At 72.8% G+C, this 56289-nt stretch carries 52 protein-coding genes and 2 pseudogenes (1 of these 54 only partly in view); 28 read left to right on the forward strand and 26 right to left on the reverse strand.

The genetic code is table 11. The features are described 5' to 3' along the window. The 3 genes from KV205_RS36600 to KV205_RS30065 all read left to right on the forward strand — a co-directional run. A partial coding sequence (locus KV205_RS36600; RefSeq protein WP_374214750.1) for an acyl-CoA dehydrogenase family protein occupies positions 1-77 on the forward strand: 77 nt, incomplete at its 5' end. Positions 78-106: 29 nt separating this feature from the next. Next, positions 107-892, forward strand: a complete 786-nt coding sequence (locus KV205_RS30060) for an electron transfer flavoprotein subunit beta/FixA family protein (protein ID WP_265867904.1) — start codon at positions 107-109, stop codon at positions 890-892. A 33-nt stretch (positions 893-925) separates the two neighbouring features. Further along, positions 926-1882 carry an electron transfer flavoprotein subunit alpha/FixB family protein gene (locus KV205_RS30065; protein WP_265867905.1) on the forward strand — a complete coding sequence of 319 codons (957 nt, stop codon included), beginning with the start codon at positions 926-928 and terminating at the stop codon, positions 1880-1882. 65 nt (positions 1883-1947) lie between these two features. Here the strand turns inward: KV205_RS30065 and KV205_RS30070 are convergent, their stop codons facing one another. The 5 genes from KV205_RS30070 to KV205_RS30090 all read right to left on the reverse strand — a co-directional run bounded on the left by KV205_RS30070 (position 1948) and on the right by KV205_RS30090 (position 5760). Then, positions 1948-2346 (reverse strand): Zn-ribbon domain-containing OB-fold protein, encoded by a 399-nt coding sequence (locus KV205_RS30070; RefSeq protein ID WP_265867906.1) that lies wholly within the window; start codon positions 2344-2346, stop codon positions 1948-1950. A 120-nt stretch (positions 2347-2466) separates the two neighbouring features. Further along, a complete protein-coding gene (locus tag KV205_RS30075; RefSeq protein WP_265867907.1) occupies positions 2467-3186 on the reverse strand; it encodes a TetR family transcriptional regulator in 720 nt (239 codons plus the stop codon). Between the two features lie 88 nt (positions 3187-3274). Next, positions 3275-4036 carry an SDR family NAD(P)-dependent oxidoreductase gene (locus tag KV205_RS30080; protein ID WP_265867908.1) on the reverse strand — a complete coding sequence of 254 codons (762 nt, stop codon included), beginning with the start codon at positions 4034-4036 and terminating at the stop codon, positions 3275-3277. A gap of 52 nt (positions 4037-4088) precedes the next feature. Beyond that, positions 4089-4493: a hypothetical protein gene (locus KV205_RS30085; RefSeq protein ID WP_265867909.1), complete on the reverse strand. Its 405-nt coding sequence runs from the start codon at positions 4491-4493 to the stop codon at positions 4089-4091. Positions 4494-4605: 112 nt separating this feature from the next. After that, positions 4606-5760: an acyl-CoA dehydrogenase family protein gene (locus tag KV205_RS30090; protein WP_265867910.1), complete on the reverse strand. Its 1155-nt coding sequence runs from the start codon at positions 5758-5760 to the stop codon at positions 4606-4608. 138 nt (positions 5761-5898) lie between these two features. Here KV205_RS30090 and KV205_RS30095 point away from each other — a divergent pair, with 138 nt between their 5' ends. Further along, positions 5899-6531 (forward strand): TetR/AcrR family transcriptional regulator, encoded by a 633-nt coding sequence (locus KV205_RS30095; RefSeq protein WP_265867911.1) that lies wholly within the window; start codon positions 5899-5901, stop codon positions 6529-6531. A gap of 96 nt (positions 6532-6627) precedes the next feature. Here KV205_RS30095 and KV205_RS30100 read toward each other — a convergent pair whose 3' ends face one another. From KV205_RS30100 to KV205_RS30120, 5 genes are all read right to left on the reverse strand, one after another. Then, on the reverse strand, positions 6628-7776 hold the full coding sequence (locus tag KV205_RS30100; protein WP_265867912.1) for an XdhC family protein: 1149 nt from the start codon (positions 7774-7776) through the stop codon (positions 6628-6630). 64 nt (positions 7777-7840) lie between these two features. Next, entirely contained in the window at positions 7841-9307 is a 1467-nt protein-coding gene (locus KV205_RS30105; protein ID WP_265867913.1) for an NCS2 family permease, read from the reverse strand. A 248-nt stretch (positions 9308-9555) separates the two neighbouring features. Continuing rightward, the gene (locus KV205_RS30110; protein WP_265867914.1) at positions 9556-11943 is read right to left on the reverse strand and encodes a molybdopterin cofactor-binding domain-containing protein; all 2388 of its coding nucleotides are present in this window, start codon (positions 11941-11943) and stop codon (positions 9556-9558) included. 2 nt (positions 11944-11945) lie between these two features. Continuing rightward, positions 11946-12551: a (2Fe-2S)-binding protein gene (locus tag KV205_RS30115; RefSeq protein WP_265867915.1), complete on the reverse strand. Its 606-nt coding sequence runs from the start codon at positions 12549-12551 to the stop codon at positions 11946-11948. A gap of 2 nt (positions 12552-12553) precedes the next feature. Then, on the reverse strand, positions 12554-13447 hold the full coding sequence (locus tag KV205_RS30120; RefSeq protein WP_265867916.1) for a xanthine dehydrogenase family protein subunit M: 894 nt from the start codon (positions 13445-13447) through the stop codon (positions 12554-12556). Positions 13448-13749: 302 nt separating this feature from the next. Here KV205_RS30120 and KV205_RS30125 point away from each other — a divergent pair, with 302 nt between their 5' ends. Further along, positions 13750-15444, forward strand: a complete 1695-nt coding sequence (locus tag KV205_RS30125) for a PucR family transcriptional regulator (protein ID WP_265867917.1) — start codon at positions 13750-13752, stop codon at positions 15442-15444. 212 nt (positions 15445-15656) lie between these two features. Next, positions 15657-16424, forward strand: a complete 768-nt coding sequence (locus tag KV205_RS30130) for a hypothetical protein (RefSeq protein WP_265868002.1) — start codon at positions 15657-15659, stop codon at positions 16422-16424. A gap of 154 nt (positions 16425-16578) precedes the next feature. On the opposite strand, the gene KV205_RS30135 is transcribed toward KV205_RS30130, so the two are convergent. Then, complete coding sequence (locus KV205_RS30135) at positions 16579-18117, reverse strand: WD40 repeat domain-containing protein (RefSeq protein WP_265867918.1); 1539 nt, start codon at positions 18115-18117, stop codon at positions 16579-16581. Between the two features lie 73 nt (positions 18118-18190). Next, the gene (locus tag KV205_RS30140; RefSeq protein WP_265867919.1) at positions 18191-18964 is read right to left on the reverse strand and encodes a GntR family transcriptional regulator; all 774 of its coding nucleotides are present in this window, start codon (positions 18962-18964) and stop codon (positions 18191-18193) included. Between the two features lie 149 nt (positions 18965-19113). Between KV205_RS30140 and KV205_RS30145 the strand changes: the two genes are divergently transcribed. Both KV205_RS30145 and KV205_RS30150 read left to right on the forward strand, forming a co-directional pair. Beyond that, positions 19114-19974, forward strand: coding sequence for a (2Fe-2S)-binding protein (locus KV205_RS30145; RefSeq protein WP_265867920.1), 861 nt, complete (start codon positions 19114-19116; stop codon positions 19972-19974). A gap of 222 nt (positions 19975-20196) precedes the next feature. Further along, positions 20197-21279: a DUF2637 domain-containing protein gene (locus tag KV205_RS30150; RefSeq protein ID WP_265867921.1), complete on the forward strand. Its 1083-nt coding sequence runs from the start codon at positions 20197-20199 to the stop codon at positions 21277-21279. A gap of 55 nt (positions 21280-21334) precedes the next feature. Here KV205_RS30150 and KV205_RS30155 read toward each other — a convergent pair whose 3' ends face one another. The 4 genes and pseudogenes from KV205_RS30155 to KV205_RS30170 form a co-directional block, all read right to left on the reverse strand. Next, a complete protein-coding gene (locus KV205_RS30155; protein WP_265867922.1) occupies positions 21335-21736 on the reverse strand; it encodes an ATP-binding protein in 402 nt (133 codons plus the stop codon). A 101-nt stretch (positions 21737-21837) separates the two neighbouring features. After that, positions 21838-23580 carry a pyruvate dehydrogenase gene (locus tag KV205_RS30160; RefSeq protein WP_265867923.1) on the reverse strand — a complete coding sequence of 581 codons (1743 nt, stop codon included), beginning with the start codon at positions 23578-23580 and terminating at the stop codon, positions 21838-21840. A gap of 41 nt (positions 23581-23621) precedes the next feature. Further along, entirely contained in the window at positions 23622-24950 is a 1329-nt protein-coding gene (locus KV205_RS30165; RefSeq protein ID WP_265867924.1) for a protein phosphatase 2C domain-containing protein, read from the reverse strand. 123 nt (positions 24951-25073) lie between these two features. Continuing rightward, a pseudogene (locus KV205_RS30170) lies at positions 25074-28874 on the reverse strand (S8 family serine peptidase). Positions 28875-29122: 248 nt separating this feature from the next. Here KV205_RS30170 and KV205_RS30175 point away from each other — a divergent pair. From KV205_RS30175 to KV205_RS30190, 4 genes are all read left to right on the forward strand, one after another. Continuing rightward, entirely contained in the window at positions 29123-30106 is a 984-nt protein-coding gene (locus KV205_RS30175) for a LuxR family transcriptional regulator (protein ID WP_265867925.1), read from the forward strand. Between the two features lie 96 nt (positions 30107-30202). Continuing rightward, entirely contained in the window at positions 30203-30649 is a 447-nt protein-coding gene (locus KV205_RS30180) for a hypothetical protein (RefSeq protein WP_265867926.1), read from the forward strand. Positions 30650-30715: 66 nt separating this feature from the next. Beyond that, the gene (locus tag KV205_RS30185; RefSeq protein WP_265867927.1) at positions 30716-31198 is read left to right on the forward strand and encodes a DUF456 domain-containing protein; all 483 of its coding nucleotides are present in this window, start codon (positions 30716-30718) and stop codon (positions 31196-31198) included. Positions 31199-31224: 26 nt separating this feature from the next. After that, a complete protein-coding gene (locus KV205_RS30190) occupies positions 31225-31617 on the forward strand; it encodes a PPOX class F420-dependent oxidoreductase (RefSeq protein WP_265868003.1) in 393 nt (130 codons plus the stop codon). On the opposite strand, the gene KV205_RS30195 is transcribed toward KV205_RS30190, so the two are convergent. The 3 genes from KV205_RS30195 to KV205_RS30205 all read right to left on the reverse strand — a co-directional run bounded on the left by KV205_RS30195 (position 31578) and on the right by KV205_RS30205 (position 35288). Beyond that, positions 31578-32984: an AlkA N-terminal domain-containing protein gene (locus KV205_RS30195; RefSeq protein ID WP_374214743.1), complete on the reverse strand. Its 1407-nt coding sequence runs from the start codon at positions 32982-32984 to the stop codon at positions 31578-31580. The two genes, KV205_RS30190 and KV205_RS30195, sit on opposite strands and share 40 nt — an antisense overlap. A 99-nt stretch (positions 32985-33083) precedes the next feature. Continuing rightward, positions 33084-34217, reverse strand: coding sequence for a ribosome small subunit-dependent GTPase A (gene rsgA, locus KV205_RS30200; RefSeq protein WP_265867928.1), 1134 nt, complete (start codon positions 34215-34217; stop codon positions 33084-33086). Between the two features lie 231 nt (positions 34218-34448). Next, positions 34449-35288, reverse strand: coding sequence for an SDR family NAD(P)-dependent oxidoreductase (locus KV205_RS30205; RefSeq protein ID WP_265867929.1), 840 nt, complete (start codon positions 35286-35288; stop codon positions 34449-34451). Between the two features lie 150 nt (positions 35289-35438). On the opposite strand from KV205_RS30205, the gene KV205_RS30210 reads away from it, so the two are divergent. Then, entirely contained in the window at positions 35439-35879 is a 441-nt protein-coding gene (locus KV205_RS30210; RefSeq protein WP_265867930.1) for a VOC family protein, read from the forward strand. On the opposite strand, the gene KV205_RS30215 is transcribed toward KV205_RS30210, so the two are convergent. Together KV205_RS30215 and KV205_RS30220 are read right to left on the reverse strand one after the other, a co-directional pair. Then, positions 35852-36565, reverse strand: coding sequence for an AraC family transcriptional regulator (locus tag KV205_RS30215; protein ID WP_265867932.1), 714 nt, complete (start codon positions 36563-36565; stop codon positions 35852-35854). The genes KV205_RS30210 and KV205_RS30215 overlap by 28 nt on opposite strands. A gap of 36 nt (positions 36566-36601) precedes the next feature. After that, a complete protein-coding gene (locus tag KV205_RS30220; protein WP_265867933.1) occupies positions 36602-37726 on the reverse strand; it encodes a YihY/virulence factor BrkB family protein in 1125 nt (374 codons plus the stop codon). A gap of 17 nt (positions 37727-37743) precedes the next feature. Between KV205_RS30220 and KV205_RS30225 the strand changes: the two genes are divergently transcribed. The 14 genes from KV205_RS30225 (at position 37744) to KV205_RS30285 (ending at position 51445) form a co-directional block, all read left to right on the forward strand. After that, positions 37744-39381 (forward strand): acyl-CoA dehydrogenase family protein, encoded by a 1638-nt coding sequence (locus KV205_RS30225; protein WP_265867934.1) that lies wholly within the window; start codon positions 37744-37746, stop codon positions 39379-39381. Positions 39382-39738: 357 nt separating this feature from the next. Beyond that, positions 39739-41046, forward strand: a complete 1308-nt coding sequence (locus tag KV205_RS30230; RefSeq protein WP_265867935.1) for a helix-turn-helix domain-containing protein — start codon at positions 39739-39741, stop codon at positions 41044-41046. A 140-nt stretch (positions 41047-41186) separates the two neighbouring features. Then, complete coding sequence (locus tag KV205_RS30235; RefSeq protein ID WP_265867936.1) at positions 41187-41768, forward strand: GNAT family N-acetyltransferase; 582 nt, start codon at positions 41187-41189, stop codon at positions 41766-41768. Positions 41769-41927: 159 nt separating this feature from the next. Then, complete coding sequence (locus tag KV205_RS36605; RefSeq protein ID WP_356067285.1) at positions 41928-42011, forward strand: putative leader peptide; 84 nt, start codon at positions 41928-41930, stop codon at positions 42009-42011. Positions 42012-42137: 126 nt separating this feature from the next. Then, positions 42138-43835 carry a nitrite/sulfite reductase gene (locus KV205_RS30240; protein WP_265867937.1) on the forward strand — a complete coding sequence of 566 codons (1698 nt, stop codon included), beginning with the start codon at positions 42138-42140 and terminating at the stop codon, positions 43833-43835. Then, positions 43832-44011, forward strand: coding sequence for a hypothetical protein (locus tag KV205_RS30245; RefSeq protein ID WP_265867938.1), 180 nt, complete (start codon positions 43832-43834; stop codon positions 44009-44011). The genes KV205_RS30240 and KV205_RS30245 overlap by 4 nt, the downstream gene beginning before the upstream one ends. Further along, positions 44008-44724, forward strand: coding sequence for a phosphoadenylyl-sulfate reductase (locus tag KV205_RS30250; RefSeq protein WP_265867939.1), 717 nt, complete (start codon positions 44008-44010; stop codon positions 44722-44724). Before KV205_RS30245 ends, KV205_RS30250 begins: the two co-directional genes overlap by 4 nt. Next, the gene (gene cysC / locus KV205_RS30255) at positions 44706-45296 is read left to right on the forward strand and encodes an adenylyl-sulfate kinase (RefSeq protein ID WP_265867940.1); all 591 of its coding nucleotides are present in this window, start codon (positions 44706-44708) and stop codon (positions 45294-45296) included. Before KV205_RS30250 ends, cysC begins: the two co-directional genes overlap by 19 nt. Continuing rightward, entirely contained in the window at positions 45293-46228 is a 936-nt protein-coding gene (cysD, locus tag KV205_RS30260; RefSeq protein ID WP_265867941.1) for a sulfate adenylyltransferase subunit CysD, read from the forward strand. The genes cysC and cysD overlap by 4 nt, the downstream gene beginning before the upstream one ends. A 2-nt stretch (positions 46229-46230) precedes the next feature. Then, the gene (locus tag KV205_RS30265) at positions 46231-47577 is read left to right on the forward strand and encodes a sulfate adenylyltransferase subunit 1 (protein WP_265867942.1); all 1347 of its coding nucleotides are present in this window, start codon (positions 46231-46233) and stop codon (positions 47575-47577) included. Between the two features lie 221 nt (positions 47578-47798). Further along, positions 47799-48908 carry an aliphatic sulfonate ABC transporter substrate-binding protein gene (locus tag KV205_RS30270; RefSeq protein ID WP_265867943.1) on the forward strand — a complete coding sequence of 370 codons (1110 nt, stop codon included), beginning with the start codon at positions 47799-47801 and terminating at the stop codon, positions 48906-48908. A 26-nt stretch (positions 48909-48934) separates the two neighbouring features. Further along, on the forward strand, positions 48935-49732 hold the full coding sequence (locus KV205_RS30275; protein ID WP_265867944.1) for an ABC transporter ATP-binding protein: 798 nt from the start codon (positions 48935-48937) through the stop codon (positions 49730-49732). Then, a complete protein-coding gene (locus KV205_RS30280) occupies positions 49719-50618 on the forward strand; it encodes an ABC transporter permease (protein ID WP_265867946.1) in 900 nt (299 codons plus the stop codon). The genes KV205_RS30275 and KV205_RS30280 overlap by 14 nt, the downstream gene beginning before the upstream one ends. A gap of 5 nt (positions 50619-50623) precedes the next feature. Next, positions 50624-51445, forward strand: a complete 822-nt coding sequence (locus KV205_RS30285; RefSeq protein WP_265867947.1) for a sirohydrochlorin chelatase — start codon at positions 50624-50626, stop codon at positions 51443-51445. Here KV205_RS30285 and KV205_RS30290 read toward each other — a convergent pair. The 5 genes and pseudogenes from KV205_RS30290 to KV205_RS30310 form a co-directional block, all read right to left on the reverse strand. Further along, the gene (locus tag KV205_RS30290; RefSeq protein WP_265867948.1) at positions 51337-51903 is read right to left on the reverse strand and encodes a TIGR03086 family metal-binding protein; all 567 of its coding nucleotides are present in this window, start codon (positions 51901-51903) and stop codon (positions 51337-51339) included. The genes KV205_RS30285 and KV205_RS30290 overlap by 109 nt on opposite strands. Before the next feature lie 67 nt (positions 51904-51970). Further along, positions 51971-52588 (reverse strand): DsbA family protein, encoded by a 618-nt coding sequence (locus KV205_RS30295; RefSeq protein WP_265867949.1) that lies wholly within the window; start codon positions 52586-52588, stop codon positions 51971-51973. A gap of 88 nt (positions 52589-52676) precedes the next feature. Beyond that, on the reverse strand, positions 52677-53243 hold the full coding sequence (locus tag KV205_RS30300; protein ID WP_265867950.1) for a DUF1697 domain-containing protein: 567 nt from the start codon (positions 53241-53243) through the stop codon (positions 52677-52679). Positions 53244-53313: 70 nt separating this feature from the next. Then, the gene (locus KV205_RS30305; RefSeq protein WP_265867951.1) at positions 53314-54525 is read right to left on the reverse strand and encodes a S8 family peptidase; all 1212 of its coding nucleotides are present in this window, start codon (positions 54523-54525) and stop codon (positions 53314-53316) included. A 234-nt stretch (positions 54526-54759) separates the two neighbouring features. Further along, positions 54760-55635 (reverse strand): annotated as a pseudogene (locus KV205_RS30310) (extracellular solute-binding protein); the annotation flags it as partial. A 344-nt stretch (positions 55636-55979) separates the two neighbouring features. Between KV205_RS30310 and KV205_RS30315 the strand changes: the two are divergent. After that, on the forward strand, positions 55980-56289 hold the 5' end (the start) of the coding sequence (locus tag KV205_RS30315; protein ID WP_265867953.1) for a hypothetical protein. Its footprint extends 1220 nt past the window's final position; the window shows 310 of its 1530 coding nt (coding positions 1-310); it begins with the start codon at positions 55980-55982; its stop codon lies beyond the right edge, outside the window.

Here is a 56289-nt window from a genome sequence, read left to right on the forward strand (position 1 = left end):
GCGACGCCAAGATCACCCAGATCTACGAAGGCACCAACCAGGTCCAGCGCATCGTCATGGCCCGCAACCTCCCGTAATCGTCCGCCCACTTGAAAGGAGACAGGCCGTGACCCTGAAGATCGCTGTCTGTGTGAAGTACGTTCCCGACGCCACCGGCGACCGCGGTTTCGCCGACGACCTGACCACCGACCGCGAGGCCGTCGACGGCCTCCTCTCGGAGCTGGACGAGTACGGCGTGGAGCAGGCGCTCCAGATCGCCGAGGAGGCGGACGACGCCGAGGTCACCGTCATCACCGTCGGCCCCGACGACGCCAAGGACGCGCTCCGCAAGGCGCTGTCGATGGGCGCCGACAAGGCCGTCCACGTCAACGACGAGGACATCCACGGCACCGACGTCATCGGCACCTCCGCGATCCTCGCCAAGGCCCTGGAGAAGACCGGCTTCGACCTGGTCGTCTGCGGCATGGCCTCCACCGACGGCACCATGGGCGTGCTGCCCGCGCTGCTCGCCGAGCGCCTGAACCTCCCGCAGGTCACCCTGCTCTCCGAGGTCTCGGTCGAGGACGGGGTCGTGCGCGGCCGCCGCGACGGCGACGCCGCCAGCGAGCAGCTGGAGGCCCCGCTGCCGGCCGTCATCTCCGTCACCGACCAGTCGGGCGAGGCCCGTTACCCCTCCTTCAAGGGGATCATGGCCGCGAAGAAGAAGCCGGTCGAGGAGCTGGAGCTCGACGACCTCGGCATCGACGCCGACGAGGTCGGCCTCGGCGGCTCGTGGACCCTGGTCGAGTCGGCCACCGCGCGCCCGGCCCGCACCAAGGGCACGATCGTCACGGACGAGGGCGACGGCGGCAAGCAGCTCGCCGCCTTCCTGTCCGGCCAGAAGTTCATCTGACCCACCGTCACCATCCCTCAGGAGCAAGGAATCATGGCTGAGATCCTGGTTCTCGTGGACCACGCCGACGGTGCGGTCCGCAAGCCGGCCCTCGAACTGCTCACCCTGGCCCGCCGGCTCGGCGAGCCCACGGCGGTCGTCCTCGGCGCCGGCGAGGCCGCGGCCTCGATCGCCGCGACGGCGGGCGAGTACGGCGCGGCCACCGTGTACGTCGCGGACGGCGCCGAGTTCGCCGAGCAGCTCGTCGTGCCGAAGGTCGACGCGCTCACCCAGATCGCCAAGGACAAGGGCGTCGCCGCCGTCCTGGTGACCTCCTCGGGCGAGGGCAAGGAGGTCGCGGCCCGCGTGGCGCTGCGCCTCGGCTCCGGTCTGATCACGGACGCGGTGGAGCTGGAGGCCGGCGACAACGGCCCGGTCGCCACCCAGTCGGTGTTCGCCGCCTCGTACCAGGTGAAGTCGACCGTCTCGCACGGCGTCCCGGTCATCACCGTCAAGCCGAACTCGGCCGCTCCGGAGGCCGCCCCGGCCGCCGGCGCCGTCGAGAACGTGACGGTGGCCTTCACCGGCAACGCCGCCAAGGTCGTCTCGCGCACCGCCCGGGTGTCCACCGGCCGCCCGGAGCTCACCGAGTCGGCCATCGTGGTCTCCGGCGGCCGCGGTGTCGGCGCGGCCGAGGGCTTCGAGGTCGTCGAGAAGCTGGCCGACTCGCTCGGCGCGGCCGTCGGCGCCTCGCGCGCCGCGGTGGACGCCGGCTGGTACCCGCACTCCAACCAGGTGGGTCAGACCGGCAAGCAGGTCTCCCCGCAGCTGTACATCGCGGCGGGCATCTCCGGCGCGATCCAGCACCGGGCCGGCATGCAGACCTCGAAGACGATCGTCGCGGTCAACAAGGACCCGGAGGCCCCGATCTTCGACCTGGTCGACTACGGCGTGGTCGGCGACCTGTTCGAGGTGCTGCCGCAGCTGACGGACGAGATCGGCACCCGCTGACGCAAGCGAGAGGGGCGGGTGGCACTCTGTGCCACCCGCCCCTCTCGTCGTTTCGTGGGACGCGCTCAGAACCAGCCGTCGAGCGCGACCTCCTCGCACAGCCGGACGACCGGTCGGCGGCCCGGCCCGGTGCCGTCGTGGAGCAGTCGGACCCGCACCCCGGGGCGCACCGCGTGCGGCGGTCCGTCGACCCGGCAGCGCACCACGAAGCCCTCGGCCATGTGCACCGGCCAGAGGTCGGCCTCGGCGGCGGTGAAGGCGCGCCGTACGGAGATCACGCCCTCGCCGGCGCTGAGTTCGGGCGCCAGGTCGGTCGACCCGCAGGTCGGACAGAGCAGGCGCTGGAAGGTCGTGGTCTGGCACCAGCGGCACACCTGGTAGTAGAGCTCCGGCTCGGCGGCCGACTCGTCGGCCAGGAGGGCGGCGGACGACGTCCGCAGGCCCGTGGATCCCGTGTGGAACACGATGGCTTCTCCTTGCACTCGGCGGCTCGACCGTGCGTGGTGCAAAGATATGGCACTCAGTGCCAGCAACGAAAGACCTCAGTACCCTCAATTGACGATACTGAGACCCCTTCGTGTCCCTCAGTCCTCGCCCAGGCTCGCCTCGACCTCGCGCACCACGCGCCACATGGGGGTGGACCGCTTGGTGATCACCACCACCACGTCCTCGGCCTCCTGCTCCCCCGCCGTCCCGCCGCCGGCCGGCACCGCGTCCGGGCTCAGCGTCTCGCGGACGAAGCCGAGCGCCCGGTCGACCTCCGCCAGCGGGTCACCCTCGCCGCCGGAGCGCAGCCAGTGGCGCAGGGTGTGGTTGTGCGCGGCGACCACGGCCGCGGCAACCACGTTGGCGCGCAGGGTGCCGTCGCGGCGGTCGGCGTAGCGGGTGCGGAGGTAGTCGCCGAGGGTCTTCTCGTACCGCCAGACGACGGAGAGTTCGTACGTCCGCAGCCCCGTCACCTCACGGGTGAGGCGGTAGCGCTGGACGGAGAAGGTGGGGTTCGCGGCGTACATGCGCATCACGAGCCGGGTGGCCTCGCAGACCCGCACCAGCGGGTCGTCGGAGTCCGCGCTCGCGGCGAGGAACTCGGTCATGTCGGCGAGGCTCTGCTCGTGGTCCGGGAAGACCACGTCCTCCTTCGACGGGAAGTAGCGGAAGAAGGACCGCCGGCCGACCCCCGCCGTACGGACGATGTCGTCGACCGTCGTCTGCTCGTAGCCGCGCTCCAGGAAGAGCTCGAAGGCCGCCGCGACGAGGGAGTCGCGCATCGAGGGCTTGGCGGGGGTGGCGGGGTTGCTGCTCATGCCCCGAACCTAGCACTCGGATCCCTCTCGCGGCGGCACTTGGTGCCATCGCCCAGGTCAGCGGCTCAGCACCGGATCCGGTTCCGGCTCAGCGGGCCGCCATGCGCAGCGCGCCGTCCATCCGGATGGTCTCGCCGTTGAGGTAGTCGTGCTCGGCGATCATCGTGACGAGACGGGCGTACTCGTCGGGGCGGGCGAGCCGCTGCGGGAAGGTGACGCTGGCGGCGAGCCCGGCCCGGACGTCCTCGCTGAAGCCGGCCATCATCGGGGTGTCCACGATGCCGGGGGCGACGGTGACCACCCGGATGCCGTACTGGGCGAGGTCGCGGGCGGCCGTGACGGTCATCCCGGCGACGCCGGCCTTGGACGCCGCGTACGCGATCTGACCGACCTGCCCCTCGAAGGCGGCGATGGAGGCGGTGTTGACGACGAGGCCGCGCTGCCCGTACCCGTCGACCGGCTGCCGGGCGATCACCTCGGCGGCCAGCCGCATGACGTTGAAGGTGCCGACCAGGTTGACGTCCAGGACCGCGCGGAACAGCGCCAGGTCGTGCGGGCCCTTGCGGCCGAGGATCCGGGCGGAGGGCGCGATGCCGGCGCAGTTGACCGCGAGCCGCAGCTCGGCGCCGTCCTCCTCGATCCGCGCCAGCGCCGCCCGCACCTGCTCCTCGTCGGTGACGTCGGCGGCCAGCAGGGTGACCCCGTCGGCCGGCGTCTCGGCCCCGGCGACGGCCTTGTCGAGATCCAGGCCGTAGACGGTGGCCCCACGGGCGGCGAGCGCGGCGGCGGTGGCGGCGCCCAGGCCCGAGGCGGCACCGGTGACGAGCGCGGCGGATCCTGCGATGTCCATGAATCTCCTCGTACGAAGGGGCGGCCCGGAACCGGGCCGCCTCAGGTGTGCACTACTTCCATTCCCAGACCTTGGCCGTGCTCTTGCCGTCCTTGTCCTCGTCGTACTCGAACACGCCCGCGGTCCCGTTGAGCCGGCTGAACTTCGCCGAGGCGCTCTCGAAGAAGATCGAGCCGCGATAGCTGAAGCCGCCGGACTCGGTCGGACGGCCGACGCCGGTGCCGTGCCAGGTGATGATGTCGCCGTCCTCGGTCATGTTGCAGCCCTGGCCGTCCCCGAAGAGCGTGCCGTCCGCCTCCATCACCGAGTCGTACGTGCCGATGTCCCTGACCGCCACGCCGAGCAGCGTGCCGGTCGCCTCGAAGGACACCTCCACGTGCGGGTGACCGCCGTCGACCGACACCACCCGGATACCGGTCCTCTGGCCCTGTTCCTCACCGATCAGATCGCCGAGCATGATGGGACTCCTCTCCGAGACCTGCGGATCGGGATCCCCTCTTCCGGCGTACGCCCGGCGGCGCGGCCCGGCAACCGGAACCGTCCGGCCTGACGGTCAGGCGGTCAGGCGGTCAGGCGGTCAGGCCCCGGCTGATGACCAGGCGCTGGATCTGGTTCGTCCCCTCGAAGATCTGCATGATCTTCGCCTCGCGCATGTAGCGCTCGACCGGGAAGTCCCGCGTGTAGCCGTAGCCGCCGAGGACCTGGACCGCGTCCGTGGTCACCTTCATCGCCGTGTCCGTGGCGATCAGCTTCGCCGCGCTGGCCTGGCGGCTGAAGGGGCGGCCGAGGTCGCGGCGGCGGGCCGCGTCGAGGTAGGTGGCGCGGGCGGCGTCCACGGCGGCGGCCATGTCAGCGAGCAGGAAGCCGAGACCCTGGTGGTCGATGATCTTCCGGCCGAAGGCGGTGCGCTCGTTGGCGTACGCGACGGCGGCGCTCAGCGCGGCCTGGGCGAGGCCGGTGGCGCAGGCGGCGATGCCGAGGCGCCCGTTGTCGAGGGCGCTGAAGGCGATCTGCAGGCCCTGGCCCTCGGCGCCGATCAGCCGGTCGGCCCCTATCACCGCGCCGTCCCAGTGGGCGGAGGTGGTGGGCACGGCCTGGAGGCCCATCTTGCGCTCGGGCTTGCCGAAGCTGAGGCCCTCGGTCTCGCCGGGCGCGAGGAAGCAGGAGATGCCGTGGCTGCCGGGGGCGGTGCGGGCGAAGAGGGCGTAGAAGCCGGCCCGGCCGCCGTGGGTGATCCAGGCCTTGTTGCCGGTGAGGCGGTACGCGGCGCGGCCGTCGGCGTCCTCGGTGGGCTCGGCCTTGCAGGCGAGCGCGGCGGCGTCGGAGCCGGCCTGCGGCTCGGAGAGGCTGTAGCCGCCGATCTCGCGGCCCTCCAGCATGGCCGGCAGCCAGCGCTCCTTCTGCTCGGCGGTGCCGAAGGCGTGCAGCGGGTGGCAGGCCAGGGTGTGGACGCTGGTGGCGACGGCGACGGCGGCCCAGCGGGCGGCCAGCTCCTCCAGGACCTGCAGATAGACCTCGTACGGCTGGCCCCCGCCGCCGTACTCCTCGGGGTAGGCGAGGCCGAGCAGCCCGGCCTCGCCGAGGGTCGCGAACAGACCCTCCGGATACGTCTCGGCGGCCTCGTGCTCGTCGACGCGCGGGGCGAGCTCCTTGTCGGCGATCTCCCGCGTGAGGGCGATGAGGTCCGCTGCCTCGGGGGTGGGAAGCAGGCGGTCGACATCCATGGCGACTCCATCAGGACACAGACGGGCACAGACGATGCTGCGAAACGGTACTGCGAGGGGTACGGCAGTACCGGTTAGCGTAGCGCAGCAGAGTGACGGCACAAGCCCCCGAACGGGTCGACCCGGCATACTGTTCGGGTGATCGAGACCTCCGCCGCCGCACCCCGCCTCACCGGCCGCGGCGCCGCCAGGCGCTCCGAGCTCTTCGAGGAGCTGGTGGCGCTCCTGGTCGGCGAGGGCTTCGCGCGGCTCACGCTCGACGAGCTCGCGGCCAAACTGCACTGCTCCAAGCGCACCCTCTACGGCCTGGCCGGCAGCAAGGAACAGCTGGTCAGAGCGGCCGTCGTGCACTTCTTCCGGCGGGCCACCAGCCGGGTCGAGGCGGTGCTCGCGGCCGCGACGGGACCGGCCGAACGGCTTGCCGCGTATCTGCGCGCGGTGGCCGCCGAGCTCGCGCCGGTCTCCCCGCAGTTCTTCGACGACGTGGCCGCCTTCGAGCCCGCCGCCGAGGTCTACGAGCGAAACACCCGGGCCGCCGCCGGCCGGGTCCAGCAGCTCATCGAGGAGGGCGTGACGGCCGGGGTCTTCCGGGACGTCCACGTGGCCTTCGCGGCCGATGTGATCGCCTCCGTGATGGTCCGCATCCAGCAGCGCCAGGTGGCCGCCGCGACCGGTCTGGCCGACGCCGCCGCGTACGAGCAGCTCGCGGAGCTGCTGCTGCACGGCCTGCAGAAGGCGGGCCTGAGCCCGGGCGGCCTGAAACCGGCCTGAGCACACGAAGCCTGTGCACACGAAGAGAGGGCACCCCGGGGATCCGGGGTGCCCTCTCTGCTCGTACGCGTACGGGCCAGGTGGTACGCGTACGGGTCAGGCGACCGAGCCTATGCGGCCGGCCGGCTCGCTCGTGCCGTCGTGGTGGATCGGGGTGTGCGCGCCGGTCAGCGAGGCGCCGCTGCCGCCGCGCCGGTCGGCGACGATCTCGGCGCCGATGGACAGCGCGGTCTCCTCGGGCGTACGGGCTCCGAGGTCGAGGCCGATCGGGGAGCGGAGGCGGGCGAGTTCGAGCTCGGTGACGCCGACCTCGCGCAGGCGCCTGTTGCGGTCCTCGTGGGTGCGGCGGGAGCCCATGGCGCCGACATAGGCGACGGGAAGACGGAGGGCGACCTGGAGCAGCGGGACGTCGAACTTGGCGTCGTGGGTGAGCACGCACAGCACGGTTCGGACGTCCAGCTCGCCTGCGGCGGAGGCGGCCTCCAGGTAGCGGTGGGGCCATTCGACGACGATCTCGTCCGCCTCGGGGAAGCGGAGCTTCGTCGCGAAGACGGGCCGGGCGTCGCAGACGGTGACGTGGTAGCCGAGGAACTTGCCGACCCGGACGAGCGCGGACGCGAAGTCGATCGCGCCGAAGACGATCATGCGCGGGGCGGGGACGGAGGACTCGACGAGGAGGGTGACCGGCTGTCCGCAGCGGCTGCCGTCGGCGCCGATCTCCAGGGTGCCGGTGCGGCCGGCGTCGAGCATGGCGCGGGCCTCGCTCGCGGCGGTGCGGTCCAGCTCGGGGTGGCCGCCGAGCCCGCCCTCGTACGAACCGTCGGGGCGGACCAGGAGGGCCTGCCCCAACAGGTCCTCCGGGCCGCCGACGATCCTGGCGAGCGCCGCCGCCTCCCCCGAGACGGCGGCGGCGAGCGCGGCGGGGAAGACCCCGCCGCGGACCGGGGTGACGAGGATGTCGATGATGCCGCCGCAGGTCAGACCGACCGCGAAGGCGTCCTCGTCGCTGTAGCCGAAGCGCTCGACGACGGTCCGGCCGTCTTCGAGCGCCTGTTGGCACAGCTCGTAGACGGCGCCCTCCACACATCCGCCGGAGACCGATCCGATCGCCGTGCCGTCGGTGTCGACGGCGAGCGCGGCGCCCGGCTGCCGGGGCGCGCTGCCGCCGACCGCCACCACGGTGGCGACGGCGAACTCGCGTCCCTGCTCGACCCACCGGTGCAGCTCTTCGGCGATGTCCAGCATCTCGAACTCCTAGGGGGATGGGGTGTGGAGGGCGGCGTCACCCAGGGCTGCGGGCCGGGGCCCGTCAGCCGACGCCCACCCAGCTCTCGATCGGATGGATGGCGAAGTAGACGATGAAGACGGCGGTCAGCGCCCACATGAAGCCGCCGACCTCCCGCGCCTTGCCCTGGGCGGACTTGATCACCACGTAGGAGATCACGCCGGCCGCGACACCGGTGGTGATGGTGTAGGTGAAGGGCATCAGGACCACGGTGAGGAACACCGGGATGGCGACGGAGCGGTCGCTCCAGTCCACGTGCTTGGCGTTCTGCATCATCATCGAGCCGATGACGACCAGGGCCGCGGCGGCGACCTCCTGCGGCACGATCGCGGTCAGCGGCGTGAAGAAGAGGCACAGGGCGAAGAATCCGCCGGTGACCACGGAGGCCAGGCCGGTGCGGGCGCCCTCGCCGACGCCGGTGGCGGACTCGACGAAGACCGTCTGGCCGGAGGCACCGCCCGCGCCGCCGAGGATGCCGCCGGCGCCGTCGATGAACAGGGCCTTGGACAGACCGGGCATGCGGCCCTTGTCGTCGGCGAGCTTGGCCTCGGTGCCGACGCCCAGGATGGTCGCCATGGCGTCGAAGAAGCCGGCGAGCACCAGGGTGAAGACGATCATGGTGATCGTGATGTAGCCGACGTCGCCCCAGCCCGTGAAGTCCACGTTGCCGATGAGCGAGAAGTCCGGGGCGGAGACGGCGCTGCCGTGCAGCTCCGGGGCGCCGGAGAACCAGGCCTTGGCCGGGATGTCGGCGACCGCGTTGAGGACGGCCGCGACGACGGTGCCGGTGACGATGCCGATGAGGATCGCGCCGGGGATGTTGCGGGACTGCAGTGCGAAGATCAGCAGCAGCGTGAAGGCGAAGATGAGGACCGGCCAGCCCTCCAGCTCGCCGGCCGGGCCGAGCGAGACGGGGCCGCCGCCGGGGGCGGGGTTCTCGTGGACGAAGCCGGCCTTCACGAAGCCGATGATGGCGATGAAGAGGCCGATGCCGATGGTGATGGCGTGCTTGAGCGCGAGGGGGATCGCGTTCATGATCATCTCACGCAGGCCGGTGACGACCAGGAGACAGATCACGGCGCCGTAGGCGATCGACATGGCCATGGCCTGCGGCCAGGTCATGACCGGGACGACCTGCGAGGCCATCACGCCGGAGACGCTGAGGCCGGCGGCGAGGGCCAGCGGGACCTTGCCCCAGAAACCCATCAGGAGGGTGGTGGCCGCCGCGCAGAGGGCGGTGGCGGTGATCAGCGCGGGCTGGCTGAGGACGTTGCCGTCGACATCCTTGCCGGAGAGGATCAGGGGGTTGAGCAGGAGAATGTACGCCATCGCCATGAAGGTGGTGACGCCGCCGCGGATCTCCGTCGCGACGGTGGATCCTCTCTCCGAGATGTGAAAGTACCGGTCGAGCCAAGACCTGCCGGCGGGGTTGCGCGAGCCGTTGCCCGCGTCCTCGGCCGTGGTCTTGGGCTCCACTGACGACTGGGTCATGGGGCCTACTCCCAAGGTTCAAAGGGGCACCCGCGTACTGCGTTGGGGATTGCGGGATTTGGGATATCAAGTTGGCTGCACGACCCGGGGGACGGCCCGAGACGAACGGGTGAATCGGTACTGCGGTTCCTGCTGTCACTGCGGGTACTGCGGTTCCTGCGGGTACTGCGGTGTGGGGGTTTCCCCGGACGGTGCGGGCGGGAGGGAAGTGTGACGTTCCTGGGAGGCACGCACCGTCCGGAGAGGTCCTAGAGGGTGCCGGTCAGGTGCTCGGGGCGGACCGGCGTCTTGTTGAGCTCCAGGCCCGTCGCGTTCCGGATCGCCGCGAGGACGGCCGGGGTGGACGACAGGGTCGGGGCCTCGCCGATGCCGCGCACGCCGTACGGCGCGTTCGGGTCGGCCAGCTCGAGGTAGTCGACCGGGATGGTCGGCGTGTCGAGGATCGTGGGGATCAGGTAGTCCGTGAAGGAGGGGTTGCGCACCTTCGCGGTCTTCGGGTCGACGATGATCTCCTCCATCACCGCGACGCCGAGGCCCTGGGTGGTGCCGCCCTGGATCTGGCCGACGACGGAGAGCGGGTTGACCGCCTTGCCGACGTCCTGGGCGCAGGCCAGTTCGATCACCTTGACGAGGCCGAGCTCGGTGTCGACCTCGACGACCGCGCGGTGCGCCGCGAAGGCGTACTGCACATGGCCGTTGCCCTGGCCGGTGACGAGGTCGAAGGCCTCGGTGGGGCGGTGCCGCCACTCCTCCTCGATCTCGACGACCTCGTCCTCCAGGACGTCCACGAGGGAGGCGAGGGCCTCGCCGCCGTCGGTGACGACCTTGCCGCCCTCCAGGAGGAGTTCGGCGCTCGCCCAGGCCGGGTGGTACGAGCCGAACTTGCGCCGGCCGATCTCCAGGACCTTCTCGCGGACGAGCTCGCAGGAGTTCTTGATGGCGCCGCCGGTCATGTACGTCTGGCGGCCCGCGGAGGTCGAACCGGCCGAGCCCACCTGGGTGTCGGCGGGGTGGATGGTGACCTGCTGCACGCCGAGCTCGGTACGGGCGATCTGCGCGTGGATCGTGACACCGCCCTGGCCGACCTCGGCCGCGGCGGTGTGGACGGTCGCGACGGCCTCGCCGTTGATGACCTCCATGCGGATCTTCGCCGTCGAGTAGTCGTCGAAGCCCTCGGAGAAGCCGACGTTCTTGATGCCGACCGCGTAGCCCACGCCCCGCACCACGCCCTCACCGTGGGTGGTGTTGGACAGGCCGCCCGGCAGCGCGCGGACGTCCGCGCTCTCGCCGGCGGTCTCCCACTGGCGCTCCGGCGGCAGCGGACGGGCCTTGACCCGGCGCAGCAGTTCGGCGACCGGGGCCGGCGAGTCCACCGGCTGGCCGGTGGGCATGATCGTGCCCTGCTCCATGGCGTTGAGCTGGCGGAACTCCACCGGGTCCATGCCCAGCTTCGCCGCGAGCTTGTCCATCTGCGCCTCGTACGCGAAGCAGGCCTGCACCGCGCCGAAGCCGCGCATGGCGCCGCAGGGCGGGTTGTTGGTGTAGAGGCCGATCGCCTCGATCTCCACGTCGTCGATGACGTACGGGCCGACCGAGAGGGAGGAGGCGTTGCCGACGACCGAGGCCGTGGACGACGCGTACGCGCCGCCGTCGAGCACGATCTTGCACTTCATGTGCGTGAGCTTGCCGTCCTTGGTGGCGCCGTGCTCGTAGTAGAGCTTGGCCGGGTGCCGGTGGACGTGCCCGAAGAAGGACTCGTAGCGGTTGTAGACCATCTTGACCGGCTTGTCGGTGCGCAGCGCGAGCACCGAGGCGAGGATCTGCATCGAGATGTCCTCGCGGCCGCCGAAGGCGCCGCCGACGCCGGCCATGGTCATCCGGACCTTCTCCTCGGGCAGGCCGAGGCAGGGAGCGATCTGCTTGAGGTCCGAGTGCAGCCACTGGGTGGCCACGTACAGGTCGACGCCGCCGTCCTCGGCGGGCACGGCGAGGCCGGACTCCGGGCCGAGGAAGGCCTGGTCCTGCATGCCGAAGGTGTACTCGCCCTTGACGATCACGTCGGCGCGCTTGGCGGCCTCGGCCGCGTTGCCGCGGATGATCGGCTGGCGGTGCACGATGTTGGGGTGCGGGACGTGGCCGGAGTGGTGGTCGTCGCGGTTCTCGTGGACCAGGATCGCGTCGGGCGCGGTCGCGGAGGCCTCGTCGGTGATGACGGGCAGCTCGCGGTACTCGACCTTGATCTTGGCGGCGGCGCGGCGCGCGGTCTCCGGGTGGTCGGCGGCCACGAGGGCCACCGGCTCGCCGTGGTGGCGGACCTTGCCGTAGGCCAGGACGGGGGTGTCCTGGAACTCCATGCCGTAGTTCTTGGCGGCCGGCAGGTCGTCGGCCGTCAGGACCGCGTAGACGCCGGACAGGGCCAGGGCCTCGGAGGTGTCGATGGACACGATCTCGGCGTGGGCGACGGTGGAGCGCAGGACCTGGCCCCACAGCATCTCCTCGTGCCACATGTCCGAGGAGTAGGCGAACTCGCCGGTGACCTTGAGGGTGCCGTCGGGGCGGAGGGTGGACTCGCCGACGCCGCCCTTGGTGTGGTTCTGGGTGACGTTGCGGGGGATGCCCGTGGTGGTACCAGCCATGATCAGACCGCCTCTCCCTGACGTTCCTGGCGGGCGGCCGCCAGGCGGACCGCGTCGAGGATCTTCTCGTAACCGGTGCAGCGGCAGAGGTTGCCGGAGAGCGCCTCGCGGATGTCCGCGTCCGTCGGGGACGGGTTGCGCTCCAGCATCTCGTCGGCGGCGACCAGCAGACCCGGGGTGCAGAAGCCGCACTGGACCGCGCCGGCGTCGATGAACGCCTGCTGGATCGGGGACAGTTCGACGCCCTCGCCGGTCTGCGAGTCCTGCGTGGGCTTGGCCTCCCACTTCTTGGCCGCGTCGAGCGAGGTGCCGCAGGCGCCGGAGGCGCAGCCACCGCCGTGTCCGTGCTCCTCGCGCTCCTTGGCGAACTCGGCGAGGCCCTCGACGGTGACGACCTCGCGGCCCTCGACCTGACCGGCGGCGACCAGGCAGGAACAGACCGGCACGCCGTCGAGACGGACCGTGCAGGAGCCGCACTCGCCCTGCTCACAGGCGTTCTTGGAGCCGGGCAGACCCAGGCGCTCACGCAGAACGTAGAGGAGGGACTCGCCCTCCCAGACGTCGTCGGCTTCCTGCGGACGACCGTTGACCGTGAAATTCACGCGCATGGTTATGCAGCTCCTTCAAGGGTGCGACCGTTGCCGGCGCGGTACTGCTCCCAGGTCCAGCCGAGCGTGCGGCGGGCCATGATGCCCACCGCGTGGCGGCGGTACCGGGCGGTGCCTCGGACGTCGTCGATCGGGTTGCAGGCGCCGGAGGCGAGCTCCGCGAACTGCTTGGCGATCGACGGGGTGATGATCTTGCCGTTGTCCCAGAAGCCGCCCTCTTCGAGCGCCGCGTTCAGGAACTCCTCGGCCGCGGTCGCGCGGACCGGGGTGGGGGCGGCGGAACCGATGCCGGTCCGCACGGTCCGGGTCTCCGGGTGGAGGGCGAGGCCGAAGGCGCAGACGGCGATGACCATCGCGTTGCGGGTGCCGACCTTGGAGTACTGCTGGGGGCCGTCCGCCTTCTTCACGTGGACGGTCTTGATGAGCTCGTCGGGCTCGAGCGCGTTGCGCTTCACGCCCTTGTAGAACTCGTCGATCGGGATGAAGCGGGTGCCGCGCACCGACTCGACCTCTACCTCGGCGCCCGCCGCGAGCAGCGCGGGGTGGGCGTCACCGGCCGGGGAGGCGGTGCCCAGGTTGCCGCCGACGCCGCCGCGGTTGCGGATCTGCGGGGAGGCGACGGTGTGCGAGGCGAGCGCCAGACCGGGAAGCTCCGCGCGGAGGCTCTCCATGATCTGGCTGTACGGTACGGAGGCGCCGAGCCGGACGTTCTCCTCGCCGACCTCCCAGTCGCGCAGCAGCTCGATCCGGTTGAGGTCCAGGAGGTACTCGGGACGCCGGTGGTCGAAGTTGATCTCGACCATGATGTCCGTACCGCCTGCGATGGGCACGGCCGTGGGGTGCTCAGCCTTGGCGGCGAGCGCCTCCTCCCAGCTGGCGGGGCGAAGGAAGTCCATGGTGGCTCTCTTCTTGTGCTTGCAGTGAACGGGGATTCGTCCGTACGGGTCCGGGGGGAACGGCCGGCGGCCCTGACGATCTCTTCATGTGCTGTTAATGCGTGGTGTGTGGCCTAGTACACAAGGCCCGGTCCCCGGTGTGCAGCCACCGAACACATGAAGCAGTTGGCTGGCTGCCACCCTCGTCTTGTAGATTCGAACGAAAGGCGGGGAACAGTAACCACTGCGTTTCCCCCTGGAAACGGTGGCACCACGCCACCGACCACAACGCGACACCCTTCGACGAGAACGGCGGCGAGACCATGCGGCTGCGCGCACTGCTGGAGAACGACGCGCTCGGGCTGCGCCTGCTCGGCGGCGAGGACGAGCTGGACCGCACCGTCCGCGGCGTGATGACGACCGACCTGAAGGACCCCAGCCGCTACCTTTCCGGCGGCGAGCTGGTCCTCACCGGTCTCGCCTGGCTCCGCGAGCCGGCCGACGCCGAGCCCTTCGTACGGATCCTCGCGAGCGCCGGAGTCGCCGCCCTCGCCGCCGGCGAGGCCGAGCTCGGCGACATCCCGGAGGACCTCGTACAGGCGTGTTCACGCCATCACCTTCCGCTGTTCGGAGTCAACGAGTCCGTTGCGTTCGCGACGATCACCGAGCACGTTGTTCGACAGGTCTCCGGCGAGCGGGCCGGCGACCTGGCCGCCGTGGTGGACCGCCACCGGCGCCTGATGACCTCCGGACCGGCCGGCGGCGGCCCCGAGGCCGTGCTCGACCTCCTGGGCACCGACCTGGACCTCCGGGCCTGGGTGCTCTCCCCCACCGGCCGCGGCATCGCGGGCGCCGGGGAGCCCCTGGACCCCTCCCTTGCCGCCACCCTGGCCGGCGAGCACCTGGCCGCCACCCGCACCGGCCGGCGCGGCCCGCACCGGCTCACCGTGGCCGGAACCGCCTACTCGCTCTTCCCGATCCGCAACACCGGCCGCGGCGCCGCGCCCGCCGCCCGCGACGTGCGCGAGACGGTGCTCTCCGACTGGCTGCTCGCCGTCGAGGCCGACGCCGGCGACTGGCCCGCCGCCCGGCTCGACCTGCTGCAGGGCGTCACCCAGCTGATCGCCGTCGAGCGCGACCGCCGCGACGCCGCACGGACGGTACGCCGCCGGCTCGCCCAGGAGGTCCTGGAGCTGGTCCAGACGGGCGCCGCGCCCGCCGAGATCGCCGCCCGGCTCCGGGTCGCCGCGCCCGTGCTGCTGCCCGGCCTGGGCACCGCCCCGCACTGGCAGGTCGTGGTCGCCCGCGTCGAGTGGGACCAGGAGCCCGGGCAGAACGCCGTCGACAGCGGCCCCGTCGCCCAGGCGCTGCTGGAGGAGATCCTCGTCGACCCGGCCACCTCCGGCGCCGACTCCGCCGACCGGATCGCCGTCGCGCACAGCGGCGACGAGGCCATCGCCCTCGTACCGCTGGCCGCCGCGCCGCTGCCGGACAGCGAGGACGACCTGCCGCCGGTCACCCTCGGCCTGCACGCCGACGCGCTGCTCGACGCCGTCCGCGCGCCGCTCTCCGCCGGCCTCGCCGACGACGGGCGGCTCACCCTCGGCGTCAGCGCCGCCGTGCACTCCGCCGAGGGACTGCGCGGCGCCCTGGAGGAGGCCCGGCACGCCCGCCGGGTCGCCGCCGCCCGCCCCGGCCGGGTCTGCGCCGCCGGGCACCACGAGCTGGCCTCGCACGTGCTGCTGCTGCCGTTCGTCCCGGACGACGTCCGCCGCGCCTTCACGGCCCGGCTCCTGGACCCGCTGCGCGACTACGACCGGCGCCACCGGGCCGAGCTCATCCCGACCCTGGAGGCCTTCCTCGACTGCGACGGCTCCTGGACCCGCTGCGCCACCCGCCTCCACCTGCACGTGAACACGCTGCGCTACCGGGTCGGCCGGATCGAGCAGCTCACCGGCCGGGACCTGTCCCGGCTGGAGGACAAGCTCGACTTCTTCCTGGCGCTCCGGATGAGCTGACCGGATGGGCTGATCGGGTGAATCCGCGGTTCCGCCACGGGGATTCATCTCATCGGGTGATCAAGCGACCTGACGGGGCGGCAGCCACGTGCCGCCCCGTCCCGCTTGCCGCCGCGCTCCGGACCCCCGCCTCTTTGTGAAAACTTTCACCCACCCCCTTGGCCCGTGCCCCCGTTCGTGCTGAGATGCCGTCCTACTCACAGCTCGATGGCGTGCTCGGGGAGGGCAATGTGGCGTACGGCCGGGGAACCCCACTGGAGACCGCGATCTGGAGACTTCGCTCCCGCGGCTGCTGGACGGACGCCGCCGAACTCCTCGCCCCCCGCGCGACGGAGCCCGCCGCCGCCCTGGAACGGGCGGCCCTCCTGATCGAACGCTGTCTCTACACCGAACAGGGCTGGGCCGAGGCCGAGGAGGCGCTGCGCGCCGCCGAGGCGGTCGCCCGCACCGACGAGGAACGCGGGGCGGCGGCCTGCGAACGCGGCCATCTCGCCTACGCGTCGACCCTGCTCGGGGTACGGGACCGGGCCGACGAGGCCCGCGCGGCGCTGGGCCGGGCCGCCGCGCTCGTCGGCACCGACACCGCAGGGCGGGCCCTCCTGGACTACCGGCGCGGGCTGGTCGCGCAGAACCTCGGCGACTCCCCGCAGGCCGCCCGCGCCGCCCTGCGCCGCGCCCACGCGGGCGCCACCGCCCACGAGGACGCGCTGCTGCTCTCCTCGACCTGGCGGCACCTCGCCGGACTGGCGCTGCGCGAGGGCGAGTTGGCGGAGGCGCGGCACGGCTTCGCCGAATCCCTGCGGATCCGCGAGGAGTTGGGCTACCTCGTGGGCACGGCCCCGGCCCTCGCCTCCCTCGCGGCCACCGAGACCGAGCCGGAAGCGGGCCGGCTGCGCGCCGAGGCGGGCCGCCTCTTCCGCCTCCTGGGCGGCGTACCGACGTGGCTGGCGGCCCAGTTGACGCCGCGGCCGGCGATCTGAGGGGGCGTGGGGGACGTGCAGGGGGCCGCGTTCGGGACGTAAAGCGTGATTTGTGGCGCGGAGTTCAGGGCGTTCAGGTCTCGACAGAGCGTGCCGCGCCGTAAATCATGCAGTCCCGAATGCGGTCACCGGAACGGCCACCGCGCCCCCGGCCTCAGCCCACCCGCTCAAGGCGTATCAGCGCCTCGTCCAGGCCGACGATCAGCGCGCCGTCGTCGGTGACCGCGACGGAGCGGACCGGGGGGCCGGGGCGGAAGGCGAGGTGGGTGCGGCGGTCGACGTCGTGGAGTTCGACCGTGCCGTCGGCCCAGGCGGCGGCGAGGATCGGGCCGTGCGGGGTCTCGGTCGCGGCGAGCGAGACCACCGGGGCGCGGCGCTCGGCGAGCGGGCGGGGGTCGGCCTCCTTGCCGGGGGTCCAGCGGCGCACCGCGCCGTCCGTGCCGCCGCTGCACACGAACGGCGTCGCGGACTCGACCGCGGCGACCGCCGTGACCCGGCCGCTGTGCAGGGCCGCCTGGTGCAGCCCGGTCAGGCCGAAGGCGTGTACGGACCCCAGCCGGTCCCCCACCACCACGGACCCGGCGATCGCGGCGAGCGCCGTGCCGGGGTGCCGGCTGAGGGTGGTGGAGACGGCCTCGGTGAGCCGGTGCAGGTACGGGGCGCGGGGCTCCCGGCCGCGTACGGTGTGCAGCCGGCCCCGCTCGTCGAGCAGCAGCACCGTCCCGTCGGGCGCGGGCGCGAGGGCGGTGACCCGCCCGGTGACCGGGTGGTCGAGCCGCCCGAGCGGCCGGGCGTCGGTGGCGGCGAGCAGCCGTACGGTGCCGCCGAGGTCGGCGGCGAGCAGGGTGCCGCCCTGTACGGCGAGCGCGCCCACCGGCCCGGGCCAGGGCGGGGCGACGTCGCCGGTGACCCGGGTCCAGCGCACCCGCCAGGGCGCGGGCGCGGCCAGCTCCTCCAGGGCGGGCCGGAGCCGGGGGTCGGCGCCGTCGCCGAGGACGCCGAGCAGCACGAGGGCCCGGTCGGCGGGGGTGCGGGCCGCGCAGAGCGCCTGCCCGGCGCGCAGCCAGGCGGTGCGGAGGCCGCCGTGGGCGTCGCCGGGGTCGCTCTCGTAGCCGGTGGTGACGGCGACGGGGTCGGCGGCGCAGACGAGGGCGGGGTCGGAGAGCCCGCTGCCGAGGGAGGGGGCCGGCACGGGGTTCTCCCGCTCCCCGTCCTCGTCCTCGACCTCCGCGTCGACGACCGTCACCCGGCCCTCCGCGAGCAGCGCGTACGCGGCGGTCCCGGGCCGCGCCTCGACGACCACCCGCACCCGGCCGAGCCGGGCCAGGTCGGTCACGAGGGCGGCGACGGCCGCGGGCTCGGCGGCGGCGTGCAGCGCGGGAAGGAGCAGCACGGTGCGCGCGGTGCGGCCGGTCTCGCCGGTGGCGAGGGCGCGGACGAGGTCGCCGGGCGAGGCGGCCACGACCCCGAGGTGGTCGGCGACGGCCCAGGCGGTGCCGAGCGCGGTGCGCCCGGTCAGCGGGACGAGCGCGCGGGCGCTGCGGTGCCGCCCGGCGGCCCGGGGGCCGTGCGCGGCGAGCCAGTCGAGCAGCCCGGGGCCTCCGGTGACGAGGCAGAGGCGGGGCGCGTCGGGGTCGGTGAGCCAGCCGAGCAGGGCCGCGGCCCCGGGGCGCTCCGCGCGGACGGACGGCATGGACACCTCTCGGTCGGTCGCGGGTCGGCGCGGTTCGAACGGAGTAACAGGCTGACACTGTCGACCTTAGTCGTCAGTGCTGCGCTCCGGTGAAGTGCTCCCGTACGAGTGCGGAGACGACCGCGAGATCCTGGGCGATCAGGGCGTCGAGGAGGGCGGTGTGCTCGGCGGCGTCGGCGACGAGTTCGCCGTGGCGGGTGGCGGGGGCGCTGACGAGCGGCCACTGGGAGCGGCGGTGGAGGTCGTCGGCGACGGCGAGGAGCTGTTCGTTGCCGGCGAGGGCGAGGACGGCCCGGTGGAAGGCGCGGTCGGACTCGGCGTAGTGGGCGCGGTCGCCGCGGGCGGCGGCGGCGCCGGTGGCCTCGGCGAGCGGGCGGAGTTCGGCCCAGCGTTCGGCGGGCACGGTGCGGGCGAGCCGGAGCATGACGGGGACCTCGATGAGGGCGCGGACCTCGGCGAGTTCGGCGAGTTCGCGGGGGGTGCGTTCGGTGACGCGGAAGCCGCGGTTGGGGACGACCTCGACGGCGCCCTCGGTGGCGAGCTGCTGCATGGCCTCGCGGACGGGGGTGGCGGAGACGCCGAAGCGTTCGCCGAGGGCGGGGGCGGAGTAGACCTCGCCGGGGACGAGTTCGCCGCCGACGAGGGCGGTGCGCAGGGCCTGGAGGATCTGGCCGCGGACGGAGTGCCGGCGTACGGCGCGGGGCTCGCCGAGACCGGGGGCCGGGGGCTCGCTGTGGGTGTGTTCGCCGCGGGCGGTCTGCTCGGGTACCCGGGCGGGTGCCGGGTCGCCGTACGCCGCGGGGTCGGGGCGGCCGGTCGTCCGCCCGCGTGTGCTGCCCTGCTCCACCGGGGTCCTCCTGCGCCGTCGTGCCGGGGCCCGGCTCGCGGTGCCGGGGTCCCCCGTGCACGATAGGCGGACGGCGTCGCAGTTCAAACACCGCACCGGTCGGGTAAGGTAAGGCTAACCTGCTAACGATCGTGATTCGGTGGTCCCGCATGGCCGTGCCCGCTCTGCTGCCGTCACCCTCCGCCTCGCCCGTCGCCGCCGCCTACGCACGGCTCGCCGAGGTCTTCACCGGTCTGCGTGTGGAGGAGCTGGCCGGGGACGAACGGCTGCCGCGCGGACCGGGCTGGGTGACCGCGGAGGAGCTGGGCGCCGGCGGGGACGGTCTGGACGCCTTCCTCGCCTGGGACGAGGCGCAGGTGCTGCGGGACTACAAGAGGGCCGCCCGCCCGGACGTGGTGGCCGGCTTCGGGCTGCACCGGTACGCGTGGCCGGTGTGCCTGCTCGTGACGCTCCCCTGGTTCCTGCACCGCCGGGTGCCCCGGCTGCCGGCCCGGGAGCTGTCCTTCCAGCGGGCGCTGGGCCGGATCGCGGTGCGGGTGGAGGAGTTCTGGTGCCTGCCGGGGGATCCACTGGCGGAGCTGCCCGGCGCCCGCGTGGTGGCGGACGAGGAGGCGCTGCGGGCGGCGGCGCGGGACGCGCTGGCCGAGCACTTCGAGGCGGTGCTCGCGGGCTTCGGGCCCCGGATGCGGCGGGGCCGGCGGGCGCTGTGGGGAATGGTGACCGACGAGGTCGTCGAGAGCCTCTGGTACATCGCGGCGCTGCTCGGCGAGGAGGACCGGGCCCTGGCCGACCTGGAGCGGCTGATGCCGGGGACGGCGCGCCCGTACGTGGGGACGGCGGGCTTCCGGGAGCTGCCCGGCTCGGCGGAGGCCTGCGGCGGCGCGGCGCGCGCGACCCGTGACCGGGTCACCTGCTGCTTCTTCTACACGCTGCGCCCCGAGGACACCTGTCTGACCTGTCCCCGTACGGCCGACCCGGAGCGGGTCCGCCGGCTCGCCGCGACCGGCTGACCCTCCCCTGCGGTCACACCACCCGCAGGGGTGGTCGCATTCGAACGCAACTCAACGCCCTCGTGCGACAGTTCGACCAGATCGCACCTATTCGTATGCCGTGCGACCCCAATGGCGTGCTCTTGTCCCGAAACCCCGTGCCCGCCTCGTGCGGTCGGCCAATATGGGCCGCCGTATCGCCCTCTCTGCGAGACGACATGCGAGACGACAAAGGGACACCGCATGAGACTGACCGACATATCGCTGGACTGGCTGCTTCCGGGCGGCGTCATGGTGGCGGGAGTCCTGACGGCGGTGGCGGTGCTCGCGCGCGGGAAGCGCGCCGCTGACCAGGCCGCGGCCGACGACTCCTGGGAGCGCAGCGAGGAACGCCGCAGACGCAAGGAGGCCGTCTACGGCACCGCCTCCTACGTGCTGCTCTTCTGCTGCGCCGCGGTCGCGGCGGCGCTCTCCTTCCACGGGCTCGTCGGCTTCGGCCGGCAGAACCTCAACCTCACCGGGGGCTGGGAGTACCTGGTCCCGTTCGGTCTCGACGGCGCCGCGATGTTCTGTTCGGTGCTCGCCGTCCGCGAGGCCAGCCACGGTGACGCGGCGCTCGGCTCGCGCCTCCTGGTGTGGATGTTCGCGGGAGCCGCGGCCTGGTTCAACTGGGTGCACGCGCCGCGCGGCATCGACCACGCGGGCGCCCCGCAGTTCTTCGCGGGGATGTCCCTCTCGGCGGCGGTCCTCTTCGACCGGGCCCTGAAGCAGACCCGGCGGGCCGCGCTGCGCGAGCAGGGCCTGATCCCGAGGCCGCTGCCGCAGATCCGGATGGTCCGCTGGCTGCGGGCGCCCCGGGAGACCTTCGGCGCCTGGTCGCTGATGCTCCTGGAAGGCGTACGGACACTGGACGAGGCCGTGGACGAGGTGCGCGAGGACCGGCGGGAGAAGGAGCAGAACCGGATCCGCCGGCGGGAGCAGGCCAAGCTGGACCGGGCGCGCCTGAAGGCGATAAACCGCCAGCACCGGGCGTTCGGCCGGGCCGGCCGCCAGGTCGACGTGGCGGCCCTCGGCGCGGCCGGTGGCAGCGGCGGTGTGGGCTCCGCGACGGGGCCGGTGCCGGCCGCCGTCGCGGAGCCCGCCATAGCCGACCCCGGACAGCTGCCGCTTCGCTCCCGACCCTCCCTGCAAGCCGTCAAGGGCGCTGAGCCGCGCACGGGCGAGTCCCGGACGGTGGACCTCACCGCCGAGGACGACACCCAGGCGCTGCCGCGCCTCGACTCCCTGGAACGCAAACTCGCGGACCTGGAGCAGCAGTTCGGCTGAACTGCACCCCTGAACGGCGGGGCCGCCCGAGAAACTCCTCGGGCGGCCCCGCCGTTCAGTCCGTCCCGGACAGTTCGAACCAGACGACCTTGCCCACGCCGTGGTTCTCCACGCCCCAGGAGTCGGCGAGGGCCTGGACCAGGACCAGACCGCGCCCGTGCGTACCGTCGTCGGCGGGCGGTACCCGCGGGCCGTCGAGTCCGGACACGAAGTCCCGCACCTCGACCCTGAGTTGTCCGGGGAGCACGGTGGCGGTGACGACCGCGCCGTGCTCGGTGTGGACGAGCGCGTTGGTCACCAGCTCGCTGGTGAGGAGTTCGGCGACGTCGGAGGCGCCCGGCCCGCCCCACGATCCCAGCATCGCGCGCAAGGCATGCCGTACCTCCGGTACCGCGGTGAGATCCGCGCATCCCACCTTTCTGAGCAGTTGAGTCGGCTTGGTCGCCTCCCCGGCCATATCCCCCACCCCGTCGTCGCGTCGAACAGGCTCACGGGGATGCATGCCCGGCTGGGAGGGCGGCATTCATCGGTGTGCACGGACCGTCAGGACGCCGTGCCTCAGGGGCGCGGGACGTTGCGCAGGTTGGACCGGGCCAGCTGGAGCATCCGGCCCACTCCCCCGTCGAGCACGATCTTGCTGGCGGACAGGGCGAATCCGGTGACCATCTCGGCGCTGATCCTGGGCGGGATGGACAGCGCGTTGGGGTCGGTGACGACGTCCACGAGCGCCGGGCCCTTCTGCTTGAAGGCGTCCTTGAGGGCGCCCGCGAGCTGCTTGGGCTTCTCGACCCGCACCCCGTAGGCGCCGGCGGCGCGCGCGATGGCGGCGAAGTCGGGGTTCTTGTTGGTGGTTCCGTACGAGGGCAGTCCGGAGACCAGCATCTCCAGTTCGACCATGCCGAGCGAGGAGTTGTTGAAGACGATCACCTTCACCGGCAGGTCGTACTGGACCAGGGTGAGGAAGTCGCCCATGAGCATGGTGAATCCGCCGTCGCCGGACAGTGACACCACCTGCCGGCCGCGGTCGGTGAACTGGGCGCCGATGGCCTGCGGCAGCGCGTTGGCCATGGAGCCGTGGCTGAAGGAGCCGATGATCCGGCGGCGTCCGTTGGGGGTGAGATAGCGGGCGGCCCACACGTTGCACATGCCGGTGTCGACGGTGAAGACGGCGTCGTCGTCGGCGAGTTCGTCGAGCACGGAGGCCACGTACTCGGGGTGGATGGGCACGTGCTTCTCGACCTTGCGGGTGTAGGCCTTGACCACGCCCTCCAGGGCGTCGGCGTGCTTCTTCAGCATCTTGTCGAGGAAGCGCCGGTCGGTCTTGGCGCGGACCCGCGGGATGACGCAGCGCAGGGTCTCGCGGACGTCGCCCCAGACGGCCAGGTCCAGCTTGGAGCGCCGGCCGAGCCGCTCGGGCCGTACGTCGATCTGGACGATCTTCACGTCGTCGGGCAGGAAGGCGTTGTACGGGAAGTCGGTGCCGAGCAGGATCAGCAGGTCGCACTCGTGGGTGGCCTCGTAGGCGGCGCCGTAGCCGAGTAGTCCGCTCATGCCGACGTCGAACGGGTTGTCGTACTGGATCCACTCCTTGCCGCGCAGCGCGTGGCCGACGGGCGACTTCACCCGCTCGGCGAACTGCATGACCTCGGCGTGCGCGCCGGCGGTGCCGCTGCCGCAGAACAGCGTCACCCGTTCGGCGGAGTCGATCATCCGCACGAGGTCGTCGATCTCCGCGTCGCCGGGGCGGACGGTGGGCCGGGAGGTGACGAGTGCGCTCTGGGCGGCCTTCTCGGGGGCCGGCTGGGCGGCGATGTCGCCGGGCAGCGAGACCACGCTGACGCCGCCCTGGCCGACGGCGTGCTGGATCGCGGTCTGCAGCAGCCGGGGCATCTGGCGCGGGTTGGAGATCAGCTCGCTGTAGTGGCTGCACTCGCGGAACAGCTGGTCGGGGTGGGTCTCCTGGAAGTAGCCGAGGCCGATCTCGCTGGACGGGATCTGGGAGGCGAGGGCGAGCACCGGGGCCATCGAGCGGTGCGCGTCGTACAGGCCGTTGATGAGGTGGAGGTTGCCGGGGCCGCACGAGCCGGCGCAGGCGGCGAGCCGGCCGGTGATCTGGGCCTCGGCGCCGGCCGCGAACGCGGCGACCTCCTCGTGCCGCACCTGGATCCAGTCGATGGAGCCGTTGCGGCGGATGGCGTCGACGACAGGGTTCAGGCTGTCGCCGACCACGCCGTAGAGACGCTGGACGCCGGCGCGCACGAGGATGTCGACGAACTGTTCTGCGACGTTCTGTTTGGCCATGGATCCATCAACCCATGGCCGCCGGGGTTGTGCTCTTTGAGTTACGCCTCCCAGACGGCGACGCCGGTGCGGTCGTCGGCGTAGCCGGTGACGCGCAGCTGGGTGTCGGCGAGGAAGGCGGCGAGGCCGGGGGGTTCGGCGGCGGACCAGCGGGCGGCGAGTTCATGGGCGAGGGCGGGTTCGCCGCGCATGGGTTCGGCGAGGCCGTGGGAGGCGAGCAGCAGGGTGTCGCCGGGCTGGGCGACCGAGGCCCGGAAGCGGAACGGTTCGGCGGGCGGCGGCAGGGGGTCCTCGACGTAGGGGCGGCCGGGGGCGTCGGTGACACCGAGCCGCATGGTGAGCCGGTCGCCGTCCTCGCCGGCCTCGGGGAGGTCGTACCCGGCCGGGTCGTCCTCGCCGAGCACGGTCCGGGCGGGCGGCACGGGCCGGGAGCCGTAGCCGACGACGGGTGCGCCGACGGTCGCGGCGGGTTCGGGGAGCAGCGGCTCGATGTCCTGCCAGGAGCCGTCGCGGAGCCGGAAGAGGCCGCCGGTGCCGATGCCGAAGAAGATCCGGGTGCGGCACTCGGGGTCGGCGGAGAGCAGCAGGCAGCGCAGGCCCGCGGTGTACTCCTCGGGGTCGAGGTCGCGTTCGGCGGCGCGGGAGCGGAGCTTGCCGTAGGTGCGGTCGGTGAGCCGGTGCAGTCCGGACTTGAGGTCGCCGCGGCGGCCGGCCCGGATGTCCTCGGAGAGCCGGGTGTGGCTGCGGCCGACGGACTCGGCGATCCAGCGGCAGGCGTCGGCGGCGGCGAGGTGGGTGTGGTCGGAGCCGCGCCGTCCGGCGGCGACGGCGACGAGCACGAGGGCGGTCTCGTCGTGGCCGAAGCGGGCGGTGAGCAGGGCGTCGCGGCGGGGTTCGCCGCGGAAGCGGGCGGAGTCGCCGCGGACGGAGACGGCGCGCAGGGTGTAGCCGCCGTAGCGGGCGCCGTCGAGGACGGTGTCGGCGACGAGGCCGTCGAGTTCGCCGGGCCGGGCGGCGGGCAGGTGGGTCGGCTCGGGGTCGTAGGTGGGCGGCCGGGTTCCGACGTGTCCGGTACGGGGCCGGGGCGCGGGGACCTGCACGGTCGGCGTGGGCGGCGGCTCGGTGGCGGCGGCCGGCGGCTCGGGCGGCGGCTCCGGGTCCGGCAGCAGGTCCGGCTCCGGGTCCGGGGCGAGGCGCGGGTCCCGGTCGGCCGGGGCCGCGGGCGGCGGCGGGGCCGGGAGCTCGGTCGTGGTCGCCGCGGCGGAGTCGTAGCGCTCGTCGAGGCTGTCCGGCGTGGGCGCGGGTGCGGTGTCCTGCGCGTCCTCGTCGTACAGCTTGTCCCACCAGTTGCTGTCCCCCTGCTGAGTCATGCCCTTATTGTCCACCGCACAGGGCGTCAGAAAACGGGACATCGGGAAAAGCTCTGGGCCGAAAGAGTGGTCCGCCGGACGACCCCACCCCCCACGGGAAGGACGCCCGGCGGACCGGCGTGATCAGCGCACGTCGTAAGCGCGGACCACGGTCTGGGTGACGGAGTTGCCGTGGGCGTCCGTCAGTTAGGTTTTCAGGGTGACCTGCTTGCCGCCGGCGTCCGCGTGGTCGACGGTCGCGGTCCAGGCGTCGCCCTGGTGGGTGACCCGCGCCTCGGTCCAGGTGGTGCCCCCGTCGTAGGAGTACGCGAGGGTGGCCGAGGCGATCGCGGCGGGGGTGTAGCCCGCGTGACCCGTCACGCCGAGGCCGATGTGCTGGCCGTCGGTGGCGGCGAGGGTCTTGAGTCCGTCCTCCGGAAGGTCGTACCGGGGGAAGAGAATCGGGATGCTCTGAGAATAGACGCTCTCGTCGCGCTTCGAGGTGAATTCCCACACGGAGTTGACGGAGGTGGAGCGGGCCCAGGCCCGGTTGCCGATCTTCATGACGTTCTGTTCGAGGGTGTACGTGCCGGGCTCGGCCGGCACCTCGAAGACGCCGAACGGCCAGCCGGTGGTGCCGATTTCCGTACCGTCCCTGCGCAGCGTCAGGTTGCCGATGTCGCCGAAGGAGCCGGGCTCGGCGTGGTGGCTGCGGTCGCCCCACATGGCGTCGGCGAAGCCGATGAGGTCGCCCTGGCGTTCGGCGACGAGGACCGGCGCGCCGGCGGCGTCGCGCGGGGCGGTGGGGGCGATGACGTCGTCGTACCAGGTCTCGGTGCGCCGCTCGCCGGCGGTGTAGGCGTGCCGTTCGCCGACCATCAGTTCGCCGAACGGGAAGCTGCTGCCGACCAGGGACTGCCAGACGGTGTCGCCGGGCGTGTGGTAGTCGGTGCGGGTGCCCGGGGCGGGGATGCTCTCCAGCGAGCCGAAGGAGATCGCCTGGCCGTCGGGCCGGTGGGCGGCGGGGAACTCGACGAAGTCGGTGGCGGTGCCGGCCGAGCCGAGGCGGGTGTCGGTGCGGCCGAGGGCGCCGTCCTTCACCCGGTAGGTGCGGTCGTCGCGGATCGGGCCGGTCTCGGGGAAGGCGAGGCTGTAGGTGTACGGGCTCCTGGCGGTGGCCTGCCAGGCGAGGGTGACCTCGCCGGCGGTGAGCCGTTCGGTCAGCCGGGCGGCCTCGTCCGCGGGCACGGAGAGGACGGGCAGGCCGAGGCCGGTGAAGCCGCCGGTCGGGTACCAGCGCCCGGGGGCCTGGTGGTAGGTGATGACGGCGAGCGCGCCGGCCGTCTTGGCGTTGCGGGCCAGGGCGCCCGCGGCGGTGCTGTCGTCGGGCAGCCGGACCAGTGCGATCCGGTCCTTGACCTGGGCGGCGGCGAGTTCGTCGGGGGTGCCGGTGCCCGCGTCGACGAGCCGGGCGGAGCCGGTGCCGTCGAGGTTGTCGGAGCCGGTGGAGGCGGTCAGCGGGTGCAGGGCGAGGCCGTCGGTGGTGTGCAGCGCGCCGATCTGCGGGGCGGCGGCGCGCCAGTAGCTGCCGAACTCGAAGCCGCCGTCCTCGGCGCGGCCTTCGACGGAGGCGTAGTAGCCGCGGATGGTGCGCGGTCCGGCGGCGGTGCCGGCGTGCAGCCAGGTGTCGTCCCAGGAGCGGGCGAACGCGAGGGTGGCGCCGCGGAGTTCGGTGGGCTGCTGGGCGCGCACGGTGAGGCGGTGGGCCTTGCGGGCGTCGAGGACGACCGTGGTGTCCTTCGTCAGGTTCAGCTGCGGCCGGGCCAGGTAGCTGATCGAGTCGTTGAGGACCGCGCTGCCCGCCGGGGCGCCCGCGTCGGGGGTGGTGACGAAGGAGGAGAGGAAGTAGCTGCCGGCGCGCAGACGGTAGACCTGGTCGCCGGCGCCCTCGTTGAAGCGGCGCTCGCCGGAGGCGTCGTCGGTGCCGATGACGTCGAGCGAGGACGCGCCGGCGGCGGGCTTGCCCTGACGATCGATCAGTTTGACGCGCAGGGAGACGGTTTCGGGCTCGACGTACAGCGCGAACGGGGTGGAGACGTGCACGCCGTCGGGGCCGGTGGCGACCACGCGGCCGGTGATGTCGCCGTACTGGGCGCGCTCCAGGCGGGCGGTCGGGTCGATGGCGAGGGGGACCTGGACGGTCCCGCCGGCCGGGACGGTGACGGTGCTCCGGCCGAGGCGGGCGACGCCGGAGCGGACGGCGGAGCCGTCGTTGCCGGTGACCCTCCGGACGGCGAGGGAGAGGGTGACGGGCTTGTCGCCGGTGTTGGTGTAGGGGACGGAGGCGGTGCCGCGGTCGCCCTTGATCTGCGGCCAGCCGTAGCCGCCGGCCTGGACGGCGGGGGCGCCGAGGACGGTCTGGCCGGTGGCGGCCTCGACGTCGAGGCGGCCGCCGCCGGTCTCGCGGGCGTCGCCGGGGACGCCGCTGTCGGCGGAGGACACCAGGGCGGCCTTGATCTGCTGCGCGGTCCAGTCGGGGTGGCGCTGCTTGACGATCGCGGCGGCGCCCGCGACGTGCGGGGTGGCCATCGACGTACCGGACATCGACTGGTAGGCGTAGACGCCCCGGCCGCCGGCCGCGGCGGCGGAGATGCCGACGCCGGGGGCGGTGATCTCCGGCTTGAGGGTGTGGGCGGCGTTGGCCGTGGGGCCGCGGCTGGAGAAGTACGCGGTGGAGTCGTCGCGGTCGACGGCGCCGACGGTGAGCACGCTCGGCGCGCAGCCGGGGGCGGAGACGGTGTTGCCGCCGGGGCCGGTGTTGCCGGCGGCTATGACGAACAACGTGCCCTTGCTCCGGGCCAGTTGTTCGGTGGCCTGGCTCATCGGGTCGGAGCAGTCGGTCTGCGAGGGGTCGCCGAGGCTCATGGAGACGACGTCGGCGCCCTGCGCGACGGCCCATTCCATGCCGGCGATGATCCATGAAGTGGCGCCGGAGCCGCCGTCGTTGAGCACCTTGCCGTTGAGCAGCTGCGCGCCGGGCGCGACGCCCTTCTTCTTGCCGCCGCTCGCGGCGCCCGTGCCGCCGACGGTGGACATGGTGTGGGTGCCGTGGCCCTGACGGTCGCCGGCGGTGGCGGAGTCGGTGAAGTTCTCCTGGGCGACGATCCGGCCCTTCAGGTCGGGGTGTTCGGCGTCGGCGCCGGTGTCGAGGACGGCGACCTTGGTGCCGGTGCCGTCGTAGCCGGCGGCCCAGGCCTCGGGGGCGTGGACCTGGCCGGTGGAGCGCTCCAAAGTGGCCTGGACCTTGCGGTCGAGCCAGAGCTTCTGGAGACCGGAGGCGCTGCGGGCGGCCGGGGCCTCGACGTCCTTCCAGAACGCGGCGGCCTGCTTCTTGTCCGCCTTCAGCGCGACGCCGTCGACGGTCTTCAGGACCTGGCCGCGGGTGGCGCCGCGCGGGGCGGGCGGCGCGGAGCGGGCGGTCGCGAGGTCGGCGCCGTAGACGGCGATGAGCGGCAGGGTGGCGGAGGCGGTGTCGTCGTAACCCTGCCGGATCAGGCCGGTGACGTTGAAGAGCTCCTCGTCGACGCGGCCGGCGGCAAGGGCGGTGGTGGCGCCCTCGGGGTAGACGTAGAGGTCCTGGCCCGAGCGGCGGGTCTGCACGAAGGGCACGGTGCCGTCCTCGCGGGGCAGCGCGGCGGCGGCCGGGGCGCCCGCGGCGTCCCGGGTCACCACGACCCGGTCGCCGGTGACGAGGGTGACCGTGACGGGCCGCTGCCCGGCCCGGGCGGCGGCCTCGCTGCCGACCAGCGGCCGCTCGCCGGAGCCGGTGCCGGTGCTGGTCGTCCGGGCGTCCTGCGGCGCTGCGGCCGCGGACGCCGCGACCGCGGTGACGGCCAGGACGGCGGCGGTCGCCGCCCCCAGGGCCGTACGCGTAATCGGGCGCATCGCTCTCCCCATCTGAATCCGGACATGCGGGCATCGGCGCATAAGCGCATAAGGCACCCATGTCCGGAGGCTGTTGGTGCTGCGGTGGCGCCACATTGGCAGAGGTGAGGGTGGTGCAGGCAGGATGGGCGAGGCGGGAATGCGCCGTGGCCGATTCCCGCCAGAGCACCGACGGAACGAACGCGTCCGGTGGACGTCCGGAAATCTCCGGGTCGTCCCGGGACGTCCGCGCGAGGGGTGGGACAGCGATGCTGGCAGCGATAGGTCTCGACGAACGGCAGGAATCCGCCTACCGCGCCCTGGTCGCCATGGGCGCGGCCGAGGTCTCCGACCTGGCCCACCGGCTCGCGCTGCCGGAGACCGACACCGAACGGGCGCTGCGCCGCCTGGAGGCACAGGGCCTGGCCGCGCAGTCCTCGGCCCGGATCGGGCGCTGGGTCGCCGCCCCGCCCGGGGTGGCCCTCGGCGCGCTGCTCACCCAGCAGCGGCACGAGCTGGACCAGGCCGAGCTGGCGGCGGCGCTGCTCGCCCAGGAGTACCGGGCGGAGGCCACCGAGCCGCCCGTGCACGACCTGGTCGAGGTCGTGACCGGCGCCGGGGCGGTCACCCACCGCTTCCTGCAGCTCCAGCTCGGCGCCACCGACGAGGTGTGCGCACTGGTCACCGGAAAGCCGATCGCCGTGTCCGGGATGGAGAACGACGCCGAGGCGCTGGCCGCCGAGCGCGGGGTGCGCTACCGGGTGGTCATCGAGCGCGAGGTGCTCTCCCTGCCGACCGGCCTGGTGGAGCTGTCGGCGGCGCTCGGCCGCCACGAGCAGATCCGGGTGGTGGACCGGGTGCCGACCAAGCTGGTGGTGGCCGACCGCCAGCTCGCGATGGTCCCGCTCACCGGCCGGGGCGCCGAGCCGGCCGCGCTGGTGGTGCACGCGAGCGGGCTCCTGGAGTCGCTGATGGGCCTGTTCGAGTCGGTGTGGCGGGACGCCCTGCCGCTGCGCCTCGGCGCGGGCGCGCAGATCACCGAGGACGAGGTGCCGGGCCCGGACCCGACCGATCTGGAGATCCTCAGCCTGCTGCTGGCCGGGATGACCGACGCGAGCGTCGCCAAGCAGCTGGACCTCGGGCTCCGGACCGTACAGCGGCGGGTGAAGGGCCTGATGGAGCTGACCGGGGTGAGCACGCGGCTGCAGCTCGGCTGGCACGCGTACGAGAAGGGGTGGGTGGCCCGCGGGTGAGCCGGGGCCGTATGGCAGGGTGAGCCCGGCCCGGCCGTGAGCGCCGGCCCCTCGCAGCACCCCTCCCCCTCACGTCACCCCTCTGGAGTACCGCCCATGAACGGAAGGCGCCGTCGCGCCCTGCTGGCCGCCGTCACCCCGGTCCTCGAGCCCGGGGAGCGGGTGGAGGTGACGGCGATCGTGGGCCTGAGCACCGTGTCCGTGCGGCGGACGGCGGCGTTCGGCATCGCGTCGGCGATCGCGAGCGGCGGGACGGTGTCGGTGATCCCGGCCCCGGTGCCGCACTATCTGGCGATGACCGACCGCCGGCTCTTCGTCTTCCGGGCGGACCCGACGTTCGCGGAGCCGGTGGAGCACACGATGACGATCCAGCGGGAGGGTCTGTTCCGCTCCGAGATCAAGGAGCGGATCCTGAACTCGTCGTTCGTGCTGTCGTCCCCGTACAGCGAGACGCAGCTGAAGCTGATCTTCCCGCTGATCAGCCGGAAGGAGCGGCAGCTCGTCGCGGCGGCGATCCCCGTGACCGGCACCGTGACCGGCTGATCGCCCCCGTCCCCCGTACGTATCGCTTGACCTGCGGGAACGCCGGGCCTCCGGCACCCTGGGCAAATGGGTGTGTGGCAGCTCCTGCTGATCGCGATGGTGATGCTGCTCGGCCTGTTCGGGGTGATGACGCCCGGCGTGCCGGGAACGTGGCTGGTGTGGGCGGCGATGCTGTGGTGGGCGCTGCACGAGCAGACCGGCCTCGCCTGGATCCTGCTCGTCTCCTCCACCGGCCTGCTGCTGCTCACCCAGGTAGTGGTCTGGCAGCTGCCGCCCCGCCGGTTCCGGGGCGTCGGCATCACGCGGCGGATGGTGGCGTACGCGGGGATCGGCGCGTTCCTGGGCTTCTTCCTGATCCCGGTGCTCGGCGCGATCCCCGGCTTCGTCGGCGGCGTCTACCTCTCGGAGCGCCTCCGCCTCGGCGGCCACGGCCAGGCCCGCGCGGCCACCCGCACGGTGATGCGGGCGGCGGGCACGAGCGTGCTGGTGGAGCTGTTCTCGTGTCTGCTGATCGTGGGAGCGTGGGCGGGGGCGGTGATCTGGGGTTGAGGAGGTCGGGTGCGATGGCCGGCGGCATGCGGGACTTCGACGGTTTCACCGAGGCCGAGCGGGCCTATCTGCGCACGCAGCGCCTCGGCCGTCTGGCCACGGTGGACCCGTCCGGCCAGCCGCAGGCCAATCCGGTGGGCTTCTTCCCGCAGGACGACGGGACGGTCCTGATCGGGGGCGCCGCGATGGGCCGCACGAAGAAGTGGCGCAACCTCCGGACGAACCCGCGGCTCGCGCTGGTCGTCGACGACCTGGCGACCGTCCGCCCCTGGCGGGTGCGGGGCGTGGAGATCCGGGGTGAGGCGGAGCTGCTCGTGGGGCCGCACGCGCTGGGGCCGTACTTCAGCGAGGAGGTGATCCGGATCCGTCCGCGCCGGATTCACAGCTGGGGGCTCGAGGAGTTCCAGGCGCGCAGGTAGCGGGTGGCGTACGAGCGCCAGGGGCGCCATTCCGGGTGGTCCGGGAGGCCCGGGGACGGGACGTCGGGGTCGGCGAGGGCGCGGGTGCGGATGACGGCGACGGCCTCGGGGCCGACGCCGGGGACGGCGGCCAGGGCCGCGGCGGAGGCGTCGCGGTCGGCGCCCGGGTCGAGGCGGACCGTGCCGTCGGCGAGGGCCGTGGCCAGCGGGCCGGCGACCGGGTGGCCGGTGAGCGCGGCGGGCTCGGGGAAGACATGGGTGAGCGTGCCGCAGGGGGTCTCCAGAGGCGTGCCGTACGCCGCCACGAGCCGCGCGGCCTCGTCGGGGCCGACGAGCGTGCGCAGCGCGAACTCCTCCGGTTCGGCCGCGCCCGGGGACCGGACGCCGGGGCGGGCGGCGACCTCGGCGGCGAGGCGGGGGTCGGCGCCGAGGCGTTCGGCGACGGCGTACGGGTCGGCGTCCAGGTCGAGCAGCCGGCGCAGCCGCTGGACGGCGGTGGTGAGGTCGCGCAGCTCGGTGAGGTGGATCCGGGCCTCCAGCCACCGGCCGCCGCGGCCCGGGGCGCGCTCGTCGACGGAGACGATCCCGGTGCCGTACGGCAGGCGCAGGGTGCGCCGGTAGGTGCGGGTGCCGGGCGCGCCGACGACCTCCTCGACGCCCGGCAGGGCCTCCGCGGCGAGCAGGTCGAAGACCTCCCCCGTCGCGTACGGCCCCCGGTGCGCGAGCCGCAGCGGCACCCCGGCGGCCAGCGCGGTGCGCGGGCCCGCGCCGGTCCCGGTGCCGGATTCGGCGCGGAGTTCGGTGGGGGTGCGGGCGTAGACGGCGCGGATGGTCTCGTTGAACTGGCGCACGCTCGCGAACCCGGACGCGAACGCGATCTCGGTGACCGGCAGGGCGGTGGTCTGCAGCAGCAGGCGCGCGGTGTGCGCCCGCTGCGCCCGGGCCAGCGCGACCGGCCCGGCGCCGAGCTCCGCGGTGAGCTGCCGCTGCACCTGCCGCGCGCTGTACCCGAGCCGCCCGGCCAGGCCGGGCACCCCTTCCCGGTCCACCACCCCGTCCCCGATCATCCGCACCGCCCGCCCGACGACATCCGCGCGGACGTTCCACTCGGCCGAGCCCGGCACGGCATCCGGCCGGCACCGCCGGCAGGCTCGGAACCCGTGCCCCTGCGCGGCCGCGGCGGTCGGGAAGAAGCTCACGTTCCGCCGCTTCGGCGTGACGGCCGGGCAGCTGGGCCGGCAGTAGATCCCGGTGGTGGCCACCGCGAAGAAGAACACCCCGTCGAAGCGGGCGTCCCGACTGCTGACCGCCTGGTAGCGGGTCTCCTCGTCCAGCTGCCCGAGCTGCCCGGTCTCCGTGTCCGTCATGTCCTCCAGTGTGCGGGACCGGGAGGGCTGCGACTGGCGGTTTTCGGACACGGAAACCGGGGCCCGGGCCCGGCAGACCCGGCAGACCCGCCAGACCCGTCAGCGGAGGCGGCCCCGCTTCGCGTCCATCGCCGCGCGGCCCTCCGCGCCCTTGCGCTTCCAGTCCTTCAGGATCTCGGCGCGGAGGCGGGCGTCGGTCTTGGCGACCAGGCGCTGGTTCTCGCGGATGAGCTTGCGGTAGCTGTCGAGGCGCCGTTCCGGGAGGGTGCCGTCGGCGATGGCGGCGGTGACGGCGCAGCCGGGTTCGGACTCGTGGGCGCAGTCGTGGAAGCGGCATTCGGCGGCCAGGTCCTCGATCTCGGCGAAGACCTGGCCGACGCCGGCCTCGGCGTCCCACAGGCCGACGCCGCGCAGGCCGGGCGTGTCGATGAGGACGCCGCCGCCGGGGAGCACGAGCAGGTTGCGGGTGGTCGTGGTGTGGCGGCCCTTGCCGTCCATGTCACGGGTGGCCCGGACGTCCATGACGTCCGTGCCGAGCAAGGTGTTGGCGAGGGTCGACTTGCCGGCGCCGGAGACGCCGAGCAGCACGCTCGTGCCGCCCGCCGTGACCGCCCGCAGCACGTCGAGGCCGTCCCCGGTCAGCGAGCTGACCGGCAGCACCTGCACACCGGGGGCGACCGTCTCGACGTCCTCGACCAGATAGGACAGGCCCACCGGGTCCGGCACCAGGTCGGCCTTGCTGAGGACGACGAGCGGCTGCGCGCCCGACTCCCAGGCGAGCGCCAGGAAGCGCTCGATCCGCCCGAGGTCGAGCTCGACGGCAAGCGACACCGTGATGATCGCGTGGTCCACGTTGGCGGCGAGGACCTGGCCCTCGGACCTCTTGGAGGAGGTGGAGCGGGCGAAGGTGGTGCGGCGCGGCAGGTACGCCCGTACGTAGCGGGGGTCACCGGCCCCGTCGGGGTCGACGGCGGCCCAGTCGCCGGTGCAGATCACCCGCAGCGGGTCGTGCGGCACGACGAACGTGGTGTCGGCGCGCACGACGCCCTCGGGCGTGACGACATCGCACTGACCCCGGTCGACCCGGAGGACCCGGCCGGGCAGCAGACCCTGCGCCGCGTACGGCGCGAAGGCCGCGGCCCAGTCGTCGTCCCAGCCGTAGGCGAGCAGCGAGGAGAAGGAGAGGGAGGAGGAAGAGAGAGCGGAGGAACGGAAAGAGGACGGGAGAGACAAGGGGGACCCTTCGAAGGGGTGGCCCCGGCGGCTGCCTACGGCAGCGCGTGTGAGAAGAGGTCAGCCGGTGGCCACGGAAGTGGGGTGGACGATCATCTGGTTGAGGGCACGGCCCTTCGTGACGACAGCCATCGGTCACACCTCCTGGTCACAGGTCTTCAGCGAGTCTTCGGCACAGCTCTCTGCGCGTGCGCACCACCGTAGCGGGCGCCCTCCGGGCGCGCCACGCATTTAGCGCACGGACGCCGGACGGGCTGTCAGACGGGCCGTCAACTCCCGCAGCCGGGCCCGCGCCGCCGGGTCGTAGGCCTGCTCGTGGGCGCGCGCGTCGGTGAAGCGGTCGAAGTAGCGGCCGGTCGTTCCGGCGAGGTCGGGGTCGAGCAGCAGCCGCAGCGTCGGGCGGACGCCTTCGTCGGTGCCGACGGCGGGAGTGAGGCCGTAGGCGCGGACGGCCGGGGTGTCCATGAGGTGGGCGGGATGCAGGGCGTTGACCGTGACGCCGGTGCCGGACAGCTCCTCGGCCAGGTCGAACGTGCTCATGATCAGGGCGAGTTTGCTGCGGCAGTAGGCGCTCAGGCCCTCGTACTCCCGCTCCCGCATCACGTCGTCGAAGTCGATCTCCTCCTGGCCGATGCTGGCGACGTTGACGACGCGGGCGGGCGCGGAGGCGGTGAGCAGCGGCAGCAGGCCGCGGGTGAGGGCGTGGGGGGCCAGGTGGTTGACGGCGAAGCGGAGTTCGTGGCCCTGGGCGCTCAGTTCGCGCACGAGGGGGCGGGCGCCGCCGCCCGCGACCGCGTTGTGGACGAGTCCGTCGAGGTGCGGTTCGGCGGCGCGGACGCGGTCGGCGAGGTCGTGCACCTGGTCGAGGTCGGAGAGGTCGGCGCGGTACGTGCGGACGGTGGTCGCGGGGTGCGCGGCGCGCGCCTCGGCGGCGACGCCGTCGAGCCGGGCGGCGTCGCGGCCGTGCAGCAGCAGGGTGCCGCCGTGGGCGGCGAGCGCGAGGGCGAGGTCGCGGCCCATGCCGGAGGTGGCGCCGGTGACGAGGGTGGTGCGCTGTGCGGAAGTCGACATACGGGTCACCCTGACACCCCCGTACGCGTCCCGGCAGTGTGTGCCGGGCCTGGTGTCAGCACCACCAGGCAGGCGCGGCCCGCACCCGGTCCGCCGCTCGTGTCCGATCCGTACAAGACGCCGCTTCCCCGCCCCTCCTAGCCTGCGGCCATGGACACCAACGGAAGCACCGACGCGTTCTCCTCCCCCACGCCGCGGCTCGACGTGATCGGGATCGTCACCACCGACATGGCCGCCTCCCTCGCCTTCTACCGGCTGCTCGGCCTGGACGTCCCGGCCGGTGCCGAGAGCGCGCCGCACGTGGAGGCCGCGCTGCCCGGCGGGATGCGGGTGCTGTGGGACACCGAGGACGTCGTGCGGTCGTTCGACCCGGCGTGGACGCGGCCGCCGGGCGGCGGCGAGCGGGTCGCGCTCGCGTTCCGGTGCGCCGATCCGGCGCAGGTGGACGCGGTGTACGAGACGCTGACCGGCGCCGGTCACCGCGGGCATCTGAAGCCGTGGGACGCGGTCTGGGGGCAGCGGTACGCGGTCGTGCTCGACCCGGACGGGACGGGCGTGTCGCTCTACGCGGACCGCAGCCCGGCCACGTAACCGCCGATCGTCAGTCCGGTCAGCGCGCGCATCTCGCGCGCGAGATGCGCCTGGTCGACGCAGCCCGCGCGCGGGGCGGCCTCCGCCGCCGGGACGCCCGCCGTGACGAGGGCGAGCGCGCGCTGGAGGCGCAGGATCCGGGCGAGGGTCTTCGGGCCGTACCCGAAGGCGGCAAGCGAGCGGCGGTGCAGCTGCCGTACCCCGATGCCGAGCTGGTCGGCCGCCGTCCCGACCGGGAGTCCGGCCCGCAGCCGGGCGACGACGGCCCGCAGCAGCGGGTCGGGCGCGGGCGCGTCGGCGGCCCGCCGCAGCACCAGGTCCTCCAGGGCGGCCGCCCGGTCCGCCGCCCCGCTCACCCGGTCGGCGAGCCGTCGCGCGACCCGCGGGTCCCACAACTCGGCCAGGTCGACCCGCTCGTCGCGCACCGCGCTCGCCTCGACGCCGAGGACGCCGGCCGCCTCGCCCGGCGCGAACCGCACCCCCGCGTAGTGCGCGGCGGGGCTCCGGGGCACGTACGCCCTGGTGTCGGGCCCCGCGACGAGCAGCCGTCCGTCCGCCCAGATCAGGTCCATGCATCCGTCGGGCAGCACGGGCCGGGTCCCCGGGTCCGCGGCGTCGGCCGCCGCCCCGAGTTCCCGCCGCCAGACGACGGCTCCGGCGAGCCGCGCGGGCCGTTCCTCGTACACCTCACCAGGGTAGGCCGAGCCCGCCCGTATCGGCCGCTACTCCTTCTCCCAGCCCGCGTGCAGCCGGGACTTCACGTCGTCCGGCGGCAGGAACTTCGACCAGCGCTCCGGGAACTCCGAGGGCATGTCGGGGTCGTCCTCGTCCACGTCCTCGGCCTCCGCGCGCAGGCGGGCGACGAGGTCGGCGGCCTGGGCGGCGCGGGCGCGTTCGGTGGCCTCGCGGGCGCCGGCGGTGGCGACGGAGGGCCAGACGCGGTCGATGGCGGCGTTGACGGCGGCGCCGACGAGGACCGCGAAGGCGGAGATGCCGATCCAGAGGAGGACGGCGATGGGGGCGGCGAGGGAGCCGTAGATGGTGGGGCCCTCGACCTGGCTGGTGAGGTAGATGCGCAGCAGGAAGCTGCCGAGCACCCACATGGCGAGGGCGACGAGCGCGCCGGGGATGTCCTCGATCCAGGGGGAGCGGACGGGGACGGACACGTGGTACAGGGTCGTCAGGAAGGCGATGGAGAGCAGGATGACGGTCGGCCAGTAGAGGACCGAGACGACTTCCGTGCCCCAGGGGATCAGCTCGACGATCCGGTCGGGGCCGACGACCGCGAGCGGCAGCACGATGGCGCCGATGAGCAGCGCGATGATGTAGAGGAGCAGGGCGAGGAGCCGGGTCTTGACGATGCCGCGGTGCCCGTCGAGGCCGTACATCACGGTGATGGTGTCGATGAAGACGTTCACCGCGCGGGAGCCGGACCAGAGGGCGATGGCGAAGCCGAGGGAGATCAGCTCGGGCCGTTTGCCCTGGGTGATGTCGTCGAGGAGGGGTTCGGCGATCTCGCGGACGCCCCGGTCGGACAGGACCGTGCCGGCGGCGTGCAGGATGTTCTCCCGGATGCTGGCGACGGTGTCGGTGTTGGTCCAGTCGTCGGCGTAGCCGAGGACGGCGATCAGGCCGAGGAGCAGCGGCGGCAGCGACAGCAGGGTGAAGAAGGCGGCTTCGGCGGCGAGGCCGAGGATGCGGTACTCGATGCACGAGTTGACCGTGTCCTTGAGGAGCAGCCAGACCATCTTCCGCTTGGAGACGTTGCGGTAGAGGACGCGCGCGCGGTGGAGCTTGCTCCAGGGCCGCCGCTCGGGCCGTTCGGGTGTTTCGTTTGCTGCCTGCACCTCCTTACCGTATCCGTATGGCACCCGGCACCCACACCGTGACCAACCAGGCTCCACCCCTGGTGGAATACGACATGTTCTCGTCCGACGCGGCCCTGGCGGAGGCCGTGGAGCGGCACCTGCCGCCGGAGGTGTACGGCGAGGCGCGCGAGGAGCTGACGGCCTTCGGGGTGTCGGCGGGCTCGGCGCAGGCGCAGGAGTGGGGACGGCTTGCGAACGAGCATCCGCCGCGGTTGCGGACGCACGACCGTTACGGGCGCCGGATCGACGAGGTGGAGTTCCATCCGGCCTGGCACCGGCTGCTCGGCCGGGCGGTGGGCGCGGGGCTGACCGGCGCGTGGGGCCGGCCGGGTGGTCATGTGCGGCGGGCGGCGGGCTTCCTGCTGGCCTCGCAGGTGGAGGCGGGGCACGGCTGTCCGGTGTCGATGACGCACGCGGCGGTGCCGGCGCTGCGTGCCGAGCCGGAGCTCGCGGCGGCGTGGGAGCCGCTGATCGCCTCGCGGGTGTACGAGCAGGGGCTGCGGCCGCCGCTGGACAAGACCGGTGTGCTGCTCGGGATGGGCATGACGGAGAAGCAGGGCGGCAGCGACGTCCGGGCGAACACGACCCGGGCGGAGCCTCTGGCGGCCGAAGGCGAGTACGTGCTGACCGGGCACAAGTGGTTCTGCTCTGCGCCGATGTCGGACGCCTTCCTGGTGCTCGCCCAGGCGCCCGGCGGTCTGTCATGTCTCCTGGTGCCGCGGGTGCTGCCGGACGGGACGCGGAACGCCTTCGCGCTCCAGCGGCTCAAGGACAAGCTGGGGAATCGCTCGAACGCGTCCGCCGAGGTGGAGTTCGACGGGTCGACCTGGGCGCGGCTCGTGGGCGAGGAGGGGCGCGGGCTGCGGACGGTCATGGGGATGGTGGCGGCGACCCGGCTCGACTGCGTGCTGGGCTCGGCGGCGCTGATGCGGCAGGCGGTCGCGCAGGCCGTGCACCACGCCTCGTACCGCCGCGCGTTCGGGGGTCTGCTGGTCGACAAGCCGCTGATGCGCAATGTCCTGGCCGATCTGGCCCTTGAGTCGGAGGCGGCGACCGTGCTCGGGATGCGGCTCGCGGCGGCGTACGACAGCGGTACGGAGGAGGAGCGGGCGCTGCTGCGGATCGCGGTGCCGGTGGCCAAGTACTGGGTGACGAAGCGGTGCACGCCGGTGGTGGCGGAGGCGCTGGAGTGCCTGGGCGGCAACGGGTACGTGGAGGAGTCGGGGCTGCCGCGGCTGCTGCGCGAGTCGCCGCTGAACTCGCTGTGGGAGGGCGCCGGGAACGTACAGGCGCTTGACGTGCTGCGGGCCCTGCGGGGAGAACCGGCGGCGCTGAACGCGTTTCTGACGGAGGTGGGGCGGGCGCGCGGCGCGGATCACCGGCTCGACCGGGCGATCCGGGACCTGCTGACCGAGCTGGCCGATCTGGAGGGCATCGAGGCGCGGGCGCGGCGGCTCGCGGAGCGGATGGCGCGGGTGCTCCAGGGGGCGCTGCTCGTGCGCTGGGCGCCGCCGGAGGTGGCGGACGCGTTCTGCGCGTCGCGGCTCGGCGGGGACTGGGGGGCCTCGTTCGGGACGCTGCCGCACCCCCTCGATCTGGGTGCGGTGGTGGAACGGGCCCGGCCGGCGGCCTGAACGCGTGTGCGGAGCGTCCCCCGGGCGGGTGAGTGTGGCGTTGTGCCGCGCGTGCCAGGGGTGGACCTGAGGGGGTCGGCACGCGCGGAAAAGCGGGGGGTGGTGCTGCGCCGACACGGCACCACCCTCCGCTTCGGCTCCACCCTCGTGCACGGGGGCGGGGGTTGCCAGAGTTGCATGAGGTTGCAGGATTACGGGAAGCAGCCCGCGCATGACGCTGCGGAGCGGCACGATGGGCGCCGGGCCGCACCGCGCGGGAGCGGGGCACGCCCTGTGCAGAACCGATACGGCACCACAGACGGAAAAGCGGATGGACGGCGAAGAGACAGCGGCATCGTGCGTGGCCGGGAGGGACCGATGAACCGAGCGCAGGTCGACCTGAACCGGCTCGCCGTGATGGACGCCGCCAAGGCGACCCGGCTGCTGCACAAGGTCCGCGAGGAGACCCTGGCCGGCCGGACCCCGCCGGTCGCGCCCCGGGCGGTGATCGACGCGTCCTGGCAGCGCATGTTCCGGCTCGGCGTGAACCCGGACCAGAGCACCAGCACCGTGCTGCTGCAGCGCGACGAGCTGGAGGAGCGGCGCCGCTCCTCGGTGCTCGGCGAGGTCATGCGCACGCTCAGCGCCGGACTCGCCGGAATCGCCGACGCCTCCATGCAGATCATGGTGGTGACCGACGAGCAGGGCCGGGTGCTGTGGCGCGAGGGCAACCTGGCGGTGCTGCGGCAGGCCAACGGGATCTGCCTGGAGGAGGGCGCGGCCTGGAGCGAGCACACCACCGGCACGAACGCGGTGGGCACGGCGCTCGCCATGGGCAAGGCCGTGCAGGTGCACTCCGCCGAGCACTATGTGCACACGCTGCACAACTGGACCTGTGCCGCAGCGCCGGTGCACGACCCGCGCGATCACCGGCTGCTCGGGATCGTGGACGTCAGCGGCCCGGCGTCCAGCTTCCATCCGGCGACGCTGGCGCTGGTCGGCTCGGTGGCGCAGCTCGCGGAGGCCGAGATGCGCCAGCGGCATCTGCGCTCGATCGAGCGGCTGCGGTCGGTGGCGGCGCCGATCCTGTGCCGGGTGGGCGGGCGGGCCGTCGCCGTGGACACCCACGGCTGGACGGCGGCGGTGACCGGGATGGCGCCGGTGGACCGGCTCGCGCTGCCGAAGTCGTTCCGGGCCGGGCGGATGTGGCTGCCCTCGCTGGGGATGTGCGCGGTGGAGCCGCTGCCGGGCGGCTGGCTGCTGCGGGTGGAGGAGGGCGCGCGGCCGGACGGGGACGGCGCGGGCGGCGGGGCGGCGAGTCGGGTGGTGCTCGATCTGAGCCGGCCGCGCCGGGCGGCGGTGTCGGTGTCGGGTGCGGCCGGCAGCTGGTCGCAGGAGCTCAGCCCTCGCCACGCGGAGCTGCTCTATCTGCTCGCCCTGCACCCGGAGGGGCGGACGGCGGCGGAGCTGGCGCAGGACGTGTTCGGGGACCGGACGAGGACGGTGACGGTACGGGCGGAGCTGTCGCGGGTGCGGCGCAACCTGGCCGGCGTGCTCGCACACCGCCCGTACCGCTTCAGCGAGGAGGTGGAGGTCGAGCTGCGGCACCCCGCGCACCCGGCGGATCTCCTCCCCCACTCCACGGCACCGGCCGTGCTCGCGGCGCGGAGCGCGACGAGCGCATGACGAGCCCATAAAGGGGCACGGCGGAGCCGGTGGTCCACGGGCCGGTCATCTGTCCACATGCCGGACAGGGGCCGCCCGGTGTGACCGGCCCGGTGGGATCCGGCCTGGGAATCCGCGGCTCCGCATGATGCGATAAGCCCATGAGCAAGCCCACGAGCATCACCCTCACCACCTGGTCCCTGGAACAGACCTCGCCGTCCGACCTCCGGCCCGTGCCCGCTCCCGAGGGGCGCGACCTGAGGATCGTGCGGGCCGAGGTGCCCTCGGCGGAGTTCAGCCGCTTCCTCTATACGGCGGTCGGCGGCGACATCCGCTGGACCGACCGGCTGTCGCTGACGTACGCGCAGTGGCAGGAGCTCGTGGCGAAGCCGGGCGCCGAGATCTGGGTGGCGTACGAGCGGGGGACGCCCGCGGGCTACGTGGAGCTGGACCCGCAGGACGACGGCACGGTGGAGATCGTCTACTTCGGCCTGATCCCCGGCTTCCGGGGCCGCGGGATCGGCGGGCACCTCCTTTCGTACGGGGTGGAGCGCGCCTGGGACCTGGCCGAGCGGTGGGCCGGGCGGACCCCGACCAAGCGGGTGTGGCTGCACACCTGCTCGCTGGACGGCGAGCACGCGATGGCCAACTACGAGCGGCGCGGCTTCCGGCTCTTCGACACCAAGGTGGAGCAGGTCGAGGAGCCGGCGAACCCGGGCCCGTGGCCGGGCGCCCACGCCTGACCCGTACCCCGAGCCGTACCGGCACCATCTGGTGAAAGGGGCCCTGAACTGGGCCCCTTCCACGTGACCCATGCCACACCGTCTCACTCAACGAGACAGTCGCGTCCACATTCTGGACGAAGCTGGACTGCGTCCAAACTCCCGTGACACGCTTCCGTCATGCCTGGAACTGGAATTGCCTTGGTGAGTCGGCGGCACGTCGACCTCGGCCGCATGTCCAGCGCCATCTGTTCGGCGCGCTGAGCAGTTCAGCACCGCCGCACATCTTTCCTGACGTCCTGTCTCTGCGCACTGCCGCGCCACCCTCCTATCCGAGCGCGAGTGTGCAGGTCAGAGCCGCCCTCTCGCAGTCCCGAAGGACATATCGCCATGGCCGCCACCCCGGAAAACCCCACTCCCGCCGCCGCCCGCCGCAAGGCCGGGCGCCACCGTGGCGAGGGTCAGTGGGCCGCGGGGCACTTCACCCCGCTGAACGGCAATGAGCAGTTCAAGAAGGATGACGACGGTCTCAATGTGCGGACACGTATTGAGACGATCTACTCGAAGCGTGGATTCGACTCCATCGACCCCAATGACCTGCGCGGACGCATGCGCTGGTGGGGCCTCTACACCCAGCGCCGCGAGGGTCTGGACGGGACCAAGACGGGCGTCCTGGAGCCGGAGGAGCTGGACGCCGAGTTCTTCATGCTGCGGGTCCGCATCGACGGCGGCCGGCTGACCACCGAGCAGCTCCGGGTCATCGGCGAGATCTCGCAGGAGTTCGCGCGCGGCACCGCCGACATCACCGACCGGCAGAACGTGCAGTTCCACTGGATCCGCATCGAGGACGTGCCGGAGATCTGGAACCGCCTGGAGGCGGTCGGCCTGTCCACCACCGAGGCCTGCGGTGACACCCCGCGCGTCATCCTCGGCTCGCCGGTCGCCGGCATCGCCGCGGACGAGATCATCGACGGCACGCCCGCCATCGACGAGATCTACCGCCGGATCGTCGGCAACAAGGACTTCTCCAACCTGCCCCGCAAGTTCAAGTCCGCGATCTCCGGCTCGCCGCTGCTCGACGTGGCGCACGAGATCAACGACATCGCCTTCGTCGGCGTCGACCACCCCGAGCACGGCCCTGGCTTCGACGTCTGGGTCGGCGGCGGTCTGTCCACCAACCCCAAGCTCGGCGTCCGGCTCGGCACCTGGGTCTCGCTCGACGAGGTTCCGGACGTCTACGAGGGCGTCATCTCGATCTTCCGCGACTACGGCTACCGCCGGCTGCGCAACCGCGCCCGCCTGAAGTTCCTCGTCGCCGACTGGGGCCCGGAGAAGTTCCGCCAGGTCCTGGAGGACGAGTACCTCAAGCGCAAGCTGACCGACGGTCCCGCCCCGGCGGAGCCGGCCGGCCGCTGGCGCGACCACGTCGGCGTCCACCAGCAGCAGGACGGACGCTTCTACGTGGGCTTCGCCCCGCGCGTCGGCCGCGTCGACGGCGCCACCCTCACGAAGATCGCCGAGATCGCCGAGCAGCACGGCTCGGGCCGGGTGCGCACCACCGCCGAGCAGAAGATGCTCGTCCTCGACATCGAGGAGGCGCGGGTCGAGTCGATCGTCTCCGCCCTGGAGGCGCTTGACCTGCGGGTCACCCCCTCGCCCTTCCGGCGCGGCACGATGGCCTGCACCGGCATCGAGTTCTGCAAGCTCGCCATCGTCGAGACCAAGGGCCGCGGCGCCTCGCTGATCGACGAACTGGAGCGCCGCATCCCGGAGTTCGACGAGCCGATCACCATCAACATCAACGGCTGCCCGAACGCCTGCGCCCGGATCCAGGTCGCGGACATCGGTCTCAAGGGCCAGCTGGTCCTGGACGACGAGGGCAACCGCGTCGAGGGCTACCAGGTGCACCTGGGCGGCGCGCTCGGTCTTGAGGCCGGCTTCGGCCGCAAGGTCCGCGGCCTGAAGGTCACCGCGGCCGAGCTGCCCGACTACGTCGAGCGGGTCCTCAAGCGCTTCCAGGCGGAGCGCGAGGACGGCGAGCGCTTCGCCGCCTGGACCGCCCGCGCCTCGGAAGAGGCCCTGTCATGAGCGGGCGCGCGGCCCCGTTCCACTGCCCCTACTGCGGGGACGAGGACCTGCGTCCTGCCGAACAGGGACACGGGACCTGGGAATGCCACGCGTGCAGTCGAGCCTTCCAGCTGAAGTTCCTGGGGCTCCTCGCCCCGGCGACTTCGACCAACAGCTCTGGAGGGAACGAGAGATGACGAGCACTCAGATCGCTCAGGACGCGACCGCGGCCGACCTGAAGGCACTCGCCGAGCAGGCCGGCCGCGAGCTGGAGGACGCCTCCGCCCTGGAGATCCTCCAGTGGGCCGCCGACACCTTCGGCGAGCGCTTCTGCGTCACCTCCTCCATGGAGGACGCGGTGGTCGCCCATCTCGCCTCGCGGGCCAGGCCCGGCGTGGACGTGGTCTTCCTCGACACCGGCTACCACTTCGAGGAGACCATCGGCACCCGGGACGCCGTCGACGCCGTCATGGACGTCAACGTCATCACCCTGACGCCGCGTCAGACGGTCGCCGAGCAGGACGCCGAGTACGGCCCCAAGCTGCACGACCGCGACCCCGACCTGTGCTGCGCGCTGCGCAAGGTCAAGCCGCTCGAAGAGGGCCTGACGACGTACGCCGCCTGGGCCACCGGCCTGCGCCGCGACGAGTCCCCGACCCGGGCGAACACCCCGGTCGTCGGCTGGGACGAGAAGCGGCAGAAGGTGAAGGTCTCCCCCATCGCCCGCTGGACGCAGGACGACGTGGACGCCTACGTCGCCGAGCACGGGGTACTCACCAACCCGCTCCTGATGGACGGTTACGCCTCCGTCGGCTGCGCCCCCTGCACCCGCCGGGTCCTCGAGGGCGAGGACGCGCGGGCCGGCCGCTGGGCCGGACGGGCCAAGACCGAATGCGGGCTGCACGGATGACGGCCGCCCAGGACACCCAGACATCTCAGGAGAATCACGTGACCGGTGCCACCATCTGGCTCACGGGCCTGCCCAGCGCCGGCAAGACCACCATCGCGTACGAGCTGGCCGGCCGGCTCCGCGAGGAGGGCCGGCGGGTCGAGATCCTCGACGGCGACGAGATCCGCGAGTTCCTCTCGGCGGGCCTCGGCTTCAGCCGCGAGGACCGGCACACCAATGTGCAGCGGATCGGCTTCGTCGCCGAGCTGCTCGCCTCGCACGGTGTGCACGTGCTCGTGCCCGTCATCGCCCCGTACGCCGACAGCCGCGAGGCCGTCCGCAAGCGGCACGCCGCCGAGGGCACCGCCTATGTCGAGGTGCACGTCGCCACGCCGCTGGACGTGTGCTCGGTCCGTGACGTCAAGGGCCTGTACGCCAAGCAGGCGGCCGGCGAGATCAGCGGGCTGACCGGCGTCGACGACCCGTACGAGGTCCCCGAGACGCCCGATCTGCGGATCGAGTCCCAGAACCAGACCGTGCAGGAGTCGGCAGCGGCCGTCCACGCGCTGCTCAGCGAGAGGGGTCTGCTGTGACCACCGTTGCCCACGCCCACGAGGCGACCGACAGTCCGTTCGCGCTGTCGCACCTCGACTCCCTGGAGTCCGAGGCCGTCCACATCTTCCGCGAGGTGGCGGGCGAGTTCGAGCGGCCGGTGATCCTGTTCTCCGGCGGCAAGGACTCCATCGTCATGCTGCACCTGGCGCTGAAGGCCTTCGCCCCGGCGGCGATCCCCTTCACGCTGCTGCACGTCGACACCGGGCACAACTTCCCCGAGGTCCTGGAGTACCGCGACCGCGTGGTCGCCGAGCACGGCCTGCGGCTGCACGTCGCCTCCGTGCAGGAGTACATCGACGCCGGCAAGCTGCGCGAGCGCCCCGACGGCACCCGCAACCCGCTGCAGACCGTGCCGCTGACCGAGGCCATCCAGCAGCACCGCTTCGACGCCGTGTTCGGCGGCGGGCGGCGCGACGAGGAGAAGGCCCGCGCCAAGGAGCGGGTGTTCAGCCTCCGCGACGAGTTCTCCCAGTGGGACCCGCGCCGCCAGCGGCCCGAGCTGTGGCAGCTGTACAACGGCCGGCACGCCCCCGGCGAGCACGTGCGCGTGTTCCCGCTGTCCAACTGGACGGAGCTCGACGTCTGGCAGTACATCCAGCGCGAGAAGATCGACCTTCCGGAGATCTACTTCGCCCATGAGCGCGAGGTGTTCCAGCGCAACGGCATGTGGCTGACCGCCGGCGACTGGGGCGGCCCGAAGGACACCGAGTCGGTGGAGACGCGGCTGGTCCGCTACCGCACGGTCGGCGACATGTCCTGCACCGGCGCGGTGGACTCCGACGCCACCACGCTGGAGGCCGTGATCACCGAGATCGCCGCGTCCCGGCTCACCGAGCGGGGCGCCACCCGCGCCGACGACAAGATGTCCGAGGCCGCGATGGAAGACCGCAAGCGCGAAGGGTACTTCTAGTCATGACGACCTCCACCGAGCAGCAGCCCGCCGAGCTGGCGGCCACCACGCTGCTGCGCTTCGCCACCGCCGGTTCCGTCGACGACGGCAAGTCCACCCTGGTGGGCCGGCTCCTGCACGACTCCAAGTCGGTCCTCGCCGACCAGCTGGAGGCCGTCGAGCACGCCTCCCGGTCCCGCGGCCAGGAGGCCCCGGACCTGGCGCTGCTCACCGACGGCCTGCGGGCCGAGCGCGAGCAGGGCATCACCATCGACGTGGCCTACCGCTACTTCGCGACCCCGCGCCGCCGGTTCATCCTCGCCGACACCCCCGGGCACGTGCAGTACACCCGGAACATGGTCACCGGCGCCTCCACCGCCGAGCTGGCCGTGGTCCTGGTCGACGCCCGCAACGGCGTCGTCGAGCAGACCCGCCGGCACGCCGCCGTCGCCGCGCTGCTGCGCGTCCCGCACGTGGTGCTCGCCGTGAACAAGATGGACCTCGTCGACTACGCCGAGCCCGTCTTCGCCGCCATCGCCGAGGAGTTCACGACCTACGCCTCCGAGCTGGGCGTCCCGGAGATCACCGCGATCCCGATCTCCGCGCTCGCCGGAGACAACGTCGTGGAGCCGTCCGCCAACATGGACTGGTACGGCGGCCCGACGGTCCTGGAGCACCTGGAGACGGTGCCGGTCAGCCACGACCTGACGGCCTGCCACGCCCGCTTCCCGGTGCAGTACGTGATCCGCCCGCAGACCGCCGAGCACCCCGACTACCGGGGTTACGCGGGCCAGATCGCGGCCGGCGCCTTCCGGGTCGGCGAGCAGATCACCGTACTGCCGTCGGGGAAGACGTCGACGATCACCGGGATCGACGCGCTGGGCGAGTCCGTGGACATCGCCTGGGCGCCGCAGTCGGTCACCATCCGGCTCGCCGACGACATCGACATCTCCCGCGGCGACCTGCTCGCGCCGGTCGCGGACGCGCCGGCCACCAGCCAGGACGTCGAGGCGACCGTCTGCCACGTCGCGGACCAGCCGCTCACCGTGGGCCAGCGGGTGCTGCTCAAGCACACCACCCGCACCGTCAAGGCCATCGTCAAGGAGATCCCGTCCCGGCTCACCCTGGACGACCTCTCCCAGCACCCGAACCCGGGGCAGCTGGTGGCCAACGACATCGGCCGGGTCAAGGTGCGCACCGCCGAGCCGCTCGCGCTCGACGCGTACGCCGACTCGCGCCGTACCGGTTCCTTCCTGCTGATCGACCCGGCCGACGGCACCACGCTGGCGGCCGGCATGGCGGGCGAGTCCTTCGCGACCGCCAAGGCCGTCCCCGCCGCGGCGGAGGACGAGGAGGGGTGGGACTTCTGATGAAGAGTCAGGACATCTACGGCACCTTCGCCAAGGAGGGCGGCCGGGTGGGCTCCGGCGCCCTCGGTGCGGGCCGGGGAGGTGTCGCGCGATGTGCGTGCTGACCTCCGGGCGCCGCTGTCGCGGCGCGCTGCCGCTCCACCCGCACCACCTCCCGCTCGGTCCCGGGCGGCGACATAAACGCAGACTTCGCAGAAGCTGAATCGAGGGGAACCACTCCCGTGCCTGCCACCACCCGTACCACCCTGCGCCGCGGCCTCGCGGCGGCCGCCGCACTCCCCCTGCTGATCGGGGTGCTCGCCTCGTGCGGCTACGGCTCCCAGGCCAAGAACGACCAGAAGAAGGTGGCCGCGGAGGGCGCGAAGCTCTCCGCCGACGCCGTACGGCTCGGGTACTTCCCCAATCTGACGCACGCCACCGCGCTGGTGGGCGACCAGGAAGGCATCTTCCAGAAGGAGCTGGGCGGCACCCAGCTGAAGGTGGCGACCTTCAACGCCGGCCCCTCCGAGATCGAGGCGCTCAACGCCGGCTCGATCGACATCGGCTTCATCGGCCCGTCCCCCGCGATCAACGGCTACACCAAGTCCAAGGGCAACAACCTGCGCATCGTGGGCGGTTCGGCCTCGGGCGGGGTGAAGCTGGTGGTCAACCCGGACAGGATCAAGACCCTCGACGACGTCAAGGGCAAGCGGATCGCGACCCCGCAGCTCGGCAACACCCAGGACGTGGCCTTCCTCAACTGGGTCTCCGAGAAGGGCTGGAAGGTCGACGCCCAGAGCGGCAAGGGCGACGTGTCGGTGCTCCGCACCGACAACAAGATCACCCCCGACGCCTACAAGTCCGGCTCCATCGACGGCGCCTGGGTGCCCGAGCCGACCGCGTCGAAGCTGGTCAGCGAGGGCGCGAAGGTCCTCCTCGACGAGTCCGAGCTGTGGCCGGGCAAGCAGTTCGTCATCACCAACATCATCGTGTCGCAGACGTTCCTCAAGGAGCACCCCGACGTGGTCGAGGCGGTCCTGCGGGGCTCGGTGAAGACCAACGAGTGGATCAAGGCCCACTCGGAGCAGGCGAAGGCCTCGGCCAACACCAAGCTCAAGGAGCTGTCCGGCAAGCCGCTCGGGGCGAAGGTGATCGACGGCGCCTGGCCGTCCATCCAGTTCATCGACGACCCACTTGCCGCGACGCTCCAGGCGCAGGCCGGCCACGCGGTGAAGGCCGGCCTCCTCAAGGAGCCCGACCTGGCCGGGATCTACGACCTGAAGCCGCTGAACAAGGTGCTCAAGGCCGCGGGCAAGCCCGAGGTGTCCGACGCCGGTCTCGGCGTGAAGTAACCCGAACCCCACTGGAGGTGACGAACATGGCCACGACCACCACGCTCGCCAAGGCCGAGGACCGCGTCGCCGCGGTCGGTCACGCCGCGCGCATCGAGCACGTCTCGAAGTCCTTCGGCGGCCCCGCCGGCGGACAGCTCGTCCTCGACGACATCTCGCTCGATGTCGCCCCCGGCGAGTTCGTCACCCTCCTGGGGGCCTCGGGCTGCGGCAAGTCCACCCTGCTCAACCTGGTCGCCGGGCTCGACCGGCCGTCCGCGGGGTCCATCGACACCCCGGGCGGCCGGCCGGCCCTGATGTTCCAGGAGCACGCCCTGTTCCCGTGGCTGTCCGCGGGCAAGAACATCGAACTCGCCCTGAAGCTGCGCGGGGTGCCGAAGGCCGAGCGCCGCACCGAGGCCGAACGGCTCCTGGACCTGGTCCGGCTCGGCGGCTCGTACGGCAAGCGGGTGCACGAACTGTCCGGCGGCATGCGGCAGCGCGTCGCCATGGCCCGGGCCCTCGCCCAGGCCAGCGACCTGCTCCTGATGGACGAGCCGTTCGCCGCGCTCGACGCCATCACCCGGGACGTGCTGCACGACGAGCTCACCCGGATCTGGCGCGAGACCAACGTGTCCGTCCTCTTCGTCACCCACAACGTGCGCGAGGCCGTGCGGCTCGCCGAGCGGGTCGTCCTGCTCTCCTCCCGCCCCGGCCGGATCGCCCGGGAGTGGACCATCGACATCCCGCAGCCGCGCCGCATCGAGGACGCCGCCGTGGCGGAGCTGTCCGTCGAGATCACCGAACAACTGCGTGGGGAGATCCGCCGCCATGGCCAGCACTGAGACGACCGCGGCCTCCGGGGTCGCCAAGGCCGACGACCTCGCGGGTCTGGAGGCCGGACTCGACGCCCTGGACAGCGTGCAGGTGCGCCGGGCCCCGGTGCGCGAGGTCCTCCTGAAGAAGGTCCTGCCGCCGGTCCTCGCGATCGTCCTGGTCGTGGTGGTGTGGCAGCTGCTCGTGTCGGCGCACGTCACCGACGAGGGCAAGCTGCCCGCGCCGGGCGCCGTGTGGGACAGCCTGAAGACCATGTGGCTGGAGGGCACGCTGCTCGACGTGCTCTGGACCAGCGTGTGCCGGGCGCTGCTCGGCTTCCTGCTCGCCCTCGCGATCGGCACCCCGCTGGGGCTGATCGTGGCCCGGGTGACGGTGATCCGGACCGCGATCGGCCCGATCCTGTCCGGTCTGCAGTCGCTGCCCTCGGTCGCCTGGGTGGCGCCCGCGGTGCTGTGGCTGGGCCTCAACGACTCGATGATGTTCGCGGTCATCCTGCTCGGCGCGGTGCCGTCCATCGCCAACGGCCTGGTGGCCGGCGTCGACCAGGTCCCGCCGCTGTTCCTGCGGGCCGGGCGGACGCTCGGCGCCACCGGCCTCAAGGGCGCCTGGCACATCGTGATGCCGGCCGCGCTGCCCGGCTACCTCGCGGGCCTGAAGCAGGGCTGGGCGTTCTCCTGGCGCTCGCTGATGGCGGCGGAGATCATCGCCTCCTCGCCGGACCTCGGCCTCGGCCTCGGCCAGCTCCTGGAGAACGGCCGCAACAACTTCGACATGCCGGGGATCTTCCTCGCGATCATCCTGATCCTGCTCGTCGGTGTCGCCATCGACCTGCTGATCTTCAGCCCGCTGGAGCGCACCGTGCTGCGCCGCCGCGGACTGCTCGTGAAGGCCTGATCCCGATGAGCGCCCCGGTCCTCCTCGTCATCGCGCACGGCAGCCGTGACCCGCGGCACGCGGCGACCGTCCAGGCCCTGGTGGCCCGGGCCGCCGCGCTGCGGCCGGGGCTGCGCGTGGAGACGGCGTTCCTGGACTTCAACCTGCCGTCCGTGACGGGGGTGCTCGACCGGCTCGCCGCCGAGGGGGTGCGGGAGGTGGTGGCGCTGCCGCTGCTGCTGACCCGTGCCTTCCACGCGAAGGCCGACATCCCGGCCGTACTGCGGCAGGCCCCGGCCTCGCTGCGGATCCGGCAGGCGGAGGTCCTGGGTCCGTCCCCGCTGCTGCTCGCGACGGTGGAACGGCGCCTGTACGAGGCGGGGCTGACGCCCGCCGACAAGAGCACCACCGGGGTCGTCCTGGCCTCGGCGGGCTCCACCGACCCGGAGGCGATCGCAGTGATCGCAGAAACGGCGCGGGAGCTGCGGAACACCGGTTGGTGCTCCGTGCGGCCTGCGTTCGCCTCCGCATCTCTTCCCCGGACGGAGGACGCGGTACGGGCGCTCCGCGCCGAGCCGGGCGTTCGCCGGGTGGCCGTGGCCCCGTACGTGATCGCCCCCGGCCGCCTCCCGGACCGCATCGCGGCGGGCGCGGCCGAGGGCGGGGCGCTCCTCGCGGACGTCCTGGGCCCCTCCCCCGAGCTGGCCCGGCTGCTCCTGGAGCGCTACGAGCCGGCGGCTCAGGCCTTGCGGCCGCTGAGCGCGAGGGCCCTGGTGAAGGCCGGGGCGCCGTCCTCCGTGGCGGCGGGCGCGTCGAACCCCTCGTACTCCCGGTACATCTCCGCGTAGCGCCCGACGACCTCGAGCACGAACGCCCCGGTCTCCTCGGGCACCTGGTACTCCTGCCCGGTGCTGTGGGCCAGGTCCCAGCCGTGCAGGGCGAGTTCGAGCACGAGCATGGCGGCGATCTCCCCGGCCGGCATGCCGCTGCCCCCGAGGTCGATCTCCCCCTCCCAGGCCTCCGGCTTCGCCCAGGCGGCGAGCGCCCGGTCGAGCTGCGCCGCGTACCGCTCGGCCCAGTCGGCGTCGGCGGTGAAGTCGCGCTGGACGGTCTCCTCGGGGAGCTCGGTGCGCAGCGCGCGGTGCTCCAGGCCGTGGGCGCCGTAGAGGACGAGGTGGTTGGCGAGTTCGCGTACGGTCCAGTCGGTGCAGCGGGAGGGCGCGGCGAGCTGTTCGGGGGTGACGCCGCGGGTGACCCGGGCGGACTCGGCGGCGCAGGCGGTGAGGTGTCGGTGCATCGCGTTCATGATCCCTACGCTAGGGAGTGCGCCGTGCCCCGGTCTTGAAGTTTCGCGACACGACCGGTGTCAGGGCCTAGGAGAAGTCGAGGCCGCCGGTGCGGGTGCGCTTGAGCTCGAAGAGGTCGGGGTCGCCGGCGAGGACGCGGAAGGCGTCGAAGAGTCCGGCGGCGCGCTCGCCGCGCGGGATGGCGCGCAGGACCGGGCCGAACCAGGCGGTGCCGTCGACGTGGAGGGTGGGGGTGCCGACGTAGGCGTCGGCGTCGGGGTCCTTGCCGGCGTCGTGGCTGCGGCGGACGGCCGGGTCCCACGCCGGGTCGTGGGCCGCGGCGGCGAGTTCGGCGGGCAGGCCCAGTTCGGCGAGCGACTCGGCGATCACGGCGTCGAAGTCCTCGTTCTTCTGCTCGTGGATGCGGGTGCCGTACGCGGTGTAGAGCGGGCGCAGGATGTCCTCGCCGTGCTGCTCGGCGGCCGCGGCGGCGACCCGGACCGGGCCGATGGAGGCGTCGACGAGGGTGCGGTACCAGTCGGGCAGTTCGTTGCCCTCGTTGTGGAAGGAGAGGCTCATGACGTGGAAGCGGACGTCGATGTCGCGCTGCCGCTCCACTTCGAGGATCCAGCGGGAGGTGATCCAGGCGAAGGGGCAGGCGGGGTCGAAGTAGAAGTCCACGGTGGTCGTACGGGTCGTCGTCATGGTCCCCAGCCTAGGACCGGGATGGCCCGGCAGGGCGGGCCAATCACGACACACCGGGCTGGGCCAATCAGGCCCGCAGGATCGCTCGTCAGTCCTCGTGCTCCGTCATCTCGACGAGCTTGCGCACGGTGTTCCAGTTCCGCGCGGTGACCGTGACGCCCTTGAAGAGGGCGGGCCGGGACAGCGCCTCGCCGAGCTTGGAGGTGCCGAGGCCGGCGGGGGCGTACAGATAGAGCACGCGGTCGCCGAGGGCGAAGGCCTCGGGCAGGAAGGACTCCCGGTCGATGCCCGCGAAGCGCTTCTCGTCGACCCGCTCGGAGAGGTAGAAGGCGTGCAGCTGCTTGCCCTCCAGCTCCTCGGCCGGGTACGGACAGTCGGCGGCGACGGCGGCGAGGTAGGCGTGGTCGCGGACCAGGCAGTCGACGGTGAAGCCGAAGTGCTCCTCGATCGCGGCCTCGACGGCCTCCCGGACGGCCTCGTCGGTGGTGTCGGGTGCGTCGGCGGCGGTGGTGAAGACCGCGTTCCCGCTCTGCAGGTAGGTCTTCACGTCCCGGTGGCCGAGGCCTTCGAGGACGGAACGCAGCTCCGCCATGGGGACCTTGCGGTGCCCTCCGACGTTGATGCCGCGCAGCAGCAGGGCGTAGGTCTTCGTCATGGCCACACCATAGGGCGACCGCCGTGCCCCGTGGGGGAGGGCACGGCGGTCGCCGGTCGTGCGGGGAGGGTTACTCGACGATCTTCAGGAGCTTGTTGGCGGTGCCGGGCGAGGCGTTGCCGATCTTGTCGGGGGTTGCTCCGCCGACCAGGGCCTGGGCGACCTGGTCCGGGGTGGCGTCGGGGTGGCCGGCCAGGTAGACGGCGGCGGCGCCGACCACGTGCGGGGTGGCCATCGACGTACCGGAGATGGTCTTGGTCCCGGTGTCGCTGTCGTTCCAGGCGGAGGTGATGTCCGAGCCCGGGGCGTAGAGGTCCACGACCGAGCCGAAGTTGGAGAAGCTGGACTGCTCGTCGTCCTTGGTGGAGGAGGCGACGGTGATCGCCTCCGGCACGCGGGACGGGGAGCCCTCGCCGGCGTCGGAGGACTCGTTGCCGGCGGCGACGCCGAAGGTCACGCCGGAGGCGATGGCGTTCTTGACCGCGTCGTCGAGGGCCGGGTCGGCCCCGCCGCCGAGGCTCATGTTGGCGACGGACGGGCCCTGGTGGTTCTTGGTGACCCAGTCGATGCCGGCGACGACCTGCTCGGTGGTGCCGGAGCCGTTGTCGTCGAGGACGCGGACGGCGACGATCTTCGCCTTCTTGGCGATGCCGTGGGAGGAGCCGGCGATGGTGCCCGCGACATGGGTGCCGTGGCCGTTGCCGTCCTGGGCCTCGTCGTCGTTCTCCACGGCGTCGAAGCCGTAGGAGGCCCGGCCGCCGAAGTCCTGGTGGCTGATGCGGACGCCGGTGTCGATGACGTACGCGGTGACGCCCTCGCCCGCGCTGTCGGGGTACGTGTACTTGTCGTCGCCGGCGGTCTCGGTCTGGTCGACCCGGTCGAGGCCCCACGACGGCGGGTTCTCCTGGGTCTCCTTGATGCTGAACGTGCGGTTCTGCACCACCTTGGCGACGGACGGGTCGGCGGCCAGGCGCTTGGCCTCGGTCTCCGTGAGTCCGTTCACCGAGAAGCCGTTCACGGAGGAGTCGTAGCTGCGCCGCAGGGTGCCGCCGTACTCCTTCGCGAGGTCGGTCTTCCCGGCCTGGTCGGTCTTCTCGTCGAGCAGCACGACGTAGCTGCCGGCGACGGCGCCTTCGACACCGAGTCCGTAGACCGTTCCTTCGGCGGGCGCGGGGGCCGCACCGGCGAACGGGCCGTAGAGGACGGTGACTCCGGCGACGGCCGCGATCGCGGTCGTGACGGCGATGTAACGGGTCCGGCGGATACGCTTGTGTATTGCCATGAAGAGGGGTCTCCTCGTCAGGATTTGTGGGGGGTTGAGCCATCGGACGCAAACTCTCCGGTCGCTCGTTCGAAACCCTGTCCCATTGACGAGTGCAAATCAACCCCTTCTCGGACCTGTGACTTATCCAACAAGGCTTCTTAATGAGATGGGTGGAGAATCTCCCCAACTCCCCCCTTGACTCGGGCAACTTGGACGACCTGGCGGACGATCCGCGAGGGGTGGGACGGTCGATCAGTCGCGCTGGTAGCGGGCCAACACCCTGTTTCCATCGGTAACCAGACGTCGCCTCAACTCCTCGGCGCCGATGGCCCCGCTGTAGTACTCCTGGAAGGCGGGGGTGGCGACCTTGTCCTTCCACTCCGGGTAACCGCGCACCGACTGCGCGGGCGCCGGGCGCAGTGCGCGGGCGACGGCCGCGCCGGTGTCCCAGCCGAACTCCGGGGTGTGCAGGGCGGGATCGGCGAGCGCGGTGGTGGAGGTCGGCAGCATCCAGTCGCCGAGCGCGAGCCGCACGGTGTTGCGCGGCTGGAGGAAGAACTCCAGGAAGGCGGCGGCCTCCTTCTTGTGCGGGCTGTCGGCGGCGATGGACAGGGTCTGCGGGCTGACGCCCTGGGCGAGTCCGCCCGCCCCGGCGGGTGCCGGGAGCACGGTCCAGTCGAAGCCCTCGGGCGCCTACTGGACGATCTGCTGCCGGTACGAGAAGCCCAGCGGCACCATCGCGTACCTGCCGCCGAAGAAGCCGGGCAGGGTGTCGGAGCCGCCGCTGCCGACGGTGGCCGGGGAGGCGGTGCGGTCGGTGCCGACCATGGCGCGGATGGTGCCGGGCACCACCGCGTCCGCGTCCTCGAAGCGGAGGGTCACCTTGTCGTCGGCGCCCCGGTGGAAGAGCCGCCCGCCGGCCGAGAGCCCCAGGTTGAGCGAGACGGACACCGGCTCCTTCAGCGGCCAGGCGACCGCGTACCGGCCGCCCTCGCCGCCCCGGCCGCCTCCGCCCATCGTCTTCGTGAGGTCCTTGGCGACACTCCGGAACTCCGCCCAGCTCCAGGGCCGTTCGGCGGTCGGCACGCGCACCCCGGCCTCGGTGAGGAGCTTCCGGTTAGCCATGACACCGCCCAAGTCAAGCGCGGCCGTCACCGTGACCGAGGGAGGTGCAGGGTCTCATTGAGAATGCTCGCGTACGGGTTGGCGGCTGCTGGGGTGCCTGTTGGTCGTGGTTGGCCGGTGTGTCCCTCGATGGGGTGAACAGGGGCGGTTTCCAGGATCTTGTGCCGTGTGGCACGCACGATCGGAGGCGGCAACTGGGTTCGATGCGAGTCGGGTGGGGGTGACCAGTGGCACGTAAACGCGGCAGGAAGCGCGAGCTGCGGGCCATCGCGGCCCCGTTCACCGCTGCCGCGCCCACCGGGGCTCGTATCCGCGACCGGCTGCGTGTCACCCCAGGTGAGGCGGGGGTGCTGCAGCTGGTCGGTGAGCACCTGGGCCGTCGTCAGCGAGCTGATCTCGCGATGCGCGTCGGGATCGGTCGGGTGAAGCACGCAGAGAACCGGCGGGCGGAGCGGAAGAAGCTGCTCACCGCCGTGTCGTCGTCGCGATGGGCGGGCGCAATGACCCGCGTGTCGGAGGACCAGTACCAGCTGTCCCTGCGCTGCCTGTCCGACGAGCGGGCCTGTCTCCGCCGGGCTGTCCGCGCCATCGAGGCGCGGCTTGCGGTGCCGTGCGGGCAGCGCAAGGGCAAGGTCCGGGGCTATGCCGACCAAGCGG

This window comes from Streptomyces sp. SKN60, from assembly GCF_026236535.1.
Classification (GTDB): Bacteria; Actinomycetota; Actinomycetes; order Streptomycetales; family Streptomycetaceae; genus Streptomyces.

Coding starts and splice junctions, on each gene's coding strand:
- KV205_RS30305 (WP_265867951.1), bottom strand. CDS start 54,525: ATGGCAATACACAAGCGTATCCGCCGGACCCGTTACATCGCCGTCACG.
- KV205_RS30160 (WP_265867923.1), bottom strand. CDS start 23,580: ATGGCCAAACAGAACGTCGCAGAACAGTTCGTCGACATCCTCGTGCGC.
- KV205_RS30180 (WP_265867926.1), top strand. CDS start 30,203: ATGAACGGAAGGCGCCGTCGCGCCCTGCTGGCCGCCGTCACCCCGGTC.
- KV205_RS30100 (WP_265867912.1), bottom strand. CDS start 7,776: ATGCTGGACATCGCCGAAGAGCTGCACCGGTGGGTCGAGCAGGGACGC.
- KV205_RS30165 (WP_265867924.1), bottom strand. CDS start 24,950: ATGACTCAGCAGGGGGACAGCAACTGGTGGGACAAGCTGTACGACGAG.
- KV205_RS30145 (WP_265867920.1), top strand. CDS start 19,114: ATGGCCGTGCCCGCTCTGCTGCCGTCACCCTCCGCCTCGCCCGTCGCC.
- KV205_RS30105 (WP_265867913.1), bottom strand. CDS start 9,307: ATGACCCAGTCGTCAGTGGAGCCCAAGACCACGGCCGAGGACGCGGGC.
- KV205_RS30090 (WP_265867910.1), bottom strand. CDS start 5,760: ATGGATGTCGACCGCCTGCTTCCCACCCCCGAGGCAGCGGACCTCATC.
- KV205_RS30250 (WP_265867939.1), top strand. CDS start 44,008: ATGACGAGCACTCAGATCGCTCAGGACGCGACCGCGGCCGACCTGAAG.
- KV205_RS36605 (WP_356067285.1), top strand. CDS start 41,928: ATGCCTGGAACTGGAATTGCCTTGGTGAGTCGGCGGCACGTCGACCTC.
- KV205_RS30185 (WP_265867927.1), top strand. CDS start 30,716: ATGGGTGTGTGGCAGCTCCTGCTGATCGCGATGGTGATGCTGCTCGGC.
- KV205_RS30120 (WP_265867916.1), bottom strand. CDS start 13,447: ATGGACTTCCTTCGCCCCGCCAGCTGGGAGGAGGCGCTCGCCGCCAAG.
- KV205_RS30230 (WP_265867935.1), top strand. CDS start 39,739: ATGAACCGAGCGCAGGTCGACCTGAACCGGCTCGCCGTGATGGACGCC.
- KV205_RS30065 (WP_265867905.1), top strand. CDS start 926: ATGGCTGAGATCCTGGTTCTCGTGGACCACGCCGACGGTGCGGTCCGC.
- KV205_RS30275 (WP_265867944.1), top strand. CDS start 48,935: ATGGCCACGACCACCACGCTCGCCAAGGCCGAGGACCGCGTCGCCGCG.
- KV205_RS30135 (WP_265867918.1), bottom strand. CDS start 18,117: ATGCCGTCCGTCCGCGCGGAGCGCCCCGGGGCCGCGGCCCTGCTCGGC.
- KV205_RS30075 (WP_265867907.1), bottom strand. CDS start 3,186: ATGAGCAGCAACCCCGCCACCCCCGCCAAGCCCTCGATGCGCGACTCC.
- KV205_RS30205 (WP_265867929.1), bottom strand. CDS start 35,288: ATGTCGACTTCCGCACAGCGCACCACCCTCGTCACCGGCGCCACCTCC.
- KV205_RS30175 (WP_265867925.1), top strand. CDS start 29,123: ATGCTGGCAGCGATAGGTCTCGACGAACGGCAGGAATCCGCCTACCGC.
- KV205_RS30190 (WP_265868003.1), top strand. CDS start 31,225: ATGCGGGACTTCGACGGTTTCACCGAGGCCGAGCGGGCCTATCTGCGC.
- KV205_RS30300 (WP_265867950.1), bottom strand. CDS start 53,243: ATGACGAAGACCTACGCCCTGCTGCTGCGCGGCATCAACGTCGGAGGG.
- KV205_RS30115 (WP_265867915.1), bottom strand. CDS start 12,551: ATGCGCGTGAATTTCACGGTCAACGGTCGTCCGCAGGAAGCCGACGAC.
- KV205_RS30235 (WP_265867936.1), top strand. CDS start 41,187: ATGAGCAAGCCCACGAGCATCACCCTCACCACCTGGTCCCTGGAACAG.
- KV205_RS30280 (WP_265867946.1), top strand. CDS start 49,719: ATGGCCAGCACTGAGACGACCGCGGCCTCCGGGGTCGCCAAGGCCGAC.
- KV205_RS30080 (WP_265867908.1), bottom strand. CDS start 4,036: ATGGACATCGCAGGATCCGCCGCGCTCGTCACCGGTGCCGCCTCGGGC.
- KV205_RS30225 (WP_265867934.1), top strand. CDS start 37,744: ATGGCACCCGGCACCCACACCGTGACCAACCAGGCTCCACCCCTGGTG.
- KV205_RS30245 (WP_265867938.1), top strand. CDS start 43,832: ATGAGCGGGCGCGCGGCCCCGTTCCACTGCCCCTACTGCGGGGACGAG.
- KV205_RS30265 (WP_265867942.1), top strand. CDS start 46,231: ATGACGACCTCCACCGAGCAGCAGCCCGCCGAGCTGGCGGCCACCACG.
- KV205_RS30295 (WP_265867949.1), bottom strand. CDS start 52,588: ATGACGACGACCCGTACGACCACCGTGGACTTCTACTTCGACCCCGCC.
- KV205_RS30085 (WP_265867909.1), bottom strand. CDS start 4,493: ATGCTCGGCGATCTGATCGGTGAGGAACAGGGCCAGAGGACCGGTATC.
- KV205_RS30155 (WP_265867922.1), bottom strand. CDS start 21,736: ATGGCCGGGGAGGCGACCAAGCCGACTCAACTGCTCAGAAAGGTGGGA.
- KV205_RS30195 (WP_374214743.1), bottom strand. CDS start 32,984: ATGACGGACACGGAGACCGGGCAGCTCGGGCAGCTGGACGAGGAGACC.
- KV205_RS30150 (WP_265867921.1), top strand. CDS start 20,197: ATGAGACTGACCGACATATCGCTGGACTGGCTGCTTCCGGGCGGCGTC.
- KV205_RS30285 (WP_265867947.1), top strand. CDS start 50,624: ATGAGCGCCCCGGTCCTCCTCGTCATCGCGCACGGCAGCCGTGACCCG.
- KV205_RS30210 (WP_265867930.1), top strand. CDS start 35,439: ATGGACACCAACGGAAGCACCGACGCGTTCTCCTCCCCCACGCCGCGG.
- cysC (WP_265867940.1), top strand. CDS start 44,706: ATGCGGGCTGCACGGATGACGGCCGCCCAGGACACCCAGACATCTCAG.
- KV205_RS30240 (WP_265867937.1), top strand. CDS start 42,138: ATGGCCGCCACCCCGGAAAACCCCACTCCCGCCGCCGCCCGCCGCAAG.
- KV205_RS30125 (WP_265867917.1), top strand. CDS start 13,750: ATGCGGCTGCGCGCACTGCTGGAGAACGACGCGCTCGGGCTGCGCCTG.
- KV205_RS30290 (WP_265867948.1), bottom strand. CDS start 51,903: ATGAACGCGATGCACCGACACCTCACCGCCTGCGCCGCCGAGTCCGCC.
- KV205_RS30110 (WP_265867914.1), bottom strand. CDS start 11,943: ATGGCTGGTACCACCACGGGCATCCCCCGCAACGTCACCCAGAACCAC.